50 protein-coding genes and 1 pseudogene (2 of these 51 running past the window's edge) are annotated in these 56,666 nt (G+C 72.4%); 17 read left to right on the top strand and 34 right to left on the bottom strand.

From position 1 onward, the window contains the following. Positions 1–1,189: the beginning of a collagenase gene (locus AC3IYJ_RS30855; RefSeq protein WP_489397792.1), read on the bottom strand. The gene continues 1,190 nt to the left of window position 1, outside the view; 1,189 of the gene's 2,379 nt are visible here — the first part of the coding sequence; the start codon lies at positions 1,187–1,189; the stop codon falls past the left edge of the window. 198 nt (positions 1,190–1,387) lie between these two features. Between AC3IYJ_RS30855 and AC3IYJ_RS30850 the strand changes: the two genes are divergently transcribed. Next, positions 1,388–2,770 carry an aminopeptidase P family protein gene (locus AC3IYJ_RS30850; protein ID WP_489397791.1) on the top strand — a complete coding sequence of 461 codons (1,383 nt, stop codon included), beginning with the start codon at positions 1,388–1,390 and terminating at the stop codon, positions 2,768–2,770. Positions 2,771–2,810: 40 nt separating this feature from the next. On the opposite strand, the gene AC3IYJ_RS30845 is transcribed toward AC3IYJ_RS30850, so the two are convergent. The 4 genes and pseudogenes from AC3IYJ_RS30845 to AC3IYJ_RS30830 form a co-directional block, all read right to left on the bottom strand. Further along, positions 2,811–3,302, bottom strand: coding sequence for an LppU/SCO3897 family protein (locus AC3IYJ_RS30845; protein WP_489397790.1), 492 nt, complete (start codon positions 3,300–3,302; stop codon positions 2,811–2,813). Positions 3,303–3,859: 557 nt separating this feature from the next. Next, entirely contained in the window at positions 3,860–4,222 is a 363-nt protein-coding gene (locus AC3IYJ_RS30840) for a hypothetical protein (RefSeq protein WP_489397789.1), read from the bottom strand. Between the two features lie 172 nt (positions 4,223–4,394). Further along, positions 4,395–4,793: a RidA family protein gene (locus tag AC3IYJ_RS30835; protein ID WP_489397788.1), complete on the bottom strand. Its 399-nt coding sequence runs from the start codon at positions 4,791–4,793 to the stop codon at positions 4,395–4,397. Next, positions 4,790–5,950 (bottom strand): annotated as a pseudogene (locus tag AC3IYJ_RS30830) (acyl-CoA dehydrogenase family protein); the annotation flags it as partial. The gene AC3IYJ_RS30835 and the pseudogene AC3IYJ_RS30830, both read right to left, overlap by 4 nt. Positions 5,951–6,285: 335 nt before the next feature. Here AC3IYJ_RS30830 and AC3IYJ_RS30825 point away from each other — a divergent pair. From AC3IYJ_RS30825 to AC3IYJ_RS30815, 3 genes are all read left to right on the top strand, one after another. Beyond that, on the top strand, positions 6,286–7,914 hold the full coding sequence (locus AC3IYJ_RS30825; protein WP_489397787.1) for an AMP-binding protein: 1,629 nt from the start codon (positions 6,286–6,288) through the stop codon (positions 7,912–7,914). 57 nt (positions 7,915–7,971) lie between these two features. After that, positions 7,972–8,772 (top strand): PaaX family transcriptional regulator, encoded by an 801-nt coding sequence (locus AC3IYJ_RS30820; RefSeq protein WP_489397786.1) that lies wholly within the window; start codon positions 7,972–7,974, stop codon positions 8,770–8,772. Between the two features lie 83 nt (positions 8,773–8,855). Beyond that, positions 8,856–9,704 carry a GNAT family N-acetyltransferase gene (locus AC3IYJ_RS30815; RefSeq protein ID WP_489397785.1) on the top strand — a complete coding sequence of 283 codons (849 nt, stop codon included), beginning with the start codon at positions 8,856–8,858 and terminating at the stop codon, positions 9,702–9,704. 10 nt (positions 9,705–9,714) lie between these two features. Here AC3IYJ_RS30815 and AC3IYJ_RS30810 read toward each other — a convergent pair whose 3' ends face one another. Both AC3IYJ_RS30810 and AC3IYJ_RS30805 read right to left on the bottom strand, forming a co-directional pair. Continuing rightward, the gene (locus AC3IYJ_RS30810; RefSeq protein ID WP_489397784.1) at positions 9,715–12,084 is read right to left on the bottom strand and encodes a bifunctional salicylyl-CoA 5-hydroxylase/oxidoreductase; all 2,370 of its coding nucleotides are present in this window, start codon (positions 12,082–12,084) and stop codon (positions 9,715–9,717) included. Between the two features lie 4 nt (positions 12,085–12,088). Next, positions 12,089–12,916, bottom strand: coding sequence for an enoyl-CoA hydratase family protein (locus AC3IYJ_RS30805; RefSeq protein ID WP_489397783.1), 828 nt, complete (start codon positions 12,914–12,916; stop codon positions 12,089–12,091). Between the two features lie 263 nt (positions 12,917–13,179). On the opposite strand from AC3IYJ_RS30805, the gene AC3IYJ_RS30800 reads away from it, so the two are divergent. Continuing rightward, a complete protein-coding gene (locus tag AC3IYJ_RS30800; RefSeq protein ID WP_489397782.1) occupies positions 13,180–13,626 on the top strand; it encodes an ATP-binding protein in 447 nt (148 codons plus the stop codon). Positions 13,627–13,690: 64 nt separating this feature from the next. Here the strand turns inward: AC3IYJ_RS30800 and argF are convergent, their stop codons facing one another. From argF to AC3IYJ_RS30770, 6 genes are all read right to left on the bottom strand, one after another. After that, the gene (gene argF, locus AC3IYJ_RS30795) at positions 13,691–14,701 is read right to left on the bottom strand and encodes an ornithine carbamoyltransferase (protein WP_489397781.1); all 1,011 of its coding nucleotides are present in this window, start codon (positions 14,699–14,701) and stop codon (positions 13,691–13,693) included. Positions 14,702–14,895: 194 nt separating this feature from the next. Next, positions 14,896–16,476: an IS1182 family transposase gene (locus AC3IYJ_RS30790; protein ID WP_489397780.1), complete on the bottom strand. Its 1,581-nt coding sequence runs from the start codon at positions 16,474–16,476 to the stop codon at positions 14,896–14,898. A 63-nt stretch (positions 16,477–16,539) separates the two neighbouring features. Then, entirely contained in the window at positions 16,540–17,766 is a 1,227-nt protein-coding gene (locus AC3IYJ_RS30785) for an arginine deiminase (protein WP_489397779.1), read from the bottom strand. 84 nt (positions 17,767–17,850) lie between these two features. Further along, positions 17,851–18,318 carry a hypothetical protein gene (locus AC3IYJ_RS30780; protein WP_489397778.1) on the bottom strand — a complete coding sequence of 156 codons (468 nt, stop codon included), beginning with the start codon at positions 18,316–18,318 and terminating at the stop codon, positions 17,851–17,853. Between the two features lie 180 nt (positions 18,319–18,498). Then, positions 18,499–21,096: a polynucleotide kinase-phosphatase gene (locus tag AC3IYJ_RS30775; protein WP_489397777.1), complete on the bottom strand. Its 2,598-nt coding sequence runs from the start codon at positions 21,094–21,096 to the stop codon at positions 18,499–18,501. Continuing rightward, positions 21,093–22,625 (bottom strand): 3' terminal RNA ribose 2'-O-methyltransferase Hen1, encoded by a 1,533-nt coding sequence (locus AC3IYJ_RS30770; protein WP_489397776.1) that lies wholly within the window; start codon positions 22,623–22,625, stop codon positions 21,093–21,095. Before AC3IYJ_RS30770 ends, AC3IYJ_RS30775 begins: the two co-directional genes overlap by 4 nt. A gap of 92 nt (positions 22,626–22,717) precedes the next feature. On the opposite strand from AC3IYJ_RS30770, the gene AC3IYJ_RS30765 reads away from it, so the two are divergent. Further along, positions 22,718–22,963, top strand: coding sequence for a hypothetical protein (locus AC3IYJ_RS30765; protein ID WP_489397775.1), 246 nt, complete (start codon positions 22,718–22,720; stop codon positions 22,961–22,963). 14 nt (positions 22,964–22,977) lie between these two features. On the opposite strand, the gene mmuM is transcribed toward AC3IYJ_RS30765, so the two are convergent. Continuing rightward, positions 22,978–23,910: a homocysteine S-methyltransferase gene (gene mmuM / locus AC3IYJ_RS30760; RefSeq protein WP_489397774.1), complete on the bottom strand. Its 933-nt coding sequence runs from the start codon at positions 23,908–23,910 to the stop codon at positions 22,978–22,980. Between the two features lie 16 nt (positions 23,911–23,926). Then, positions 23,927–24,850 (bottom strand): LLM class F420-dependent oxidoreductase, encoded by a 924-nt coding sequence (locus AC3IYJ_RS30755; protein ID WP_489397773.1) that lies wholly within the window; start codon positions 24,848–24,850, stop codon positions 23,927–23,929. A 255-nt stretch (positions 24,851–25,105) separates the two neighbouring features. Between AC3IYJ_RS30755 and AC3IYJ_RS30750 the strand changes: the two genes are divergently transcribed. Next, positions 25,106–25,315: a hypothetical protein gene (locus tag AC3IYJ_RS30750; protein ID WP_489402975.1), complete on the top strand. Its 210-nt coding sequence runs from the start codon at positions 25,106–25,108 to the stop codon at positions 25,313–25,315. A gap of 88 nt (positions 25,316–25,403) precedes the next feature. On the opposite strand, the gene AC3IYJ_RS30745 is transcribed toward AC3IYJ_RS30750, so the two are convergent. The 4 genes from AC3IYJ_RS30745 to AC3IYJ_RS30730 all read right to left on the bottom strand — a co-directional run bounded on the left by AC3IYJ_RS30745 (position 25,404) and on the right by AC3IYJ_RS30730 (position 28,186). Continuing rightward, on the bottom strand, positions 25,404–25,889 hold the full coding sequence (locus tag AC3IYJ_RS30745; protein WP_330299103.1) for a DUF6099 family protein: 486 nt from the start codon (positions 25,887–25,889) through the stop codon (positions 25,404–25,406). 122 nt (positions 25,890–26,011) lie between these two features. Next, a complete protein-coding gene (locus AC3IYJ_RS30740; RefSeq protein ID WP_489397772.1) occupies positions 26,012–26,437 on the bottom strand; it encodes a nucleotide pyrophosphohydrolase in 426 nt (141 codons plus the stop codon). After that, entirely contained in the window at positions 26,434–27,723 is a 1,290-nt protein-coding gene (locus tag AC3IYJ_RS30735; RefSeq protein ID WP_489397771.1) for an AAA family ATPase, read from the bottom strand. The genes AC3IYJ_RS30740 and AC3IYJ_RS30735 overlap by 4 nt, the downstream gene beginning before the upstream one ends. Positions 27,724–27,790: 67 nt before the next feature. Beyond that, positions 27,791–28,186 (bottom strand): cell division protein SepF, encoded by a 396-nt coding sequence (locus tag AC3IYJ_RS30730; protein WP_489397770.1) that lies wholly within the window; start codon positions 28,184–28,186, stop codon positions 27,791–27,793. A 197-nt stretch (positions 28,187–28,383) separates the two neighbouring features. On the opposite strand from AC3IYJ_RS30730, the gene AC3IYJ_RS30725 reads away from it, so the two are divergent. After that, on the top strand, positions 28,384–29,094 hold the full coding sequence (locus AC3IYJ_RS30725; RefSeq protein WP_489402974.1) for a DUF2470 domain-containing protein: 711 nt from the start codon (positions 28,384–28,386) through the stop codon (positions 29,092–29,094). Between the two features lie 123 nt (positions 29,095–29,217). Here the strand turns inward: AC3IYJ_RS30725 and AC3IYJ_RS30720 are convergent, their stop codons facing one another. The 8 genes from AC3IYJ_RS30720 to AC3IYJ_RS30685 all read right to left on the bottom strand — a co-directional run bounded on the left by AC3IYJ_RS30720 (position 29,218) and on the right by AC3IYJ_RS30685 (position 37,098). Further along, positions 29,218–29,613, bottom strand: coding sequence for a 4Fe-4S dicluster domain-containing protein (locus AC3IYJ_RS30720; protein WP_489397769.1), 396 nt, complete (start codon positions 29,611–29,613; stop codon positions 29,218–29,220). After that, positions 29,583–31,190: an FAD-dependent oxidoreductase gene (locus AC3IYJ_RS30715; protein ID WP_489397768.1), complete on the bottom strand. Its 1,608-nt coding sequence runs from the start codon at positions 31,188–31,190 to the stop codon at positions 29,583–29,585. The genes AC3IYJ_RS30720 and AC3IYJ_RS30715 overlap by 31 nt, the downstream gene beginning before the upstream one ends. After that, positions 31,187–32,554, bottom strand: coding sequence for an LLM class flavin-dependent oxidoreductase (locus tag AC3IYJ_RS30710; protein WP_489397767.1), 1,368 nt, complete (start codon positions 32,552–32,554; stop codon positions 31,187–31,189). Before AC3IYJ_RS30710 ends, AC3IYJ_RS30715 begins: the two co-directional genes overlap by 4 nt. Before the next feature lie 124 nt (positions 32,555–32,678). Next, a complete protein-coding gene (locus AC3IYJ_RS30705) occupies positions 32,679–33,596 on the bottom strand; it encodes an ABC transporter permease (RefSeq protein WP_489397766.1) in 918 nt (305 codons plus the stop codon). Beyond that, on the bottom strand, positions 33,593–34,423 hold the full coding sequence (locus AC3IYJ_RS30700; protein WP_489397765.1) for an ABC transporter ATP-binding protein: 831 nt from the start codon (positions 34,421–34,423) through the stop codon (positions 33,593–33,595). The genes AC3IYJ_RS30705 and AC3IYJ_RS30700 overlap by 4 nt, the downstream gene beginning before the upstream one ends. 12 nt (positions 34,424–34,435) lie before the next feature. Next, the gene (locus AC3IYJ_RS30695; protein WP_489397764.1) at positions 34,436–35,467 is read right to left on the bottom strand and encodes an ABC transporter substrate-binding protein; all 1,032 of its coding nucleotides are present in this window, start codon (positions 35,465–35,467) and stop codon (positions 34,436–34,438) included. A gap of 46 nt (positions 35,468–35,513) precedes the next feature. Next, complete coding sequence (gene ssuE, locus AC3IYJ_RS30690) at positions 35,514–36,071, bottom strand: NADPH-dependent FMN reductase (protein WP_489397763.1); 558 nt, start codon at positions 36,069–36,071, stop codon at positions 35,514–35,516. A gap of 49 nt (positions 36,072–36,120) precedes the next feature. After that, positions 36,121–37,098 carry a TauD/TfdA dioxygenase family protein gene (locus tag AC3IYJ_RS30685; RefSeq protein ID WP_489397762.1) on the bottom strand — a complete coding sequence of 326 codons (978 nt, stop codon included), beginning with the start codon at positions 37,096–37,098 and terminating at the stop codon, positions 36,121–36,123. An 858-nt stretch (positions 37,099–37,956) separates the two neighbouring features. Here AC3IYJ_RS30685 and AC3IYJ_RS30680 point away from each other — a divergent pair. The 4 genes from AC3IYJ_RS30680 (at position 37,957) to meaB (ending at position 44,479) form a co-directional block, all read left to right on the top strand. Continuing rightward, entirely contained in the window at positions 37,957–39,150 is a 1,194-nt protein-coding gene (locus AC3IYJ_RS30680; RefSeq protein WP_489397761.1) for a cytochrome P450 family protein, read from the top strand. Positions 39,151–39,312: 162 nt separating this feature from the next. Further along, positions 39,313–41,172, top strand: a complete 1,860-nt coding sequence (locus AC3IYJ_RS30675; protein ID WP_489397760.1) for a methylmalonyl-CoA mutase family protein — start codon at positions 39,313–39,315, stop codon at positions 41,170–41,172. Then, positions 41,169–43,364 (top strand): methylmalonyl-CoA mutase, encoded by a 2,196-nt coding sequence (gene scpA, locus AC3IYJ_RS30670; protein ID WP_489397759.1) that lies wholly within the window; start codon positions 41,169–41,171, stop codon positions 43,362–43,364. The genes AC3IYJ_RS30675 and scpA overlap by 4 nt, the downstream gene beginning before the upstream one ends. A gap of 5 nt (positions 43,365–43,369) precedes the next feature. Next, complete coding sequence (meaB, locus tag AC3IYJ_RS30665) at positions 43,370–44,479, top strand: methylmalonyl Co-A mutase-associated GTPase MeaB (RefSeq protein ID WP_489397758.1); 1,110 nt, start codon at positions 43,370–43,372, stop codon at positions 44,477–44,479. Positions 44,480–44,594: 115 nt separating this feature from the next. Here the strand turns inward: meaB and AC3IYJ_RS30660 are convergent, their stop codons facing one another. After that, positions 44,595–45,596, bottom strand: coding sequence for an asparaginase (locus AC3IYJ_RS30660; protein WP_489397757.1), 1,002 nt, complete (start codon positions 45,594–45,596; stop codon positions 44,595–44,597). A 132-nt stretch (positions 45,597–45,728) separates the two neighbouring features. Between AC3IYJ_RS30660 and AC3IYJ_RS30655 the strand changes: the two genes are divergently transcribed. Together AC3IYJ_RS30655 and AC3IYJ_RS30650 are read left to right on the top strand one after the other, a co-directional pair. Continuing rightward, a complete protein-coding gene (locus AC3IYJ_RS30655) occupies positions 45,729–46,184 on the top strand; it encodes an Lrp/AsnC family transcriptional regulator (RefSeq protein WP_330299085.1) in 456 nt (151 codons plus the stop codon). A gap of 203 nt (positions 46,185–46,387) precedes the next feature. Next, complete coding sequence (locus AC3IYJ_RS30650; RefSeq protein ID WP_489397756.1) at positions 46,388–47,224, top strand: undecaprenyl-diphosphate phosphatase; 837 nt, start codon at positions 46,388–46,390, stop codon at positions 47,222–47,224. A gap of 771 nt (positions 47,225–47,995) precedes the next feature. Here AC3IYJ_RS30650 and AC3IYJ_RS30645 read toward each other — a convergent pair. Further along, positions 47,996–48,937, bottom strand: a complete 942-nt coding sequence (locus AC3IYJ_RS30645) for a M56 family metallopeptidase (protein WP_489397755.1) — start codon at positions 48,935–48,937, stop codon at positions 47,996–47,998. Continuing rightward, a complete protein-coding gene (locus AC3IYJ_RS30640) occupies positions 48,934–49,305 on the bottom strand; it encodes a BlaI/MecI/CopY family transcriptional regulator (RefSeq protein ID WP_489397754.1) in 372 nt (123 codons plus the stop codon). The genes AC3IYJ_RS30645 and AC3IYJ_RS30640 overlap by 4 nt, the downstream gene beginning before the upstream one ends. Before the next feature lie 156 nt (positions 49,306–49,461). Between AC3IYJ_RS30640 and AC3IYJ_RS30635 the strand changes: the two genes are divergently transcribed. Beyond that, positions 49,462–50,136, top strand: a complete 675-nt coding sequence (locus AC3IYJ_RS30635; RefSeq protein WP_489397753.1) for a DedA family protein — start codon at positions 49,462–49,464, stop codon at positions 50,134–50,136. 92 nt (positions 50,137–50,228) lie between these two features. Here AC3IYJ_RS30635 and AC3IYJ_RS30630 read toward each other — a convergent pair whose 3' ends face one another. After that, complete coding sequence (locus tag AC3IYJ_RS30630; protein WP_489397752.1) at positions 50,229–51,563, bottom strand: class I SAM-dependent RNA methyltransferase; 1,335 nt, start codon at positions 51,561–51,563, stop codon at positions 50,229–50,231. Positions 51,564–51,672: 109 nt separating this feature from the next. After that, on the bottom strand, positions 51,673–53,721 hold the full coding sequence (locus tag AC3IYJ_RS30625) for an APC family permease (protein ID WP_489397751.1): 2,049 nt from the start codon (positions 53,719–53,721) through the stop codon (positions 51,673–51,675). Between the two features lie 219 nt (positions 53,722–53,940). Here AC3IYJ_RS30625 and AC3IYJ_RS30620 point away from each other — a divergent pair, with 219 nt between their 5' ends. After that, complete coding sequence (locus AC3IYJ_RS30620) at positions 53,941–54,609, top strand: potassium channel family protein (RefSeq protein ID WP_330299034.1); 669 nt, start codon at positions 53,941–53,943, stop codon at positions 54,607–54,609. Continuing rightward, positions 54,606–55,268 carry a potassium channel family protein gene (locus AC3IYJ_RS30615; RefSeq protein WP_214953432.1) on the top strand — a complete coding sequence of 221 codons (663 nt, stop codon included), beginning with the start codon at positions 54,606–54,608 and terminating at the stop codon, positions 55,266–55,268. The genes AC3IYJ_RS30620 and AC3IYJ_RS30615 overlap by 4 nt, the downstream gene beginning before the upstream one ends. A 237-nt stretch (positions 55,269–55,505) precedes the next feature. On the opposite strand, the gene AC3IYJ_RS30610 is transcribed toward AC3IYJ_RS30615, so the two are convergent. Then, on the bottom strand, positions 55,506–56,261 hold the full coding sequence (locus tag AC3IYJ_RS30610) for a DUF3159 domain-containing protein (protein ID WP_489397750.1): 756 nt from the start codon (positions 56,259–56,261) through the stop codon (positions 55,506–55,508). Between the two features lie 2 nt (positions 56,262–56,263). Then, positions 56,264–56,666, bottom strand: the 3' portion of a protein-coding gene (locus AC3IYJ_RS30605; RefSeq protein WP_112451269.1) for an OB-fold nucleic acid binding domain-containing protein. The gene runs 26 nt beyond the window's last position; only the last 403 of its 429 coding nucleotides appear in the window; its start codon lies beyond the right edge, outside the window; it ends in the stop codon at positions 56,264–56,266.

Below are 56,666 nucleotides of genomic sequence, written 5' to 3'. Positions count from 1 at the left end.
ACTCCTGGTAGAAGTTGAGCCAGGAGACGATCTTCGCCCACTGCTCGCTGCCGTCGCCGAAGGCCGACTTGACCGGGCCGAGCAGGGCGCCGAGGTCGGCGACGACCCCGCTCCGGAGGCTGTCGATCTGGCCGAAGCGGCCGTACTCGCCCAGCGCGTCGCGCGCCACCCAGGCGTTGCCGGTGCCCTTGAGGTGGGTGTACCCGGCGAAGTTCTTGAAGGCCGCGCGGTACGAGGCGTCACCGGCCGCGGCCGCCTGGAACGCGGCGTCGTTGTTGCCCGGGTACACGCCGAGGTAGTTGACGGAGAGGGCGGCGAGCGCCGCACCCGCCCAGCCGGAGTCCAGGTTCGTGGCGGTGTGCGCGGCGTCCAGGGTGGCCAGGACCTGCTTGATCAGGCCGAGCTGGTGCTGGCGCAGCCCGGGGGCGCTGGCCGCGTAGAGGGCCTCGCGCAGGGTGCGGGCGTTGGAGGCGGTGGCGTCGAAGGTGCGGGCGGCGGAGCCGAAGTCGGCGATCGCGCGGCGCATGGCGTCGACGGTCGGGGCGTCGGTGACGTCGATCTCGGTGCGCGAGTAGTCGTGGTAGGCCACGGCGTGCAGATAGGTGAACATCTCCTCCAGGTGCGAGGAGTTCCGTCCGTCGTGCGCGGCGGACAGGGTGGATATTCGCCGGGAGACGGCCTGGACGTGGGCGTCGGACATGACGGGGGCGAGGCGCGCGTCCCAGGTCCAGATGAGGCCGCGCAGGCAGCCGTCGGCGGTGACGGCCTGGTCGGCGAGGAAGTCGGCGAACTGCTCGGGGTCGAGGTTGGTGATCCCGTCGAGGGTGCACGGGACGCCGGAGGCGTCGCTCTGGGCCGCGGCGGCCAACTTGCCGCTCTTGGCGGCGGGCGCGGCGGCGACGGCCTTGGTGGCGGCGCCGGGGACCCGGCCGTCGGCGACGGCCTGGCCGCCGGGGGCCGGGGCGGGGGCCGGAGCGTTCTCCTGCTGCTGGGCGAGGCGGTCGACCTCGTCGAACGGGTTCGCCCCGGGGGCGCCCGCGGTGAAGGTTCCGGACGTCGGCGTGCCGGACACCCTGGCGGGGGCGCCGGTCTCGGCGGCCTGGGTCACGGCCTGGCCGGCGGTGGCGAGGAGGGTCACCGCGACGGCGGCGGAGAGGAGGGACGTGCGCACGGCTCTGTGCTGGGACACCAAGAACTCCTGGTTGGGAAGGGAGGTGGGGGAAAGTGGTGTGCGAGCTGCCAGGTCGCCCGTGACCTGAACTGCCCGGCGTCACACGGCGTTTGACAGGGATTAACGTGGCGCGGTGTGACCTGTAACATAGTAATGTGAAATTGCACTGACAAGACCTGTGCGCCCACCAGTTCGCATCTTCTTGAGGGAGCCCCCGTGACCGACACCCCCTCCCGCCCCACCGCCGGGCTCAACATCGGCAGCCACGACCTGCCGGTATCAACGGAGTTGTCCCGATTCATGGCGTCGGACTGGGCGGCCTCACCGCTCCCCGGCAACGCCCGGACCCCCGGCCACGCCGTCACCCCGGCCCGCAGGGACCGGCTCTCCGCCCGGTTCCCCGGCGAGCGGCTGATCATCCCGGCCGGGGAGCTGAAGGTCCGCACCAACGACTGCGACCACCGCTTCCGCCCGCACAGCGCGTACGCCTGGCTGACCGGGCTCACCGGCGAGGACCAGGCCGGCCACGTCCTCGTCCTGGAGCCCGCCGGCCCGCACGCGCACGAGGCCGTCCTCTACCTGCGCCCCCGCTCCCCGCGCGTGGACGGCAACGAGGAGTTCTACCGCGACCGCCGCTACGGGGAGTTCTGGGTCGGCCGCCGCCCCGACCTCGCGGAGGCCGAGCGGCTCTCCGGGATCCGCTGCGCCCACCTGGACACCCTCGGCAGCCCGGCGGGCCGCAACGCGGCCACCGACTCCGCACTGGCCGTCGCACTCTCCGAGCTGCGTCTGGTCAAGGACGAGTGGGAGGTGACCCAGCTCCAGCTGGCCGTCGACCACACCACCGCCGGTTTCGAGGACGTCGTACGGGACCTCCCGCGCGCGCTGGCCCACCCGCGCGGGGAACGCTGGATCGAGGGGGTCTTCAACCGCCGCGCCCGCGCCGAGGGCAACGGCACCGGCTACGAGACCATCGCCGCGTCGGGCGCGCACGCCTGCGTCCTGCACTGGATCCGCAACGACGGCCGACTGAACGGGGACGAACTCCTGCTGCTGGACGCGGGCGTGGAGACCGACACCCTCTACACGGCGGACATCACCCGCACCCTCCCCCTGTCGGGACGCTTCTCCTCGGTCCAGCGACAGGTGTACGAACTGGTCCTGGCCGCACAGGACGCGGGCATGGCGGCGCTGCGGCCCGGCGCGAGCTTCCGCGACTTCCACCGGGCCGGGATGCGGGTGATCGCCGAGGGGCTCGCGGAGTGGGGCGTCCTCAAGCACGCCGAGGGCGATCTGCACCGCCGGTACACCCTGTGCAGCAGCGGCCACATGCTGGGGCTGGACGTGCACGACTGCGCGAAGGCGCGGGCCGACACGTACCTGGACGGGGTCCTGGAGGAGGGCCAGGTGCTCACGGTCGAGCCGGGCCTCTACCTCCAGCCCGACGACGAGACACTCCCGCCGGAGCTGCGCGGCATCGGCGTCCGCATCGAGGACGACCTGGTGATCACGGCCGGGGGCGCCCGCCTGATGTCGGGCGCCCTGCCCCGCACCGTGGCGGGGATCGAGGAGTGGATGGGGAACCTGCTGGAGGGCTAGACCCTCCCCGCGGGATTCCGGCCGGGTCCGCGCCCGCCGCTCAGCGGCGGGCGTAGGAGCCGAGGCCGACCAGGCAGTACACGTACTGGTTGAGGGTGGCTCCGTTGACGGTGTAGCGGTAGGAAAAGGCGTACTCGGTCTTCGGATTGTCGTTGCACCGGTTCAGGTCCGAGGTCAGCGGGATGCTCTCGATCACCCGGTAGTGCGCGTCGGACGCCGAGCAGGAGACCTCTTCCACGTCCGTGACCTTCTGCGCGGTGGTCGAGTCCGGCAGCGAGCCGTTGAGGCAGGTGCCCCGGTCGTACGGCGTCGGCGCGGCCTCGGAGGGCACCGGTGCGGGAGCGGGCACGGCGCCACCCGCCGGGGTGCTCCGCACCGCGGTCGGGGTCGGGGTCGGGACCGTGACCGGGTCGGGCGACCAGGCGCTGAAGGAGGGCGCGGGCCCGGGTGCCGCCCCGGGGGCCTCTCCGTCGTTCAGGCCGCTCAGTACGGCCGCGCCCGCGATGAGGGCGACGAGGACTCCGAGCGCCACCAGGCATCCGCGCGCACCCCAAGCACTCCCGGCGGCAGGCTGCCCGGGCGCCGAGGGGCGGGCGCCGGAGGGGTCCGGCCCCGGAGGCGAGATCCAGCGCGAGGCCGGGTGCAGGGGCGCAGTCGGGGACGCCGACGGGGAGGGAGGATGGGATGCAGACGGCGGTGGTGGCGGGGGCGGCGGTGACACCGGCCCCTGTACGGGCGGGGGCGCGGGCGCGCCCGCGGCCGGGCCCACCCTGATCCGGACCGGCACCTCGGAACCGCCGACGCGGACCCGCACGAGGTCCCCGTCCCGGCACGGCGGGATCCGGAGCCGGGCCGGACCGGTCGACAGGGTCACCGGGACGATCACGCCGTGGGCGGCTTGCTGCGGAGTGATCGTCAAGGACATCTCTTGGAACTCTTGGGACGACACCGACTGCTCCAGGAGGTGGCGGTCGCACGGACGTTCGCCGCGTGCACAACACGCGGGATTCTGCCCCGCGTCCGCACGAGGACGCAGTCGTTCCGCCGGATCACCCCCGGATCGTCAACGCGTCGCGGACTCCGGCCCGGTCAGCGGTTACCGCCGCCGTTCCAACCGCCGTCGTGCCCGCCGCCGTTCCAGCCGCCGTCGTGCCCGCCGTCGTGGTTGCCGTTCCAGCCCCCGTCGTTCCAACCGTCGTTGTTCCAGCTGTCGTTGTTCCAGCCGCCGTCGTGGTTGTTCCAGTGGTCGTTGCTCCAGTTGCTGTTGTCCCAGTTCCAGCTGTCGTTGTTCCAGTTGCTGTTGTCCCAGCACCAGCTGGGCCGGTCGCTTCCACGTGAGGGGTCGCAGCAGTCGCGCCACCAGCCGTCACCACGCCAGTCGGAACACCGATACGTCTGCGGCAGACCCGGGAGGGAAGTAGAGGTAGCGGCAAAGGCGCTTCCCAGGGGCATCAGACCGATTGCGATCCCGGCCGCTCCTGTCACAGCTGCCGCAACGAACCCACGGCGCATGTTCATGCACCTCCGCGAATGAAGGGGCGAATTGCCCCGAAATAAGGCATTTCAACCCTCCACCCTCCCCCGCCCACTGTCAAAGGCACCCGCTCCCACCAGCACAAACGACCTACGGAAGCACCGCGAGCCCGTCCATCTCGACGAGCGCGGCCTCGTCCCACAGCCTGACCACGCCCACGACCGCCATCGCCGGATACTCGCGCCCCGCCAACCGGCGCCAGATCCGGCCCAGTTCGGCGGCCGAGGCCCGGTAGTCCGCCACGTCGACCGCATAGACGGTGACCCTCGCCAGATCGGCCGGCGAGCCGCCCGCCGCCGCGAGCGCCGCGAGCAGGTTCGCCAGCGCCCGCTCGAACTGCTGCGGCAGCCCCTCCCCCACCACCTTGCCCTCGCCGTCGAGCGCCGTCTGTCCGGCCAGGAACACCAGTCGGCTCCCGGTGGCGACCACCGCGTGCGAGAACCCCGTCGCCGGGGACAGCTCCGCCGGATTGATCCGCTCCGGGCTCATGCCCCGCTCCCCTTCGCCGCCACCGTCTCCGCATGCCCCGTCCGCGCCGCCGCCCGGGAGTGGTCCCGGTAGAGCTCCTTCGCGATGATCGTGCGCTGCACCTCGCTCGCCCCCTCGTAGATCCGCGGCGCCCGCACCTCCCGGTAGAGGTGTTCCAGCAGGTGACCGCGCTGGAGGGCCACGGCCCCGTGCAGCTGCACCGCGTGGTCGACCACGTACTGGGCCGTCTCCGTGGCCAGCAGCTTCGCCATCGCCGCCCGCCTGGGCACCTCGGGCGAGCCGCTGTCGTAGGCGCCCGCGGCCGCGTAGACGAGGAGCCGCGCGGCCTCGGTCCGGGTGGCCATCTCGGCCACCCGGTGCGCCACGGCCTGCAGGTCTCCCAGTACGCCCCCGAAGGCGGTACGGGCCGCCGTGTGCGCCACGGTCGCGTCCAGGGCGGCCCGCGCCATCCCGACGGCGAAGGCGCCCACGCTGGGGCGGAAGAGGTTCAGCGTGTCCATGGCCACCCGGAAGCCGCGGCCGGGCTCTCCCAGCAGGTCGTCCGGGCCGACCGGGACCCCCTCGAAGGTCAGCGCGCCGATCGGATGCGGGGAGAGCATGTCGAGGGCCTCGCCCGAGAGCCCCGGCCGGTCGGCCGGGACCAGGAAGGCGCTGATCCCCTTGGCCCCCGGACCCTCGCCGGTCCGGGCGAACACCGTGTAGAAATCGGCTTCGGGGGCGTTGGAGATCCAGCGCTTGAACCCGTGCAGCCGCCAGCCCGCCGCCCCTCCGCGCACCTCCCGTACGGCTTCGAGCTCCAGCGCCGCCGCGTCCGAGCCGGCCCCCGGCTCGCTCAGCGCGAAGGCCGCCACCGTCCGCCCGGCCCGCACCCCCGGCAGCCAGCGCTCCCGCTGCGCGGCGGTGCCCGAGCGCAGCACCGGGTGGGCGCCCAGCCCCTGGAGGGCGAGCGCCGTCTCGGCCTCCGTGCAGCCGTAGGCGAGGGATTCGCGCAGCAGGCAGAGCTCCAGCGCGCCCGAGGTGAAGAGCCGCTCCAGCAGTCCCGCCTCGCCCAGCGCGGCCAGCAGCGGCCGGTTGACCCGGCCCGGCTCCCCCTTCTCGGCCAGCGGCAGCAACTGCCCGGCCGCCAGGTCGCGCAGCCGCGCGCACCACCCCTCCTGGTCCGCCCCGAGCGCGAAGCCGGCCGACCCGGTGGTTCCCGCAGACCTAGTAGGCCCAGTAGGCCCAGTGACCCCAGCCGCCCCATCCGACCCTGCCGCCCCGTCCGCCCCTGCGGACCCGGCCGATCCGGCGAATCCCGAGATTCCCGTCATCCGAATGCCCCAGCCCCTATCGCGTCCCGTTGACTGCCGTCACCATGACGATACGCTCGTGCTGCGACCGCACGGCAGCCCCACAGCCCCACCTTCTCGGCAACTCAAGGTCCATCGGTTCCATTCAAAGGGGGCCGGGTCCCCACCCGGGGCCCGGACCGTCACAAGGGGGCGAACCCGCCTTGGAGCTCAAGCCTTCCGCTCACCGTGACACCTTCGCCCGCGACCATCTGCCACCGGCGCACGCCTGGCCGCGGCTCCTCTTCGAACTCCCCGGGCTGGCCTATCCCAACCGGCTCAACTGCGGCGTGGAGCTGCTCGACGCCACCATCGCCCGGTTCGGCCCGGACCGCCCCGCCTTCCGCGGAGCGGACGGCACGGTGTGGACGTACGGGGAGCTGAGCGCCCGCGTCGACCGGCTCGCGCACGTCCTCAGCTCCGACCTCGGCGTGGTCCCCGGCAACCGGGTGCTGCTGCGCGGCCCCACCGGCCCCTGGCTGGCCGCCTGCTGGCTGGCGGTGATGAAGGCCGGTGCGGTGGCCGTCACCGTCCTGGCCCAGCAGCGGGCGCAGGAGCTGGCCACGGTGTGCGCGATGGCCCGGGTGAGCCACGCCCTGTGCCATGCGGAGGTGGTCGACGACCTGGTCAAGGCCCAGGTGCCGGGGCTGCGGATCACCGCGTACGGCGGCGACGCCCCCGACGACCTGCTGCACCTCGCCCAGGGCCATCCGGAGCCCTTCCGGGCGGTGGAGACCTCCGCCGACGACGTGGCGCTGATCGCCTTCACCTCGGGGACCACCGGGCGCCCCAAGGGCTGCATGCACTTCCACCGCGACCTGCTCGCGGTGGCCGACACCTTCTCCCGGGAGGTCCTGCGCCCCCGCCCCGACGACGTCTTCGCGGGCAGTCCGCCGCTCGGTTTCACCTTCGGCCTCGGCGGGCTGGTGGTCTTCCCGCTGCGGGCCGGCGCCTCGGCGCTGCTGATGGCGGACGCCGCCCCGCGCCGACTGCTGCCCGCGCTGGCCGAGCACCGGGTGTCGGTGCTGTTCACCGCGCCCACCGCGTACCGGTCGATGCTGGACACGCTGGGCCCGTACGACACGGGCGCCTACGACCTCTCCGCGCTGCGCCGCTGCGTCTCGGCCGGCGAGAACCTGCCGGCCGCCACCTGGCAGGCCTGGTACGAGCGCACGGGTCTGCGGATCATCAACGGGATCGGGGCCACCGAGCTGCTGCACATCTTCATCTCGGCGGCCGACGAGGACATCCGGCCCGGTACGACCGGCCGGGTGGTGCCGGGCTGGCAGGCGCGGGTGGTGGACGAGGCGGGGCTGCCCGTCGCGGACGAGGTGCCCGGGCTGCTGGCCGTACGGGGGCCGGTGGGCTGCCGCTACCTCGCGGACCCCCGGCAGGGCGAGTACGTGCGCGACGGCTGGAACGTCACGGGCGACACCTATGTCCGGGACGCGGAGGGCTACTTCCGCTACGTCGCCCGGGCCGACGACATGATCGTCTCGGCGGGGTACAACATCGCGGGCCCGGAGGTCGAGGAGGCCCTGATGCGCCACCCCGACGTGCTGGAGGTGGCGGTGGTCGGCCGTCCGGACGAGCGGCGCGGGCAGGTCGTGGTGGCGTACACGGTCCTGCGGGAGGGCGTGATCCTCACCGAGGAGGCCCTGCGCACCTTCATGCAGGCCGAACTCGCCCCGCACAAGTGCCCGCGCGCCTTCGTCTTCCTGCCCTCGCTGCCCCGCACGGCGACGGGCAAGCTGCAGAGGTTCCGACTGCGCGACGCCACCGCCCCGGGCTGAGCGGCAGCGCGCCGCCCGGCCCGACAGGATCCGAAAGGGACGGCCTAGAGTGATCTCGTGGTCGAGCAGCACACCCCGCGATCTCTGATCGTCACGTTCTACGGAGCCTACGGGCGGGCCTTCCCGGGCCCGGTCCCGGTATCCGCGCTGGTCCGCCTGCTGGGCGCGGCCGGAGTGGACGCCCCGTCCGTCCGCTCGTCGGTCTCCCGGCTGAAGCGGCGCGGCTTCCTGCTGCCCGCGCGGGCCGGGGACGGCGCCGCGGGCTACGAGCTCTCCGAGGAGGCGCGCCAGCTCCTGGAGGACGGCGACGGACGGATCTACGGGGCCCCGCGCCGGTCGCAGGAGTGGCTGCTGGCCGTGTTCTCCGTCCCGGAGCAGGAGCGCGCCAAACGCCACCTGCTGCGCTCCCGGCTCGCCCGGCTCGGCTTCGGCGCGGTGGCGCCGGGCGTCTGGATCGCCCCGGCCCATCTGCACGGGGAGACCCGGCGCACCCTGGACCGGCTGCACCTGACCCCGTACGTGGAGCTGTTCCGCGGCGCCCACCTCGGCTTCGCCCCGACCTCGGAGTCGGTGGCCCGCTGGTGGGACCTGGCGGCGCTGGCCAAGCAGCACGAGGAGTTCCTCGACATCCACGAGCCGGCCCTGCGCGCCCTCCAGCAGGGCCCGCCCCCCACTCCGGAGGCCGCCTACCGCGGCTACCTCCTCGCCCTGGACGGCTGGCGCCGCCTCCCGTACGCCGACCCGGGCCTGCCCCGCGACCTCCTCCCGGCGGACTGGCCGGGCGACCGCGCGGCGGCCGTCTTCACCGAACTCCACACCCGGCTGCGGGACACCGGCGCAGCCTTCGCCCAGCCCTAGGGGGCGTCTGCCCGGCCCCGACGGGGCTCCGGGGCGGGCGAAAACCGGCTGCGGGTGCGGACCGGTGCGCGCCAGGATGGGGCATGACATGGACCTTCAGCTCGGATCTGGCGGCCTTCACGTCCGCCGCACGTGCCGCCCTGTCCGCGCGGCCCGTGACCAACACCCAATTGCTCACCGTCATGGGCTCGCTGGAACGGCTGGGGCCCGACGCGTTCGGCTCCGGTGAGCCCCTCTTCGGCTGGTGGACCGGGCCCGACGGCCTGGTGGACGGGGGCGCGATCCGGACCCCGCCGTACCCGCTGCTGATCGGCGCGCTGCCGCCGGAGGCCGTGCCGGCCCTGGGGGCCGCGCTCGCCCGTGATCCGCGGCTCGCGGGGATCGGCGCCCTCAACGCCCGCCGCGCCGACGCGGAGGTCCTCGCGGCGGCCTGGGGCCGGCCGACGGAGGTCACCGAGGAGCTGCGGCTCTACCGGCTCGCGGGACTGCTCGCCCCGGACCCCGCCCCGCCGGGCCGCAGCCGGCGGGCCACCGAGACCGATCTGCCCCTGCTGCGCGAGTGGATCGCCGCTTTCCACCTGGAGGCCGGCATCCCCGCCGTCGTCGCCGACAGGCTCCTGCTCGACCGGATCTCCTACGGGGGCACGCTGCTCTGGGAGGACGGTGGCGGCGAGCCCGTCTCGATGGCCGGTTTCCACCGCCCGGCCTCGCGCGCCTCCCGCGTGGGCCCGGTCTACACCCCGCCCGCCCACCGCGGCCGCGGCTACGGCGCCGGGATCACGCACGCGGTGAGCGAAGCCGCGTACGCGGCCGGGGCCGAAGAGGTGCTGCTCTTCACGGACCTGGCCAACTCCACCAGCAACGGCGTCTACCTGCGCCTGGGCTACGCCCCGGTCGAGGACCGCACCGAGGTCGTCCTCGCCGGGGGCTGACCGGCCGGGCTCAGCCGCGCCCGGTCGGCGGTGGGCGACTGCCCGCGAGGTAGGGCGAGGGCCAGGGAGCGGCCGGTCCGGTGTAGGACTGTTCGGCGGCCGCGTGCAGGGTCCAGTGGGGGTCGTAGAGGTGGGGGCGGCCCAGCGCGCAGAGGTCGGCGCGTCCGGCCAGGAGCAGGGAGTTGACGTCGTCCCAGGAGGAGATCGCACCGACCGCGATGACCGGGACGCCCAGGGCGTTGCGGATCCGGTCGGCGTACGGGGTCTGGTACGAGCGCCCGTACTCCGGGGTCTCCTCCGCCACCACCTGGCCCGTGGAGACGTCGATGGCGTCGGCCCCGTGCGCGACGAAGGCCTCGGCGATGGCCACGGCCTCTTCTGGCGAGGTGCCGCCGGGGGCCCAGTCGGTGGCCGAGAGCCGGACCGTCATCGGCCGGCCCGCGGGCCAGACGGCGCGGACCGCGTCGAAGACCTCCAGCGGGAAGCGGAGCCGGTTCTCCAGCCGGCCGCCGTAGGCGTCGGAGCGGTGGTTGGTGAGCGGGGAGAGGAAGCCGGAGAGCAGGTAGCCGTGGGCGCAGTGCAGTTCCAGCAGGTCGAAGCCGCTTCTCGCAGCCCGGACCGCGGCGGCCGCGAAGTCGGAGCGGACGGCGGCGAGCTCGGTGGTGGTCAGGGCGCGCGGGACGGCCGAGACCCCGGGCCGGTACGGCAGCGCGGAGGCCGCGACCAGCGGCCAGTTGCCCTCGGGCAGCGGGGCGTCCATGCCCTCCCACATCAGCCGGGTCGACCCCTTGCGGCCGGAGTGCCCGAGCTGGACCCCGAGCGCGGTTCCGGGCACCGAGGTGTGCACGAAGTCGGCGATCCGCGCCCAGGCGGCCGCCTGCTCCTGCGTGTACAGGCCGGTGCAGCCGGGCGTGATCCGGCCCTCGGCGCTGACGCAGACCATCTCCGTCATCACCAGGGCGGCCCCGCCGAGCGCCCGCGCGCCGAGGTGCACCAGGTGGAAGTCACCCGGCACGCCTTCGGCGGTGGCTGCCGAGGCACCCCCGGCCGCCGAAGCATCCCCGGTTGCCGAGGCACCCCCAGCCGAATACATGTCCATCGGGGACACCACGACCCGGTTGCGCAGGGTCAGTCCTCGCAGGGTGAACGGCGTGAACATCGGCGGAGTTCCCCGCACCGGCGGGTCCGCCGGGTCCGTCGACTCCACCGGATCCGTCCCGGGGCAGCCGAACTCCCTCTCCACCGCGCGGGTGAAGCGGGAGTCGCGCAGGGCCAGATTGCCGTGGGTGACCCGGCGGCTGCGCGTGAGCAGGTTGAAGGCGAACTGCCGGGCGGGCTGGCCGACGTATCCGGAGACCTCCTCGAACCAGCGCATGCTGGCCGCCGCCGCCCGCTGGGTGGAGGCCACCGCGGGCCGCCGCGCGGCCTCGTACGCGGCCAGGGCGTCGGGGATGGTGCCGTCGCCCCGCGCGCCCACCGCTCGCGCCAGCGCCAGCGCGTCCTCCACCGCCAGCTTGGTGCCGGAGCCGATCGAGAAGTGCGCCGTGTGCGCCGCATCGCCGAGCAGGACGACGTTGCCGTGCGACCAGCGCTCGTTGACGACGGTACGGAACCGCGTCCACGCGGAGCGGTTCCCGCGCAGCGGCCGCCCGCCCAGTGCCTCGCTGAAGATCTTGGCGCAGCGCGCCGCCGACTCCTCCTCGTCGCACAGGTCGAAGCCGGCCGTCCGCCAGACCTCCTCGCGCATCTCCACAATCACGGTCGAGGAGTCCGCCGAGTAGGGGTAGGCGTGCAGCTGCATCACCCCGTGCTCGGTCTCCGCGATCTCGAAGCGGAAGGACTCGAAGGCGAAGTCGGCGGCCAGCCAGACGTACCGGCAGCGCCCGCCCGTCACCGTCGGCCCGAAGTGCTCGGCCCCGCTCTCCCGGATCGCACTGTTCACCCCGTCGGCCGCGACCACCAGGTCGTACGAGGCCGCGAGCGTGTGCGGGTCGGGCGCCGGGGCGCGGAAGCGGAGCCGGACCCCGAGGCCCGCGCACCGCTCGTGCAGGATCTCCAGCAGCCGGCGGCGCCCCAGCGCGGCGAAGCCGTGGCCCCCGGAGGTCAGCAGCCGCCCCCGGTGCACGATGTCCACGTCGTCCCAGCGCACGAACTCCGCGCACAGGGCCGCGTAGACGACCGCGTCGGCCTCTTCGATGCCGCCGAGGGTCTCGTCGGAGAGGACCACCCCGAAGCCGAAGGTGTCGTCGAGGGCGCCCCGCTCCCAGACCTCCACCGCGTGGCCCTGGCGGGCCAGCAGCGCGGCGGCGTACAGCCCGCCCGGTCCGCCGCCCACGACAGCGATCCGCAGCCGGTCGTGGGTCAGGCCGTCGGCGGACACGGGATCACCTGCCCTTCCACTGGGGCGGCCGCTTCCCGGTGAAGGCCGCGTGGAACTCCCGGTAGTCCTCGCCGTTCATCAGCAGCGCCTGCGTGTTCGCGTCCAGCTCCACCGACGCGGCGAGCGGCATGTCCAGCTCGGCGGTCAGCAGCGCCTTGGTCTGCGCGTAGGCGAGTGCGGGACCCGCGGCGAGGTGCGCGGCGAGCTCGGCGGCCCGCACGGAGGCCTTGCCCTCCTCGGTGACCTCGCTCAGCAGCCCGATCCGCTCGGCCTCCGGGGCCCTGACCTGCTCCCCCAGCATCAGCAGCCGGGTGGCGTGCCCGAGGCCGACGACCCGGGGCAGCAGGTACGCGGCGCCCATGTCCCCGCCGGAGAGGCCGACCCGGGTGAAGAGGAAGGCGAAGCGGGCGGTGGGGTCGGCGATCCGGAAGTCGGCGGCGAGCGCGATGACGGCTCCGGCTCCGGCGGCGACCCCGTGCACGGCGGCGATCACCGGGAAGGGGCATTCGCGCAGGGCGCGCACCACCTGGCCGGTCATCCGGTTGAAGTCGAGGAGCTGGGCGGTGTCCATCGCGAGGGTGGCGCCGATGATCTCGTCCACGTCGCCGCCGGAGCAGAAGCCGCGCCCTTCGCCGCCGAGCACGAGGGCGCGTACGGAACGCTCCCGGGACAGTTCGGCGAGCAGATCGCGCAGGTCGGCGTAAGCGCCGAAGGTGAGCGCGTTCAGCTTTTCGGGGCGGTCGAGGGTGACGGTGGCGACGCCGTCCTGCCGGTCCACCCGCAGGTGGCGCCACCGTTCGGTCGCTGCTGTGGAACCAAGGAAGGGGCTCACGTTCCCGAAGGTATCACCGGACCGTGACTGCCGTCACAGAAACGCAACACCTCTGCGTCCACAGATCCCGGACCTCTGCCGCGCGGAAATCGGCCACACGCACCGAAGGTCCCGAACAGCTGGTGGCCCTGGTCCCTTGCGATCGCGCCGGGGTGCCCTACGAAGAGACATTTCCACTTCGTATCGTTGAAAGCAGGATTTCCCGTCGCATCACCCACTACGAGCCCTCGACCCCGCAACCCCACGGAACGGACGGTCCTGCCTTGCCCGAAGCCTCCGACCTCCCCCACCCCCGCGACGCGCACGCCTGGCGGATCGCCCTGCCGCACTCGGCCGCGGCCGTACCGATCGCCCGCGCCCTGATACGTACCGCCCTCGCCGACATCGAAGCGCCCGCCGACAGCGACACCGCGGAGCTGCTCACCGCCGAGCTGGTCGCCAACGCCGTCGAGCACACCCCCGGCGACGCCCCGATCGAACTCGTCGTGGAGCTGCTGGCGAACGGCTGCCAGGTCGAGGTCCACGACGGGGATCCGCACGCCCCCGCCGACCTCACCGCCGCCCGCCCGGACGACGCCCACCCCGACCCCTGGCAGGAGCACGGCCGCGGCCTGCTGCTGATCCGGACCCTGAGCTCGGCCTGCGGCCACCGCCGCACCCCGCACGGCAAGGCGGTGTGGTTCACCCTGCCGGCCCGGCCCGCCGTCTAGGCCGGCCGACGGCCCTACCGGCGGTCCGCAGCGCGGCCCGACCCGTACCGCCGCCGACGCATGACTATGCGCCGGGCTTCGCGAGCGTCGCGACGAGGACGGCCTTGATGGTGTGCAGCCGGTTCTCGGCCTCGTCGAAGACCACCGAGTGCGCGGACTCGAACACCTCGTCCGTGACCTCCAGCGAGTCCAGCCCGTGCCGCTCGTGGATCTCCCGGGCCACCTTGGTGCCGAGGTCGTGGAAGGCCGGCAGGCAGTGCATGAACTTCACGTCCGGATTCCCGGTGGCGCGCAGCACGTCCATGGTGACGGCGTACGGGGCCAGGGCCTCGATCCGCTCGTCCCAGACCTCCTTGGGCTCGCCCATGGAGACCCAGATGTCGGTCAGGACGAAATCCGCCTGGCCCACCCCCTCCGCCACGTCCTCGGTGAGCGTGATCCGGGCGCCGCTCGCGGCCGCGAGCTCGCGGGCCGCGGCCACCACCGACTCGGCCGGCCAGTAGTGCCTCGGCCCGACGATCCGTACGTCCATGCCCAGCAGCGCGCCTGTGACCAGGTAGGAGTTGCCCATGTTGAAGCGGGCGTCGCCCAGGTAGGCGAAGGCGATCCGCTCCAGCGGCTTGGCGCAGTGCTCGGTCATCGTGAGCACGTCGGCCAGCATCTGGGTGGGGTGCCAGTCGTCGGTGAGGCCGTTGAAGACGGGCACGCCGGCGTGGGCGGCGATCTCTTCGACGGTGTCCTGCGCGTCGCCCCGGTACTCAATGCCGTCGAACATCCGGCCCAGGACCCGCGCGGTGTCCCGGACCGATTCCTTGTGGCCCATCTGGGAGCCGGAGGGGTCGAGGTAGGTGGTGTGGGCACCCTGGTCGGCGGCGGCGACCTCGAAGGCGCAGCGCGTGCGCGTCGAGGTCTTCTCGAAGATCAGGGCGATGCTCTTGCCCTGGAGGTGGCGCTGCTCGGTCCCGGCCTTCTTGGCCGCCTTGAGTTCGGCGGCGAGCTCGACCAGGCCGCGGAACTCGGCGGCGGTGAAATCGAGCTCCTTGAGGAAACTGCGGCCGACGAGGTCGGTGGCCATGGGGACTCCAGAGTCACGGTGACAGGACTTTGGAAGTCTATACGACACCCTGCATTGATATACATACAGATCCGTGTGGTGTTCGACTCGGGTCCGGGTCCGGCAGATCCGAAAGGGAGGGACGGCCCGGCCTAGAAGGTTGCTGAAGATCTTGTTGTGGGGCTGTCCGGCCGTGGGCCGGGCGGCCCCTTTCGCTATGTGGTGGCTGGGGCGAGACGCCAGGTGTGGCCGGTCCGGGTGAGTCCGAGGTTGATCAGTCGGCGGAGGTTGAGGACGGCGGCGCGGTGGTGGAGCCAGACGCTGTTGGCGATGACGCCCCGGTGCGGGACTCGTCGGTTGCCTTTGCCGACGAGCCAGGCGATGGCGCGTTCGACCGGTGGCCGCCATCGGCGGTATTCGTTCTGCCAGGCCGGGTCGGTGGCCGCCTGTGCTCGGGCCGCGGCCAGCAGCTCGTGCTGGGGATGGACGTTCACGGTGCGTCCGGTCTTGGAGGCTGTGCAGCGTTCCCGCAGGGGGCAGTCGGTGCAGCCGCGCTTGAACTGGGCGGTGCGGGCGCCGTCCGCTTTGACCCGCCCGAGGTTGGCGGTGTGTCCCGCGGGGCAGGTCGCGGTGCCGGCCGCCTGGTCGATGTGGAAGTCGTCGATGGTGAAGCCGCCGGGGACGGCCCGCCGCATCGGCGGCGGCTTGATCACCAGAGTGTGGCCGGCGGCCTGCAGCTGCTCGCGCAGTTCACCGGTGCCGTAGGCGCAATCGCCGAGCACGGTTAACCCGTCGTCTTCCCCCTCCAGCAGATCGGCGGCGACGGAGGCCTCGTGATTGCCGGGACCATAGCCGCCGGTCAGGGCGACCGCGGTGAACAGCCCGGTCTCCGGCTCGAAGGACACATGCCCTTTGAAGCCGTCCTGGTGGCGGGTGCGGTTCTTGTGGATGTGACGGGCGTCGGGATCGACGGTCGATACGATCCGGTCCGGCGCTGTGCGCTTCGCGATGCGCCAGCGGCCGTCGCGGCCGTCGGAATCCTCGGCAGGCTCGACGTCCTGGCCAGCGACCAGGGCCAGCAGGCCCACCGCGTTCGCTGCCTTCTCGCCCAGTTCCTCCTCGGGCAGGTGCCCGAGGAGGTTGAAGGCGTCGGTCACCAGCGCGTCGACCAGCGCGGCGCGGGCCGCCTCATCGTTCCAGGCGATCTTCGGCTTGCCCGGATCGGTGTAGTCGTGCGCCGAGCACCACGCCGCGGCCGTCTCCTGGCCGCCGGGGACCTCGCGGATCACCCGGCGGATCGCGGAGATGATCTGGGTGACGGTGTCCTGGGTGGCCACCGCGTCATCGAGCACGGTGGAGTCCAGCGCCCGTCGCTGCTTTCCCTTGAGTACGCCGGTCGCGGCCACGACCTCTTTGACCGTGGTGAAGATCCGCATCGGATCGGCCGAAGTACGCAGACGGCGCCGAAAGTACGTCAGCAGCGACGGATCGAAGGCCATGTCATACAGGCCAAGCCCGCAGGCGGCCTTCCACCGCAGGTCACACCGCAGTTCCTGAACGGCCTCAAAGTCCGACAACCCCTGCAGACTCTGCAGCACCACCGTCGCGGCCAGCACCTGCGGCGGCAGACTCGGACGGCCGTTGGACGAGGGATACATGTCGGCGAAGGTCCCCGCCGGGAACGGTGCCTCGCGATGCTCGGCCAAGAATGCGAACACACTCCCCGCCGGGATCAACTCCCGGCAGGTCTCCCACACATCCGGCCCGACCGTCTCCCCGGCCCATTCCCCCTGCATGCCTACAAGACTGGCCCCGACTCGACCGAGCCGGGGCCAGAACCCGAGATTTTCAGCAACCTTCTAGACGGCGTCCCGCTCCACCGGGCAGCTCATGCAGCGCGGTCCGCCCCGTCCCCGCCCCAGCTCGCTGCCCGGGATCTCGATGACCTCGATGCCCTCCTTGCGCAGGTAGGTGTTGGTCGTGACGTTGCGCTCGTACGCGACGACCACGCCCGGCTCCACCGCCAGCACGTTGCAGCCGTCGTCCCACTGCTCGCGCTCCGCCGCATGCACGTCCTGGGTGGCCGTGAGCACCCGGATCGAGTCCAGCCCGAGCGCGGCGGCGACGGCCCGGTGCATGTGCTCCGGCGGATGGTCGGTCACCTTCAGCTCGCTCGCGCCGTCGCCCGGCTCGATCGTGTAGGAGCGCAGCATGCCCAGGCCCGCGTACTGGGTGAACGTATCTCCGTCCACCATCGTCATCACCGTGTCCAGGTGCATGAACGCCCGCCGCTTCGGCATGTCGAGCGCCACGATCGAGGTGGCGGAACCGGCGGCGAACAGCCCGCGCGCCAGCATCTCCACCGCCTGCGGTGTGGTCCGCTCGCTCATCCCGATCAGCACGGCCCCGTTGCCGATGACCAGGACGTCACCGCCCTCGATGGTCGAGGGGTAGTCGGCCTGCCCCTGCGACCAGTAGTGGAAGGCGCCGGAGGTGGTGAAGAGCGGGTGGTGCTTGTAGATCGCCTCGAAGTGCACGGTCTCGCGCTGCCGGGCCGGCCAGCGCATCGCGTTGATGGAGACCCCGTCGTAGATCCAGGCCGAGGTGTCCCGGGTGAAGAGGTGGTTGGGCAGCGGCCCCAGCAGGAAGCCGTCGAGTTCAAGGGCGTGGAAGCGGACGGACACCGGCTCCGCGTGCCGCTCCAGGAACTCCCTCTTGGTCATCCCGCCCACCAGCGCCTCGGCCAGCTCCGCCGAGGACAGCGAGTCGAAGACCGAGCGCAGGTGGTCGGCGGCGAGCGGCCCGTACTCCTTCTCGTCGAAGACCCGGTCCAGTACGAGGTGTCTCGCCTCCGGGATGTCGAGGGCCTCGGTGAGCAGGTCCCCGAAGAGGTGGACGGCCACACCCCGGTCGCGCAGTACGTCGGCGAAGCCGTCGTGCTCCTGGCGGGCCCGGCGCACCCACAGCACGTCGTCGAAGAGCAAGGCGTCCTTGTTGCTCGGTGTGAGCCTTTTCAGCTCCAGGTCGGGCCGGTGGAGGATGACGCGGCGAAGCCGCCCGGTCTCGGAATCGACATGGAATCCCATGCCGTACACGTTCGCAGACCGGGCGGCTTTTTGACGCGGCGTCGGACGAGCCGGATCGGACCGGCCCGTTGGGGACCGGTCTGTTCAGCGCAGGCCGAGGAGGGCCTCCGGGGTTCCCGTGAGCTCCGGGCCGGCCAGACCCAGCGCGGGGGTGGTCACGTTCGGCAGCCCGTAGTTGGACCCGTCCGGCATGCTCAGAGGGGCGCCGAGGATCAGGCCGGGGGTGCGGGTGTGCACGGTGGTCGCGGGCGCGCCCACGGAGCCCTCGCCGTCCGTCTCGGGCCGGCCGGCCAGGTTCGGCACCGGGGAGGTGACGAGGGTGTCCCCGAGGTCGGTGGCGATCGGCACGACCGGGAGCAGCGGGGTCGGCAGCAGGTCGCCCGTGTGGTGCACGGGCGCCTGCGGGGCGCCGACGACCGGCACCGGCACCCCGGTGGCAATGTGCGGGACGTCCACGCCGAGCGTGGTGCGCACCGCGTCCAGGGGGACACCCACGGGCACCGCGTCGGCCATGGCCGGGGTGGCCGCGCCGGCCGCTGCCATACAGGTCATGAGTGCCGCAATGCTTCCGCGCGCGGTCATCTTCATAGGTGACGTTCCGTCCTTCCAGGGGTCGCGGACATTCCGCTGCCCTGGATGAACGATCCCGCCGGTGGTTTTCCCGGAGTTCTCGGCGAAAGTTCCCCCATACGACCTAATGACCGGCCGTACGGGGGCCCTTCCTTGACGCCGTCAGAGCCTCGGGTCCACCGGCTCCGACTCCAGCGCGAGGACGGCGAAGACCGCCTCGTGGACCCGCCACAGCGGCTCCTCGGCCGCCAGCCGGTCCAGGGACTCCAGCCCGAGCGCGTACTCGCGCAGGGCGAGCGAGCGCTTGTGCCCGAGGTGGCGCTGGCGCAGCCGCTCCAGGTGGTCCGGACGCGTGTACTCGGGACCGTAGATGATCCGCAGGTACTCGCGGCCGCGCACCTTCACTCCCGGCTGCACGAGGCGGCCCTTGCCGTCCTTGGCGTACGCCTGGAGCGGCTTGACGACCATGCCCTCGCCGCCGGCGGCCGTCAGCTCCAGCCACCAGTCGGTGCCGGCCCGTACGGACGCCTCGTCGGCCGGGTCCACCAGGATCCGGCCGGTGCGGCGCAGCAGGCCCGTGCCGGAGGCCTCGTCCGCGGCGACGAGGCGGTCCAGCCAGAACAGCTGCTCGTCGTGGGGTACGGCCGCCAGCGAACGCCCGGCCGCCGCCAGCAGCTGGAACGGGGCGAACCGTACGCCGTCCAGCCCGTCGGTGGTCCAGCAGTAGCGCCGGTAGGCGTCGGTGAACTTCGCCGCGTCGGCGGCCCGCCCGCGCTGGCGCTCCAGGAGCTCCCCGGTGTCGACGCCCCGCCCGGCGGCGGCCTCCAGAGCGGCCAGCGCCTCGGGGAAGACCGCGGCCGAGGCCGCGCCCACGGCGGCGTACTGGCTGCGCAGCAGACCGCCGGACTTCAGCGACCAGGGCAGCAGTTCGCCGTCGACGAGCAGCCAGTCGGTGTCCAGCTCCTCCCAGAGCCCGGCGTCGGTGACGGCCGCGCGGAGCCGGGTGAGGACCTCCTCGGTGACCTCCGGGTCCTTGAAGAAGGGCCGTCCGGTACGGGTGTAGACGGACCCGGTGGGGCCCTCGACCCCGAAGCGCTCGCGGGCCGCGTCTGCGTCCTTGCAGATCAGCACGGTGGCGCGGGAGCCCATGTGCTTCTCCTCGCAGACGACCTGGGCGATGCCGTCCTTGCGGTACTGCGCGAAGGCCTCGGCCGGGTGCTCCAGGTAGCCCTCGGTCTGCGAGGTCGCGGTGGGCGCCATGGTCGGCGGGAGGTACGGCACCAGGCGCGGGTCCACGGCGAAGCGGCTCATGACCTCCAGGGCGGCGGCCGCATTCTCCTCGCGGACGTTGACGTTGCCCAGGTGCCGGGTCTCCACGACCCGGCGGCCGTGGACGTCGGCGAGGTCGAGCGGCCGGCCATCGTGGCCGCCCGGCACCTCGGCGACGAGCGGCTTGACCGGCTCGTACCAGACCTTCTCGGCCGGTACGTCGACCAGTTCGCGCTCGGGCCAGCGCAGGGCGGTCATCCTGCCGCCGAAGACGGCTCCGGTGTCGAGGCAGATGGTGTTGTTGATCCAGCTGGTGTCCGGGACCGGGGTGTGGCCGTAGACGACCACGGCCTTGCCGCGGTAGTCCTCGGCCCACGGGTAGCGCACGGGCAGGCCGAACTCGTCGGTCTCGCCGGTGGTCTCCCCGTACAGGGCGTGCGAGCGCACCCGGCCGGAGGTGCGGCCGTGGTACTTCTCGGGCAGACCCGCGTGACAGACGACCAGCTTGCCGCCGTCGAGCACGTAGTGGCTGACGAGGCCCTGGATGAAGGTGCGGACCTCCTGGACGAACTCCTCCGGCTCGTGGCTCAACTGCTCGATGGTCTCGGCGAGCCCGTGGGTCTGCTGGACCTTGGACCCCTTGAGGTAACGGGCCAGCTTGTTCTCGTGGTTCCCGGGCACGCACAGGGCGTTGCCGGCCCCGACCATGCCCATCACCCGGCGCAGTACGCCGGGGCTGTCCGGGCCCCGGTCGACGAGGTCGCCGACGAAGACGGCGGTGCGGCCCTCGGGGTGGGCGCGGTGGCCGCCGTCCCGGTAGCCGAGCTTGTCGAGCAGGGTCTCCAGCTCGGAGGCGCAGCCGTGGATGTCGCCGATGATGTCGAAGGGGCCGGTGAGGTGGGTGAGGTCGTTGAAGCGCTTCTCCAGCACCACCTCGGCCGAGTCGGCCTCCTCGGGCGTGCGCAGCACGTGCACCTTGCGGAAGCCCTCGCGCTCCAGCCCGCGCAGGGAGCGCCGCAGGTCGCGGCGGTGGCGCTGGATGACGGCCCGGGGCAGCCCGGCCCGCTCGGAGCGGGCGGCGTTGCGCTCCGCACAGACCTCCTCGGGCATGTCGAGGACGATCGCTATGGGCAGGACGTCGTACTCGCGGGCGAGCTGGACCAGCTGGCGGCGGGACTCGGCCTGGACGCTGGTGGCGTCGATGACGGTGAGCCGGCCCGCGGCGAGGCGCTTGCCCGCGATGTAGTGCAGGACCTCGAAGGCGTCCTTGCTGGCGCTCTGGTCGTTCTCGTCGTCGGCGACGAGCCCCCGGCAGTAGTCGGAGGAGATGACCTCGGTGCCCTTGAAGTGCTTGCGGGCGAAGGTGGACTTGCCGGATCCGGTGGCCCCGATCAGCACGACGAGGGACAGGTCGGTGACGGGAAGTACGCGCTTGCGGTCGGTGCGGATGCCGGTGCCGGTGCCCGTGCTGATGTCGGTCTCGGTGGTCATGCTGCCTCGCCCTCCTTCGGGGTGTCGGTGGTGATGCCGGCGGCGGTGCCGGTGCCCGTACCGGTGCTGGTGCCGGTGAGCTGAGTGAAGACGGCCATCTGCGTCGGCGGCCCGACCTCCGGATCGTCGTCCCCCACGGACACGTACGCGACGGCGTAGCCGTGCCGGGCGGCGACCCGGTCCGCCCAGGACCGGAACTCCTCGCGGGTCCACTCGAAGCGGTGGTCGCCGTGCCGGACGTGCCCGGCGGGCAGGGACTCCCAGCGGACGTTGTACTCGACGTTCGGGGTGGTCACCAGGACCGTGCGCGGTCGGGCCGAACCGAACACCGCGTACTCCAGGGCGGGCAGCCGCTCCAGGTCAAGGTGCTCGATGACCTCGCTGAGCACGGCCGCGTCGTAGCCGGCGAGCCGCTTGTCCGTGTACGCGAGCGAACCCTGCATCAGGTGCACGCGGGAGCTCTGCCGCTCCCCCATCCGCTCCAGCCGCAGCCGCCTCGCGGCGATGTTCAGCGCCCGGATGGACACGTCCACCCCGACGATCTCGGTGTACGCCGGGTCCTTGAGCAGGGCCTGCACCAGCTGGCCCTGCCCGCAGCCCAGGTCGAGGACGCGCGCGGCGCCGGCGGCCCGGAGCCCGTCGAGGATCGCGTCGCGGCGCTGGACCGCGAGCGGCACGGGCCGGGCCTCGGCCTCCTCGATGCAGCGGGCCTCGTCCACGGCGTTGTCGAGCTCCTCGACCTCGCTGCCGTCGGCCTCGGCGAGGCGGACCAGCTCCAGGCGCTCCAGGGCGTCCTGGGTCAGCCGCTTGTGACGGGCGAGGTAGCGGGAGGTGATCAGCCCGCTCTCGGGGTGCTCGGCGAGCCACCCCTCTCCGGCGCGCATCAGCTTGTCCACCTCGTCGGCGGCGATCCAGTAGTGCTTGGCGTCGTCCAGCACGGGCAGCAGGACGTACAGCCCGCGCAGCGCGTCGGCGAGGCGCAGCTCGCCCTCCAGGACGAGGCGCACGTACCGGGAGTCGCCCCACTCCGGGAACGTCTCGTCGAGCGGTACGGGCGTCACCTCCACGGAGTCCCAGCCCAGCGGGGCGAACAGCCGGCGCACCAGGTCCGGCCCGCCGCGCGCGGGCAGCGCCGGGATCTCCACGCGCAGCGGACGGACCTCGTCCGGCAGCTCGGGGCGGTTGACGCACTCGCCCTTGAGCGCGGTGCGGAACACTCCGCTGAGCGCCACCGCCAGCAGGGAGGAGGCGGCATAGGGCCGGTCGTTGACGTACTGCGCGAGGGCCGCGTCGGGCGTCCCGCCCCGGCCCTTGCCCTGTCCCTGGCCGCGCCGCACGAGCGCGACGGGATCGACCTCCAGAAGCAGGCCCGCCGTGCACCGTTCGGCCGTCGCTTCGGGGTAGAAGACGTGGGCGGTGCCGTGGGAGGTGGAGAACGCCTGCGCCTTCCCGGGATGCTTGTGCAGCAGAAAGCCCAGGTCGGTGGCGGGTCGTTCGGGGGAGCCGGTGGTGGAGATCGTCAGGAACACGTGATCGATTGTCCTTGGTCAGGACTGGCGGGCGCGCCCCATTTTCCGCCGCCCCGTTTCCCACCGGGCCCGGGGACGCCTACCGTCGAAGCATGAGCGGCATCGTCGTCGTGTACGAGCTCGACCGGCCGGCCGAAGGATCCGTCCTGCGGGTGCACGCCGCACCCACCGCCCCGGGAGCCGGCCCCGAGCGCGGCCCCAGGACCGTGTGCGGCAAGGACACCTTCGCGATGGAGACGGCCGCCTGGAACCCGTCCGAGCACCCGGGCACCTGGTGCCCGCCGGACTACGCGGACCTGGCGTGCCCCGGCTGCGAGGCCGTGATGAGCGAGGACTAGGGGCCTGTCGAGGGTCAGGCGGTCCCCTCCGGATCCCGGGCGGCGGCCAGCTCCGCGATGCGGTCCGGGCCGACGCGGCAGCAGCCGCCGATGAGGCGGGCTCCGGCGCGGCGCCAGGCTTCCACGGGCCAGGGCACCGGCGCGGGCGGGTACCGCCAGGTCCCGGTGGCGGCTTCCCAGACCGAGCCGTCGTTGGGGTAGGCCAGCAGCGGCTTGGCGGTGACGGACGCCGCCGCATCGAGGGCCGGCAGCACATCGGCGGGGTCGCAGCAGTTGACCCCGACCGCGATGACCTGCGGGGATCCGGCGGCCAAGGCGAAGGCTCCGGCCAGCGGCCCGCCGGCCCGGGTCCGGCCGCCGGCCACCGTGTAGCTCAGCCAGGCGCGGGCTCCCGTTTCCGCGAGGACGCCGAGCAGGGCCTCGGCCTCCGTCTCGTCCGGGATGGTCTCCAGGGCCAGTACGTCGGGGCCAGCGGCGAGCAGCGCCTCGATCCGGGGGCGGTGGAAGGCCGCCAGCTCCCGCACGCTCAGGCCGTACCGGCCCCGGTACTCGGAGCCGTCCGCCAGCACCGCCCCGTACGGGCCCACGGACGCGGCGACCCACACCTCGTGGTCCGCCGCCCGGGCCGCCGCGTCGGCGAGGCGCACGCTGCGCCGCAGCAGGCCCGTCGTGCGCGCCCGGCCGTAGCCGTGCCGGGCGAAGGGTGCGTACGCCACCTGGTAGCCGGCGGTGATCAGCACCTCGGCGCCGGCCTGCGCGTACGCGGCGTGCGCGGCCGCGACCTGGTCCGGCCGCTCGGCGAGCACCCGGCCCGTCCAGAGGCCGCCGGACAGGTCGCAGCCCTGGTCGGCGAGTTGATTGCTCAGCCCGCCGTCCAGGAGCAGGGCCGGTGCGCCGGGGCCGCGGCCGGTCAGGGCCTCGGCCAGCGGTGCGGACGCGCGGGGCACGGTTCTGCCGCCTCCGTCAGCCGAGCTGGGACAGGACCTGGGCCGAGATCAGCTCCAGGTGGTCCAGGTCGTCGAGGTCGAGCAGCTGGAGGTAGAGGCGGGAGGAGCCGACGGCCCCGTACTCGCCGATCCGCTGCACCACCTCGGCCGGGGAGCCCGCCAGGCCGTTGGCCTTGAGCTCGTCCACGTCCCGGCCGATGGCGGCGGCCCGCCGGGCCACCTCGGCGTCGTCCTTGCCCACGCACACGACGAGGGCGTTGGAGTAGACGAGGTCGTCGGGCTTGCGCCCGGCTTCCTCGGCCGCCGCCCGGACCCGGCCGAACTGCCGCTCGCTGTCCGGGATCGAGGCGAAGGGCATGTTGAACTCGTCCGCGTACTGCGCGGCGAGGCGCGGAGTGCGCTTCGCCCCGTGGCCGCCGATCAGGACGGGGATCCTGGCCTGGGCGGGCTTGGGCAGCGCCGGGGAGTTCTCCACCTGGTAGTGGGTGCCCGCGTAGTCGAAGGAGGCGCCGACCTCGGTGGCCCACAGGCCGGTGACGATCGCCAGCTGCTCCTCCAGCCGGGCCAGGCGCTCCGCCGGGAAGGGGATTCCGTACGCCTTGTGCTCCTCCTCGAACCAGCCCGCGCCCAGACCCAGTTCGACGCGGCCGCCGGACATCTGGTCGACCTGGGCGACCTGGATCGCGAGCACGCCGGGCAGCCGGAAGGTACCGGCCGTCATCAGCGTGCCCAGCCTGATCCGCTTGGTCTCGCGGGCCAGGCCGGCGAGGGTGATCCAGGCGTCCGTGGGGCCGGGCAGGCCGTCGGCCGATCCCATGCGCAAGTAGTGGTCGGAGCGGAAGAACGCGTCGAAGCCGAGGTCCTCGGTGGCCTTGGCGACGCTCAGGAGGGTGTCGTAGCTCGCGCCCTGCTGGGGCTCTGTGAAGATACGGAGATCCATGCCCCCATCCTGCCCCTTCGACCCCGGCCGGGTGAATCTGAGCCGGGCGGGCGGCCCGCCGCCGCCCCCGCCAGTGACCAGCCCGGACGGGGATCGTTTGCTCGGACGGAGCCGGACCGCCCGGCCCGCGCGCCGGCGGCCCTCGCCGGTGCGTCCACCGCCCCCTTCCGCCTTGGAAGGGCCAGGGCCGAGGAGGCCGCCATGTCCCAGGAGTCGGAGCCGGATCCCCACCGACAGGCCGGGCAGGCCGGACAGATCGAGCAGACCGGGCAGGCAACACACGACCACGCACGTCAGGAGCCCGCGGTACCCGCCCAGGGCGGCGCGCCGAAGGGCCTGCTCCAGCAGATGGAAGAGCTGATGGCGGCGCTGAACGCCGACCTCTCGCAGCTCGACGCCGACCTCCAGTCCTCCACGGACCGCGCCCCGGAGAGCGAGCAGCGTCCGTCCTCCTGGTCGTACTGACCTCACGGGTCCCGCCGCACGCGGCGGGACCCCACCTCGGCGCCCCGTACCGATCACCCGCGCCGACCACCCGGGCCGGTCCCCGGGCTCAGGCCACCCCGGACGCGGAGCCCCGCTCGCGCACGGTCATCCGGCGCAGGATCGCCCGTACCCGGTCGCTCGACTCGTCGGCCGCGTCTATCGACTCTATGCACTGCCAGTACAGACCTTCGTCGTCCGTACCGCAGGCCACCCCGACGAGCGCTATGCCCACTTCGCCCAGGAGCGCCTGGAGCCCGAGCAGCGCCTGTCGCGCATCCGTCACTTCGGTCAACTGCGCTGCTCGCGGCGGGAGATCGGGCGCATAGCCCTCTCCACGCAATGCCGCCCGGTCGAGCACCCCGCAGCCTCTGCCCCCCGCTTCACCCAGCCCCCGTGCCTCCGATCTCAGCTCCGGCGGCCCGGTGACCGCCAGCCAGCTCCCTATCCCCTGTGCGAGCGCCTGTGCCTGCCAGGCCTCGCCCACGATGTCCCACGCAGCCCCGCTCTGTGCCAGCGCGTGCCGGCCGGCTGCGATGAGCCGTACCGCATCCATATGCCGTCCCCCGTCCGCACGACATCCGCCGTTCTCACCACTACCCAGAGTGAGGGCAACGGGCGCGTAAAGCCAGGGGTATTCGGAAATTGTGGACACAAACATGGTTGTGAATAACGCCATCACTCCGAAGAGTGACGGTCTACCGCCGGAGCCCCCGGAACCGGGAAGCGCAGCTCGTTCCGCTCGATCTTCGCGGCGAGCGCATCCAGCACATCAACCCCGAGAACCTCACAGAACTGCAGCAGATAGGCAAGCACATCGGCCACCTCATCGGCCACCCTGTGCGCGGATTCCGGTGCTTCCATGACCTTTGCCGACTGTTCCGGCGTCAGCCACTGGAAGATCTCGACCAGTTCGGCCGCCTCCACGCTCAGCGCCACCGCCAGGTTCTTGGGCGTGTGGTACGGCTCCCACCCGCGTGCCGCCGCGAACTCGGCGAGCCGCCGCTGGAGCAGACCCAGCCGCTCACAGCCCCGCTTCGAGTCACCCGCACCCTGCTCTTCACCTGTGGCGCGCCCGTCACCCATGCCCTGCTCCTCGCTCATGACCTCAGGTCTACCACCGAGACGCCCGCGGTCCCCCGGGCGGCCTCCGCGCAGGCCTCGCCGACCGAGGCGGCCAGGCGGACCTGGCCGCGCCCGCACGCCAGTACCGCCAGCCGCAGCAGCTCGGCGCTCTGGCGGCGGTCCAGGTCCCGGTCGAACCCGTCGGCGAGGACCGTCATGGTCTGGCGCGCGGACAGCAGCTCGGCCGGCTGGTCCATGTCCAGCACCCCGGGCCCGGTCAGCAGGACCAGCGCGAGGGCGAGGAAGCGCAGTTCGCCCGCGCCGAGCCGGGCCAGTTCGGTCGCGGGCCGGTCGGGGCCCCGGTCGAGCAGGCCGGTGACCGGGCCGCCCTCGGGGGCCCGCACCTCCAGCCCCGCCACCCACCCCGCGCACCCGCTGCGGGCGGCCTCGGTCAGCAGCCCGTAGCGGGTGCCGCACTCCAGGCGGGTCCGGCGCAGCACGTCGGCCAGGTTGGCGCAGTCCCCCAGCAGCCGGCCCTCCCCCGGCCCGGCCGGCTCCCGCATCCGCTCCGGGCGGGGGTCGCAGGGGAACACCGACCGCAGCGCGACCACCACTTGCTCGGCGGCGGCGAGCACCCGACGCTGCCCGTCGGTGGCTCCGGCCACGCGCAGCGGGAGCAGGGCGGTGCCGAGCCGGTCGTCGGGCAGCGGGGCCCTGGTGACCCCGGCGGCCCCACCGGTCAGCCAGGCCGCCTGGACGGACCGTCGCCCGGGGTCGCGCAGGGCGGTGCTCAACAGGATCTGCCCGTCCACCGAGAGCCGTTCACCGACGATCCGCAGCGCGGGCTCCGCCTGCACGGCGAGGTCGAGCCGGACCGGCCCGGCGGGTCCGTCGACGGTGCAGCCGATCCGGAACCCCCGGCGCCGCTCGGCGTCGGGCAGCGCCAGATCCGGGATCCGGGCGCGCGGCTCGGGAAACACCTCGTCCAGCGTGGCCCCGGCGCCCAGCGCGGCCAGCGCCGCGTAGGCCTCCAGGGCCTGCGATTTGCCGCTCCCGCTGGGTCCGGCGAAAAGGGTGACGGCCCCCAGCGCGAACCGGGCCCCGCGGTGCACCCCGTAGGCGGACAGCCGTAATTCGGTGACCACGGGCCTCAGGTACGGCCCGTCGGAGGCGCCACAGACATCAGCGGCAACGGAAGCGGGAGCGGGAGCAGCAGCAGCAGCAGGAGGAGGAGCAGGAGCGACAACGGAAGCAGGACCAAGACCAGGGGGAGGAACAGGAGGAGAAACAGGAGCAGCAGCCGCAGCGGCCGGAGGCGGGGTCATGCGCGGGACGGTACGGCCCGCCGGACCCCCCGTGGGTCCGGCGAACCGTTCCGCCCGCGGGACCTTCCTACGATCGGGGGACGGCCGCGGCCGCGATCCCCTCCACCTCGGTCCCGATGGGCGCCAGCAGGAAGACGTTCCGGTCGACCCGGTGCATCCCGCTGCCGAGCCCGAAGACCACGCCGCTGCTGAAGTCCAGTATCCGCTTGGCGACTTCGCTGTCCGCGCCCGTGAGGTCCAGCAGCACCGGGATCTGCGCGATCAGGTACTCCGCCACCTCCCGCGCGTCGGCGAAGACCTGGACCCGGATCACCACGAAGCGCCGCTGCTCCGCCGCGGACGCTCCCGGCGCCGTGGGGATCGTGCGGTGGTCCACCCGGGAGGGCCACTCGTTGCGACTGCGCAGGGGGACCACCTGTGCGAGCCCCTCCCACTGTTCGTCGGTGACGTCGTACCTGCTCACCAGGCCGCCTCGGCCTTGCGCTTCATGTGCATCCCCCCATCCTCTCGCGTTTCACCCGTTCAGCCCAACACCGACACGAGCCACCCGGCGCCCCCTCGCGGACTACCCCCCACCCTCCGGATAAGTTAGGTTAGGCATGCCTAAGTATCATGCCCAGGCAAGCCGCGCACGCCACTCGGGACGACGGAGAGATCCTCATGCACCTGCCCATGCCCACCGACGCCGAGCGAGTCCGGTCCATCCTGACCGCCGCCCACTCCATGACCGTCGTCATCGACGGGCAGCGCACCGAGATCCGCCACCTGGACGGCACCGACCCCCTCGGCCGGCTGCACCTGCACCCCGCCGAACCGGGCGGCTGCGCCGAGCACCGGCCCGCGATCCGCATGGAGTTCACGGACATCGCGCCCACCCCGGTACGGGACCGCGCGCGGGCCCGCGTCACGCTGCTCGGGCGCCTCCTGACCCCGTACGCGGACGAGAGCGCCGACGCCACCTGCGTGGAATTCGACCGGGCCGTCCTCGAAACCTCCGACGGAGTCCGCTCGTACGTCGGCCTCGAAGAGCTGGACGCGGCCTGCCCCGACCCGCTCGCCCCGTACGAAGCCGGCATGCTCACCCACCTCGTCGACGACCACGCCGAACTCGTCACCCTCCTCCTGCGCCTGGTCCGGCCCCAGGACGGGACCCAGGCCCCGGCACCGGCCCCGTCCGCCGTCCTGCGCGCCCTGCCGGTCACGATGGACCGCTACGGCATCACCCTGCGGCTGGAGGAACGGCGCGGCCACCGCGACGTGCGGCTCCCCTTCCCTTCCCCGCTGGACGACGTGGAGCAGTCCGGGGCGCAGATCCAGGCCCTCTTCAGCGCGGCCCGCCGCCGCTCCCACCGCAACACCCTGCCCGCCTGAGCGCGTTGCCCCGACCGCCTGGGACCCCGCACCCGCACCCGCACCCGCTCCCGCCCCGCAACACGCGCGTGCCGCCGGAGCGGTTCGCTCCGGCGGCACGCGCCCCCCTTACTCCCTTCCCCCTCAGGACGTGATCGGCGGCGCCGCCCCCCGGTCCCCCACCGGGCCGAGGGACGGGCCGACCGCACGCAGGGCTCCCGGTGTGCGCCCCTCGCCCCAGCCGATCTCGCGCCGGTAGCTGCCGAGCAGGCCGCGGCCGACGAGCCCGGCCTCGTCCCGTACGGCCGGGTCCTCGGGGAGCGGGCGGGTCAGCGGGGACACGAACAGCGCGTCCACCGGGCAGTTGGCCTCGCACAGGAAGCAGGTCTGGCAGTCCTGCTGCCGGGCGAGCACGGGAATCCCCTCCGGCCCCCGCTCGAAAACGTCGGTCGGGCACACCTCCACGCACTTGTCGCAGGCTATGCATCGCTCTGCCGAGACCAGTTCGATCATGAGGCCGGCTCCGTCGTGCGCGTCCATACCCGGTCGAGTCCTCCGGTCACGATCCGGTGGTGCTGTGCCGGGTCCTGGTCCGGATGGTCGAGCCGACGGGCCATGCCGCGGCTCTCGGTGCGGGCCAGCGCCGAGGCGTACATCCAGCGGGCGTGCGCCGTCATGGCCGCGGCCTGCCGGGCCCTGACCAAGTCGGCTCCCTCGCCGCGCAGGGAGCCGCGCAGCTGCGCCCAGGCCCCGTCGAGCGTGGCGAGGGAGGCGGCGAGGACATCGCCGTGGCGCAGGTAGTTCTTGTCGTACGGGAGCACTTCGTCCTGGACGAGCCGTACGAGTTCTCCGGTGTCCCGGTGTCCGTGGACGGGCCCGGTGTCCCCCGTCGGGCGGAGCCCCGCCCCGCCCGCCCCGGTGACCGGTCGGCAGGCGGCCCGCCCCGAGGCGAGGGAGCGGGAGAACCGGGCCGCCCCGGCCCCCGCCCAACTGCCCGAGGACATCGCCCAGGCGGCGTTGTGACTGCCGCCTCCGGTGAATCCCCCACAGATCTCCTCGCGGGTGGCCGCGTCCCCGGCGGCGTACAGCCCGGGGACCGCGGTGGCGCAGTCGTCCCCGGTGATCCGGATCCCGCCGGTGCCCCGTACGGTCCCCTCGGCCAGCAGTGTGACGGCGAAGCGGTCGGTGAACGGGTCGATGCCGAGCCGGTCGAAGGTGAGGAAGAAGTTCGGCTGCGCGAGCCGCATCGCGGCCTGCGCGGTGGCGTCGGCCCGGTCCAGGCGGGCGAGCACCTTGCCCCCGTCGAGGAGCTCGCGGGCGATGACGGAGCGGCCGCCGAGGCTGGCGGCGCCTTCCAGGACACTGCCGTCCTCCCGGTAGAAGGTGGCGAAGGTGTAGAAGGCCGTCTTCGTGACGGAGGTGCCCTCGGGGGCGATCCCGTAGGCGTTGGAGAATTCCATCCCGGACAGCTCGGCCCCGGCTTCGGCGGCCAGCAGCGCCCCGTCCCCGGTGTTGGTGTTGGTGCCGAGCGCGCCGCTGAGGAAGGCGCAGCCGCCGGTGGCGATCACCACGGCTCCGGCCAGCACCCGGTAGTGCTCGCGGGCCTGGCGCCGGTAGCCGGCGGCGCCCGCGACGGCGCCGTCCTCGTCGGTCAGCAGCTCGGTGACCGGACTGTGGTCGAGGATCCGGACCCCGGCCCGGCGGATCCGGATGCGCATGCGGCGCATGTACTCCGGGCCCTGGAGGCCGTTGCGAAGCGGCTGCCCGTCCGGGCCGGTCGGGAAGGGGTAGCGGACCTCGGTGGCCAGCTCGTTCATCCGGTCGTACGTCTCGTCGAGGACCCGGGACATCCAGCGCCGGTCGGCCAGGTATCCGCCGAGCCCCTCGCGGCTGGCCATCGCGGCCTCGCGGGCGGCGGGCTCGGGCGGGACGTACCAGACGCCGGTGCCGCCGGCGGCGGTGGCGCCGCTGGTGCCGCAGTAGCCCTTGTCGGCCAGGACCACCGAGGCCCCGGCCCGGGCCGCCTTGAGGGCGGCCCAGGTGGCGGCGGGCCCACCGCCGACGACGAGCACGTCGGCGAGGTGGTCGGTGGGGCGGTCGGCGGCGTGATCGCTCACGCCCCGGCTCCGGCTCCGGCCGCCGTCGCCGCTTCCACCGCCGCCGTGTAGCGGTTGGCGGGGCGGGCCAGCCCGTAGTTCTCGCGCAGGGTGGCGCCGGTGTACTCGGTGCGGAAGAGGCCGCGCCGCTGGAGGATCGGCACGACGTGGTCGACGAAGTCGGTGAGGCCCGTGGGCAGGACGGGCGCCATGATGTTGAACCCGTCGGCGGCGCCCTGCGTGAACCACTCCTCCAGCTGGTCGGCGATCTGCTCGGGCGTCCCGGCGAAGACCCGGTGGCCGCGACCGGCGCCGAGCCGGGCGATCAGCTCGCGCAGGGTCAGGCCGTCGCGGCGGGCCAGTTCGGCGACGAGCGTGAACCGGCTCTTGTTGCCGTTGATGTCCCGCTCCTCGGGAAGCTCGGGCAGCGGCCCGTCGAGCGGGTGGCCGGTGAGGTCCGTGCCGAGCATCCCGGACAGCTGGGCCAGCCCGTACTCCGGCACCTGGAGGTCGGTGAGCTGCTGCTCCAGGGCCTTGGCCTCGGCCTCGGTGGAACCGATGACGGGTGCGATGCCAGGCAGGACGAGGAGGTCGGACTCCGCGCGGCCGTACTTGGCGAGGCGGGACTTGAGGTCCTTGTAGAAGGTCTGGCCGTCGGCGAGCGTCTGCTGGGCGGTGAAGACGGCCTCGGCGTACTGGGCCGCGAACTCCTTGCCGTCCTCGGAGGATCCGGCCTGGACGAGGAGCGGGTGTCCCTGGGGGGAACGGGGGACGTTGAGCGCTCCGGCGACGCCGAAGTACTCGCCCCGGTGGGCGGCCGGGTGGAGCTTGTCGGTGTCGGCGTAGATGCCGCGCTCCTTGTCGAGGACGACCGCGTCGTCCTCCCAGCTGTCCCAGAGCTTGGTGGCCACGTCCAGGAACTCGCGGGCCCGGTCGTAGCGCAGCCGGTGCTCCAGGTGTTCCTCCTGGTTGAAATTGCGGGCTTCGTCGAGGGTGCCGGAGGTGACGATGTTCCAGCCGGCCCGGCCGTTGCTGATGTGGTCGAGGGAGGCGAACTTCCGGGCCGTGTGGAAGGGCTCGTTGAAGGTGGTGGAGACGGTCGCGATCAGCCCGATGTGCTCGGTGACGGCGGCGATGGCGGAGAGCAGCGTGAGCGGCTCGAACCCGCCGAGGGCGTTGTAGCGGGCCTTGCCCCAGAGGGCGAGCCCGTCGGCGAAGAAGATCGAGTCGAGCCGTCCGCGCTCGGCGGTGCGGGCCAGTTCCTGGAAGTAGCGCAGGTCGGTGATGCGCTCGGGGCTGCTGTCCGGGTGGCGCCAGGCGGCGTCGTGGTGGCCGGCGTTCATGAGGAAGGCGTTGAGGTGGAGGGTCCGGGGTGCGGTCGTCATGTCGTTTTCCTCGGTCGGATGGTGGCGTGCGGCGGGGGCGGCGGCGGGCCGCAGGGGCGGGCGGCGGGCCCGCGGAAGAGTGCGGCGGGCCCGCGGAAGCGTGCGACCGCGGGCCCGCGCGGGGTCAGGACGGGACGCGCCAGAGGCTCAGGCGGCGTTCCACCGCGACGAGGATCTGGTTGAAGGCCACGCCGATCGCGGAGATCGTGACGATGCCCGCGTACATCTGCGGGATGGCGAAGTTGAACTGCGAGGCGTTGATCAGGTAGCCGAGCCCCGCCTTCGCGCCGATCATCTCGGCGGCCACCAGGACCAGGATGGACACCGCCCCGGCCAGCCGGATCCCGGTGAAGATGGTGGGCACCGACGCCGGCAGGATCACCTTCTGGAACAGCCTGGGCGTGGACAGGTCCATCGACCGCGCCAGTCTGACCAGCGTCGGATCGGCGTTGCCGACGGCGCTGATGGTGTTCAGCAGGATCGGCCAGACGCAGGCGTACACGACGATCGAGACCTTCGAGGTCTCCCCGATGCCCAGCAGCAGCACGAACACCGGCAGCAGCGCCAGCGCCGCCGTGTTGCGGAACACCTCCAGCAGCGGTCCGAGCAGCACGGCCACCGGCCGGTACCAGCCGATCAGCAGTCCGAGCGGGACCGCGACCACCACGGCGATGCCGAAGCCGCCGAACGAGCGGACCAGGCTGGCCTGGGTGTGTTCGGCGAGCTGTCCGTCGCCGAGCAGCTCCCACCAGGCCTTGGCGACCTCGCTGACCGGCGGCAGGAACGTGGCGTCGACCAGTCCCAGCCGGGGCGCCGCCTCCCACACCGCGAGCAGGGCGATGATCGCCGCCGAGCGCAGCGCCACGGCTCGCAGCGCGTGCAGGAGGCGCAGGGCCCGGGCGGGGACCGAAGTCGGCGCCGACGCCGAAGACGGGGCCGGGCTCCGTGTCTCCGAGGGCGCAGGGCTTCGTACGACTGTTTCCGCTTCTTCCGTTGCCGCGTCCGCTGCTTGCGCGGTCGTCTCCACCACGGTGCTGCTCATACGGTGGCCTCCTCCTTCTCCAGTTGCTGGGCGCGGGCCACCTCGTCGTGGAGCAGGGTCCAGATCTCGTGGCGGTATCGGGCGAACTCCGGGCTGGACCGCAGGTCTTCGCCGGTCGCCCCGGCGTTGCGGTCTCCGAAGGACACCGGGACGACCTCCTTGATCCGTCCGGGGCGGGAGGTGATGACGGCCACCCGCTGCCCGAGGTAGACGGCTTCCTCGATGCCGTGCGTGATGAACACGATGGTCTTTCCGGTGCTCTGCCAGATGCGGCGCAGCTCGTCCTGGAGGGACTCGCGGGTCTGCGCGTCGAGCGCGGCGAAGGGTTCGTCCATCAGCAGGACGTCCGGGTCGTACGCGAGCGAGCGCGCGATGGCGACCCGTTGGCGCATGCCTCCGGACAGCTCGTGCGGGTGCCGGTCCTCGAATCCGGTGAGCCCGACGAGGTCCAGGAACTCACGGGCCCGTGCGGTTCGTTGCCGGCGAGGGACGCCGGTGGCCTCCAGGCCGAATTCGATGTTGCCGAGCGCGGTGCGCCAGGGCAGCAGCGCGTACTGCTGGAAGACGATGCCCCGGTCCAGCCCCGGCCCGGTGACCGGCTTGCCGTCGAGCAGGATCCGGCCGGAGGTGGGGCGGGTCAGGCCGCCGAGCAGGTCGAGGAGGGTGGACTTGCCGCAGCCGCTGGGGCCGACGACGACCACGAACTCCCCCGCCTCGATCTCCAGGTCGATGCCGTCGAGGGCGGTGAACTCCCCCTTGTCCCTGCGGCCCTTCTTGTCCTTCGTCGGGAAGGTCTTCGTCACGGAGTCGAACACGATCTTCGCCATGGCAGCGCCCCCTCAGCCCTTGCCCTGGTCGTTGAACTCGTTGGTGTAGAGGTCGCCCGGCTTGAGCTGGCCCTTCTTGATCTCGCCGCGCTCGCCCAGCCAGTCGATCCAGAGCTGGAACTCCTTGTCGGCGATCCGCCCGCCGGTCTCGGCGACCCCGAAGGAGCGCCAGTACTTCAGGGTCGCGGTGTCCTCGTTGCGGCCGCGCTTCTTGACGATCTCGGTCATCCGGGCGATGACCTCATCGCGCGGGGTGGTGCGGGACCATTCGATGGCCTTGCCGACACCGGTGGTGAAGGTCCGTACGGTGTCCGGGTTCTCCTTGATGAACTTCTGGGTCATCACGTACGAGCCGGCGCTGAAGGAGCCGAGCAGTTCGAAGTCCTTGAACAGCGGGCGGATGCCGCCGGTCGCGAGCGCCTTGTCCCGCAGGACTCCACTGAGGACACCGACCTCGATCTGTCCCTGCCGCAGCGACTGCTCGGTGTTGACGGGCGGCACCACGAGGGCCTCGACCTTGGCGGCCTCGGCCTTGGGGATCCCGTTGCGCTCCAGGTAGATGTCCAGCAGGGCCTGGGCGTGGGCGCCCAGGGTGTTCATGCCGACCTTCTTGCCTATGAGGTCACGGGGGGAGCGGATCGGGCTGTCCTCCAGGACGTAGTAGCCGAGGTAGGTGTCCTTGTCGGAGCCGTAGTAGGAGGTGACGGCCTTGATCTGGGCCTTGCTCGCGGCGAGTTTGACGATCGCGCCGTTGAAGGCACCGCCGAAGTGGGTCTGGCCGGTGGCGGCGGACTGGATGTCCTGCGGTCCGCTGATGGTGTTGCCCACCCAGTCCAGGGTGAGGTCCCCGAGGTAGCCGAGGTCGGCGGCGAGTTCGGGGAGGGTGACCGAGCCGACGGCGCCCTGGTACTTCAGGGACGTGACCTGGCTGCCGCGGGCGCCGGTGGCGGTTGCCGTGCCGCAGCTCACCGCGGCCGCCGAGATGCCGAGCAGGGTCAGGAACTGGCGTCGGGAGGTGCGGGTCGTGGTGAAGGCTGCGGGCATGACGATTCCTTGTCGGGCTAATCGGGCTGATCGGGCAGTACGGAGGTCAGTGCGCGGTGGTGAGGGCGGCGGACTCGGCCGCCCGCAGGGCGCCGGCGAACTCGTCGACGGCCTGGAAGAGGTCCAGCTCCGCCTCCGGCCGCAGCCGGTCGGGGCCGGCCCCGCGCTCGACGGAGGAGTCGAGGACGAAGCGACCTGCGGTGACGTGCCGGGCGCCGAGCGCGGTGAGGACGGGGCGCAGCGCGTAGTCGATGGTCAGGACATGGGCGAGGCTGCCGCCCGTGGCCAGCGGCAGCACGGTCTTCCCGGCCAGCCCGTCCTGCGGGAGCAGGTCGAGGAAGGCCTTGAGCAGCCCGGTGTACGAGGCCTTGTAGATGGGGGTCGCGATGACTATCCCGTCGGCTTCGGCGACGGCTTCGACGGCCCGCCGGATCTCCGGCTCGCCGCGGCGGGCGGAGAGCAGGTCGGCTGCCGGGAGCTCGCGGACGGCGAGGTGGGCGGTGTCGAAGCCGGCGTGGTTCAGGCGGCGCAGCACGTGATCGGCGACGACAGCGGTGCGGGAGTTGGTGGAAGGGCTGCCGGTGATGGCGAGCAGCTTGGGCACGGAGCGCTCCTTGGGTGGCGGGGACTGCGGGGGCACGGGGCCGAACAGGTCAGGAGACGGTGACGGGGGACTCGGAGCCGGAGGCCTCGGAGTCCGAGTCGCGGGAGGCTCCCGAAGCGATGCCGAAGGACGGCGCGGGGACGGCCTCGGGGCTGATCAGCCGGGACGGGACCCCGTCGGGGCCGACCGGGATCTCGCCGTCGACCGTCACGCGGCGCAGCGTGCGCTCGTGGTCGTCGGAGTCGTCGACCCCGTAGTGCTGGGTGGCGCGGTTGTCCCAGATCGCGACGTCACCGGCCTGCCACTGCCAGCGGACGGTGTTCTCGGGGAGCTCGATGTGGGCCTGGAAGAGGTCCTGGAGGAGGCGCGAGTCGCGGCCGGTGAGTCCGTTGATCCGCTGGACGAAGTTGCCGAGCAGCAGGGTGCGTTCGCCGGTCTCGGGGTGGACGCGGACCACCGGGTGCTCGGTGAGGAACTTGGTGGAGGTGAAGACCTCGCGGTACTGGACGAGCGCCTCGGGAAGCGCCTCGGGCTTCAGGGCCGCGTAGTCGTACTCGTTGGAGTGCACGGCGCGCAGGCTGTCGGCCAGGACGCGCAGCGGCTCGGGAAGGTGGGAGTACGCGGTGGCCGTGTTGGCCCACAGGGTGTCGCCCCCGTAGGGCGGGATGGTGACGGCGCGCAGGATGGAGAAGGCGGGGTAGGCGGGGACGAAGGTGACGTCCGTGTGCCACTGATTGGCGCGCGCTCCGTGGTGTGAGTCGATGCCGAGGGCGTAACGCCCGTCCGCGGAGGGGACGGTGGGGTGCGCGACGGGCGCGCCGAGCAGCTCGGCGAAGGCCTCGTGCCCGGCCTCGTCGAGGTGGTCCTGGCCCCGGAAGAAGACGACCTTGTGGGTGAGGAGCGCCGCCCGGATCCCGGCGACGGTGCCGGCTCCGAGCTCGCCGCCGAGGCGGACCCCGCCGATCTCGGCGCCGATCCGGCCGCCGATCCTGGTCACGGTGAGGTCGGTGCGGATGGCAGTGGTCATGATGGCTCCTTGGGTGTTTCCGCGGCGGAAGATCGGGATACGGCGGGGCGGGAAGCCCGTGGGCTGCCGCCCGGACCGGGTCGCCGGGCCGGGCAGGGCCGAGGCGGTGGCCGGTGACGGGTGGCCGGTGACGGGTAGCGGTCGGGCGACTGATGACGGGGCGCGCACCGGCAAGCGGTGGACGCCGGACCAGGGACGGTGAGCTACGGACCGGGGACGGCGGACCGGGCACCTCGGACCGGGGCCGACGGATGCCGGACCACGGACGGCGACCCGGGTACGACGACCCACGGACGACGGGCCGGGGATGGCGGGAGGACGGCGGAAGGACGGCGAACGGCGACTGACGGCGCTCAGCGCACGGCCGACGGCCGCGGACGCCGACGGGCACCGGCGGTCCCCGGAAGGGGCGGCCTGGAGCCCGGCGGCCGGAGGCGGCCGGGAGCGGCGGGAAGGGCGCTCGGAATCAGAAGAGGCGCGGGGCCGGACAGCGGCCCTGACACTCGCCCGGCGCGGTACAGAGGCCGGTGGTGTGGAGCCGCGGGGCGAGGAACTCGATCGCGGACATGTCCCGGAGACTGCCAGCGCCCCCACGGCCGGTCAACCCCGGTCCACGACCCGATCCCGTACCCCCGGGCCACCCGTCGAACCACCTCCGACCTGCCCTTTCACCCGGTCCCGGCGCTTCGGTCACGGCCGAAAACCCATGGCCTGATTTCATGCGGCCGCAACGCACCCGCCATGCCCGGACAACGCCCGGACAACAGCCGGGGCAAGGACCCGGGCGACGGAACCGGCCAGCGCGGGTGACCGGAAAACGTCCGACCGGTAGATCAACCACGGTCGTAGGCTGGCCCGATGGCTCTAGTCGACCTCAGCTCCCCCGACGGGGAGTTCAACGCGAACCCCTACCCCACCTACGCAGAGCTCCGCGCGGCCGGCCCCGTCCACCAGGTCACGGGCGCCGCCGGCTGGCCGATCTGGCTGGTCGTGGGCTACGAAGAGGCCCGCCAAGCCCTGGGGCACCCGCTTCTGGCCAAGAATCCCAGCGCCTTCGGCGAGTTCGACAAGGCACTGCTCGGGGCGACCAGCACCAACATGCTCGAATCGGACCCGCCCCACCACACCCGGCTGCGCAAGCTGGTCTCCCGGGAGTTCACCCCGCGCCGCGTCGAGGCCCTGCGCCCCCGCGTCCAGCAGGTCACCGACGAGCTCCTCGACGCGATGGAGGCGGATCCCTCCCGGTCCGCCGACCTGATCCAGGCGCTGGCCCTCCCGGTCCCGATGACCGTCATCTGCGAGCTCCTGGGGGTCCCCGACCTCGACCGGGAGCAGTTCCACGAGTGGTCCAGCCGGATCGTGTCCGCTCCCATCGGCAACGCCGAGCAGCTCGGCCCGGTGTTCGAGGCGATGACCGCCTACCTGGTGGGCCTGCTGGCCGACAAGACCGAGAAGCCGGGCGACGACCTGCTCAGCGCCCTGATCCGGACCCGGGACGAGGACGGGGACTCCCTCTCCCCCGACGAGCTCGTCGGCATGGCCTACCTGCTGCTGATCGCGGGGCACGAGACCACCGTCAATCTGATCTCCAACGGGGTACGGGCCCTGCTCGCGCACCCCGAGCAGCTCGCGGACCTGCGCGCCGACTACGACGGCCTGCTCGACGGGGCCGTCGAGGAGATGCTCCGCTACGACGGACCGGTGGAGAACTCGACCGCCCGCTTCGCCACCGAGGACCTGGTCCTGGGCGGTGTGACCATCGCGGCGGAGTCCACCGTCCTGGTCTCGCTGGCCTCCGGCGACCGCGACGGGGAGCGGTTCGCGGATCCGGACACCTTCGACATCCGCCGCGCCTCCCAGGGCCACCTGGCCTTCGGGCACGGGATCCACTTCTGTCTCGGCGCGCCGCTGGCCCGGATGGAGGCCAGGATCGCCGTCCGCTCCCTGCTGGAACGGTTCCCCGACCTGGCCGCGGACCCGGACGCGGGGCCGCCGGAGTGGATCCCGGGCACGCTGGTGCGCGGTGTCACCAGGCTCCCGGTGCGCTGGTAGCCCCGGGGTGTACGAATCCGGCTCCCCGGCGGGGGCTCCCGGCCACCTCGGGACCCCCGCGGCGGGCCGCTCTTTCGTGCTACCACGAGTCTCACTTGAGAGGGAGAGATCACATCCAGTGGTTATAGGCGCACTCAGTGAACGGCCCCTAACATTCGAGCCATGACGGTCCTGCCTGATGACGGGCTCTCCTTGGCCGCCGAATTCCCTGACGCGACGCATGAGCAGTGGCAGCGCCTGGTAGAGGGCGTGCTGCGCAAGTCGGGCAAGGAAGTTTCCGGCGAGGCAGCGGAAGACGCGTTGTCCACGAAGCTCGAGGACGGGCTCACCACCCGCCCGCTGTACACCGCGCCCGAAGCCGCGCCGGACACCGGTTTTCCGGGGTTCGCGCCCTTCGTACGGGGAGGCAGCGCCGCGGGCAATGCCGCCTCGGGCTGGGACGTGCGCCAGCGGATCGCCGGCACCGACCCCGTACGGGTGAACGAGGCGGCCCTGGCCGACCTGGAGAACGGCACCACCTCGCTGTGGCTGGCCGTGGGCGACGCGGGCCTGCCCGCAGCCGGGCTCTCCCGCGCGCTGGAGGGGGTCTACCTCGACCTCGCCCCCGTCTCCCTCGACCCCGGGGCCCAGTACGCCGAGGCCGCTCGGGCCTTGCTCGCGCTGTACACCGAGCGCGGGGTGGAGCCCGGGGACGCGCACGCTTCCCTGGGCGCCGACCCGCTGGGCCACGAGGCCCGTACGGGTGAGGCCCTGGACCTGGCGGGAGCCGCCGCGCTGGCCGCGGAGACGGCCGCCGGCTGGCCGCACGTACGCGCCCTGACCGTCGACGCCCTGCCCTACCACGAGGCGGGCGGCAGCGCCGCCGAGGAGCTGGGGCTCTCGCTGGCCACCGGGGTCGCGTACCTGCGCGCCCTCACCGGGTCGGGCCTCGGCACGGAAGCCGCCCTGGGGCAGCTGGAGTTCCGCTACGCCGCCACCGCCGACCAGTTCCTCACCATCGCCAAGCTGCGCGCCGCGCGCCGCCTCTGGGCCCGGATCGCCGAGGCCTGCGGGGCCCCGCAGGCCGGAGCCCAGCGCCAGCACGCCGTGACCTCGCCCGTGATGATGACCCGCCGCGACCCTTGGGTGAACATGCTGCGCGCCACCGTCGCCTGCATGGCGGCCGGCGTGGGCGGCGCGGACGCGGTCACCGTGCTCCCCTTCGACCAGGAGCTGGGCCTGCCCGACGCGTTCGCGCGCCGCGTGTCCCGCAACACCTCCACCATCCTGATGGAGGAGTCCCACCTGGCCCGCGTGATCGACCCGGCCGGCGGCTCGTACTACGTCGAGCAGCTCACGGACGAACTCGCCCACGCCGCCTGGGAGTTCTTCCAGACCGTCGAGAAGGCCGGCGGCCAGGCCGCCGCCCTGCGCTCCGGGCTGGTGGCCGAACGCCTCGCCGCCACCTGGGCGGAGCGGTCGAAGAAGCTGGCCAAGCGCCGCGAACCCATCACCGGAGTCAGTGAGTTCCCGCTGCTCTCCGAGAAGCCGCTGGTACGGGAACCCGCGCCGGCCCCGCTCAGTGGCGGACTCCCCCGCGCCCGCCGCGACGAGGCGTACGAGGCCCTGCGCGCCCGCAGCGACGCGCACCTGGCGGCGACGGGCAAGCGGCCCACGGTCTTCCTGGCCGCGCTGGGCCCGGCGGCCGCCCACACCGCCCGCGCCACCTTCGCCTCCAACCTCTTCCAGGCGGGCGGCGTCACCCCGGTCCACGACCCGGTGTCGGTGACCCCCGAGACGGCCGCGGCGGCCTACGCCGCGAGCGGCGCGGACGGCATGGCCGTGCTGTGCTCCAGCGACGCGCTGTACGAGGAGCAGGCCGTGGCGGTGACCGAGGCGCTGCGCGCGGCGGGCGCGACGACCGTGTTCCTCGCGGGCAGGCCCGGCACCGCCGCGGAGGCCGTGGACGAGTACGTCTTCGCCGGCTGCGACGCGGTCGCCGTGCTGTCCTCCGTACTCGACCGGATGGGAGTGTCGTCTTGAGCAGCACAGGGATCCCCGATTTCTCCGAACTCCCGCTGGCCGGCGGGGCCCCGGCCTCCGGTTCCGAGGACCAGTGGCGCACGGCCCTCAAGGAGTCCACCGGCTCCGGCGCCGCCGAGCTGCTGTGGGAGACGCCCGAGGGCATCGGCGTGCAGCCGCTGTACACGGGCCGGGACCTGGAGGGCCTGGACTTCCTGCGGACGTACCCGGGCGTGGCCCCGTACCTGCGCGGCCCGTACCCGACGATGTACGTCAACCAGCCCTGGACGATCCGGCAGTACGCCGGCTTCTCCACGGCCGAGGAGTCCAACGCCTTCTACCGGCGCAACCTCGCGTCCGGGCAGAAGGGGCTGTCGATCGCCTTCGACCTGCCGACGCACCGCGGCTACGACAGCGACCACCCGCGCGTGACCGGCGACGTCGGCATGGCGGGCGTGGCGATCGACTCGATCTACGACATGCGCCAGCTCTTCGACGGCATTCCGCTGGACAAGATGACGGTGTCGATGACGATGAACGGCGCGGTGCTGCCGGTCCTCGCCCTCTACATCGTGGCGGCGGAGGAGCAGGGCGTCTCCCCCGACAAGCTCGCCGGGACCATCCAGAACGACATCCTCAAAGAGTTCATGGTCCGCAACACCTACATCTATCCGCCGAAGCCCTCGATGCGGATCATCTCGGACATCTTCTCCTTCACCTCGGAGAAGATGCCGCGCTACAACTCCATCTCGATCTCCGGCTACCACATCCAGGAGGCCGGGGCCACGGCCGACCTGGAGCTGGCGTACACCCTCGCCGACGGCGTGGAGTACCTGCGGGCCGGGCAGGCCGTCGGGCTGAACGTGGACGCCTTCGCCCCGCGCCTGTCGTTCTTCTGGGCGATCGGGATGAACTTCTTCATGGAGGTGGCGAAGCTGCGCGCTGCCCGCCTCCTGTGGGCGCGCCTGGTCAAGCAGTTCGACCCGAAGAACGCCAAGTCCCTTTCCCTGCGCACCCATTCGCAGACCTCGGGCTGGTCGCTCACGGCCCAGGACGTCTTCAACAACGTGACGCGCACCTGCATCGAGGCGATGGCGGCCACCCAGGGACACACCCAGTCCCTGCACACCAACGCCCTCGACGAGGCCCTGGCCCTGCCGACGGACTTCTCGGCGCGCATCGCCCGCAACACCCAGCTGCTCCTTCAGCAGGAGTCGGGGACCTGCCGGACCATCGACCCGTGGGGCGGCAGCGCCTACGTGGAGAAGCTGACCTACGACCTCGCGCGCCGGGCCTGGCAGCACATCCAGGAGGTCGAGGCGGCCGGCGGCATGGCGCAGGCCATCGACGCGGGCATCCCCAAGCTCCGCGTGGAGGAGGCCGCCGCCCGCACGCAGGCCCGGATCGACTCGGGCCGCCAGCCGGTGATCGGCGTCAACAAGTACCGGGTGGCGACCGACGAGCAGATCGACGTCCTGCGGGTCGACAACTCATCGGTGCGCACGCAGCAGATCGAGAAGCTGCGCCGGCTGCGCGAGGAGCGCGACGAGGCACACACCCAGGACACCCTGCGGGCGCTGACGAACGCTGCCTCGCGCGGCGAGGGCAACCTCCTCGCGCTGGCGGTGGACGCGGCGCGCGCGAAGGCGACGGTCGGTGAGATCTCGGACGCACTGGAGAAGGTGTACGGGCGCCACGCGAGCCAGATCCGTACGATCTCGGGTGTGTACCGAACCGAGGCAGGCGAGTCCCCGTCCGTGGAGCGCACCCGCGCGCTCGTCGACCGCTTCGAGGAAGCGGAAGGCCGGCGCCCGCGCATCCTGGTCGCCAAGATGGGCCAGGACGGGCACGACCGCGGCCAGAAGGTGATCGCGACCGCCTTCGCCGACCTGGGCTTCGACGTGGACGTCGGCCCGCTGTTCCAGACGCCGGAGGAAGTGGCCCGCCAGGCCGTCGAGGCGGACGTCCACGTGGTGGGCGTCTCCTCGCTGGCGGCCGGCCACCTGACCCTGGTGCCGGCGCTGCGCGAGCAGCTGGCGGCGGAGGGCCGCGAGGACATCATGATCGTGGTGGGCGGGGTCATCCCGCCGGCGGACGTCCCCACCCTGCTGGAGATGGGCGCGGCGGCGGTCTTCCTGCCCGGCACGGTGATCCCGGACGCGGCGCACGACCTGGTGACGCGGCTGGCCGCGGACCTGGGCCACGAGCTGTAGCCGCCGTGCCCAGGATCGACATCGAGACCTACGTCAAGGGCGTTCTCGACGGGAGGCGTGCGTTCATCGCGCGCGCGATCACCCTCGTCGAGTCCACCCTGCCCGCCCACCGGCCCCTGGCGCAGCAGCTCCTGACGGAGCTCCTGCCGCACTCGGGGCGGGCGCGCCGGATCGGCATCAGCGGGGTTCCGGGCGTGGGCAAGTCCACCTTCATCGACGCCTTCGGCACGATGCTGACGGGGCTGGGGCACCGGGTGGCGGTCCTGGCCGTCGACCCGTCCTCGACCCGTACGGGCGGCTCGATCCTGGGCGACAAGACCCGGATGGAACGCCTGTCGGTGGATCCGGCGGCCTTCGTCCGCCCCTCCCCCTCGGCGGGGACCCTGGGCGGCGTGGCCAAGGCCACCCGGGAATCGATGATCGTGATGGAGGCGGCGGGCTACGACGTGGTCCTCGTCGAGACGGTCGGCGTCGGCCAGTCGGAGACCACGGTCGCCGGCATGGTCGACTCCTTCCTGCTGCTCTCCCTGGCCCGTACGGGCGACCAGCTCCAGGGCATCAAGAAGGGCGTTCTGGAACTCGCCGACGTCCTGGCCGTCAACAAGGCGGACGGCCCGCACGAGCGGGACGCGAAGTCGGCGGCCCGCGAACTGTCGAGCGCGCTGCGCCTGATGCACCCGGCCGACGCGTCCTGGACCCCACCGGTCCTTACGTGCAGCGCGCGGGAGTCGAAGGGCCTGGACGAGATCTGGAACCGCCTGGAGCAGCACCGTCTGCTCCTGGACACCAACGGCCGCCTCACGGCGAAGCGGGCGGCCCAGCAGGTGGAGTGGACCTGGTCGATGGTCCGCGACGAACTCCTGGAGCGCCTGCGCTCCAGCCCGGCGGTACGGGACCTCGCGCCCGACCTGGAGTCGGCCGTCCGCGCAGGCACCCTGACCCCCACCCTGGCCGCGGACCGCCTCCTGGCGGCGTTCACGGACGAACCGGCCCCGGCCGCACCCGCCAGCCCAGCCGCACCCCCCAACCCGGCCGCACCCCCCAACCCCGCGGTACCTCCCAGCCCCGCCGCACCTTCCAGCCCGGCCGCACCCCCCAGCCCCGCCGGCGTTTGAGGCGCGGGGTCCGGGGCGGAGCCCCGGGAAACGGCGAAAGGGCGGGGCGGGGAGAGCTCCGCGCAGCGGCCCCACCCCCGCACCGCCCACCGTCGGCCCAGCCCCGGCCCCGGCCTCAGGCGGAGACGAGCACCGGCCCACCCGCGGCCAGCGCCTGCCGCAACACCCGCACCCGCGCCTCGGTCTCCCCCTCGGCGAGCAGCGCCGCAAGCACCGCGACCCGCGCCTGGGGCGCCCGCAGCGTCCCCGTCGGGACGGCCCCGGCCGCCACCAGGTCCACCGCACCACCGTGCGTGTAGATCTCCGTCACCGGCCCGGCGGCGACCCGCGTGGTCAGAGCCACCAGCACGCCCGCCGCGATCGCCGCCTTCACCGCTTCCACGATCTCCGGCGTCGCGTTGCCGGCCCCCGTGCCGACCAGCACGATGCCCTGCGCCCCCGCCGCCACCGCGGCGTTCAGCAGCACCGGGTCGCCGCTCGCGTGGTGCATCACCACGTCCACCCGCGGCGGAACCTCCGGCATGCCCGGCAGCGCCAGCGGCTCGGGGCGGACCGGCGTGCGCAGCACGGTCACCTTTCCGAAGCCGACCTTGCCCAGCAGTTCCTTCGAGGGGTCGGCGAACGCGTCCAGCGCCACCGCCTGCGTCTTCACGGTCCCGCGCGCCGCGTGGACCCGTCCGGCGAACGTGATCAGGACACCGAGGCCGCGCGTGGTCGACGCGGTCAGCAGGGCATCGTAGAGATTGCCGGGGCCGTCCCCGTCAGCCGCGCCCATGGGGCGCTGGGATCCGGTGAAGACGACGGAGCGCGCGTCGTGGTGGTGCAGGTCGACGAAGAACGCCGACTCCTCCAGGGTGTCGGTGCCGTGGGTGACCACGATGCCCTCCACGCCGGGGTCGGCGAACACCTCGTGCACGGTGCGCAGCAGGGTGAGCTGGTGGGCGGTGGTCAGTCGGGGGCTGTTCACGCTGTACAGGTCGACGACCTCGATGGTCACGCCTTCGGGCAGCGGCGCCGTCGCCATGACCTCGGCCCCGTCGGCATCGGCCGCGAAACCGGAACCCTGCCAGCGGCTGGCTATCGTCCCGCCGGTACTGATGACGACGATGCGTCCCACTTCGGCCGCCCTTCCCTCATACGTGCACAGCTCGTACATATTTTCGGCAAAACGCAATAGTAGGCCGATCTACGCGCAACGCGATTGCTACTTTGACCCCAGCCGTAACACTGGATAAGCAATAATTGCGTGATGGATGCCATTGACAGAGATATCTTGCGCGAGCTTCAGGCCGATGGCCGGCTCAGCAATCAGGAGCTGGCTCAGCGCGTGGGCCTGACCCCCTCCCCGTGCATGCGCCGGGTGCGCCAGCTCGAACAGGACGGGGTCATCCAGGGCTACCGCGCGATGATCGCCCCCGAGGCGGTGGGCCGCGGCTTCGAGGTGCTGGTGTCCGTGGAGGTCCGCCGCGACCGCGAAGCCGTGGAAGCCTTCGAAGCCGCCCTCCAGGACATTCCCGACGTGATCGAGGCCTACCGCCTCTTCGGCAGCCCCGGCTGCCTCCTGCGCATCGCGGTCGCGGACCTGCGCGCGTACGAACGCCTCTGGATCGAGAAGCTGACCGCGCTCTCGGGGGTCACCGAGGTCAACTCCCAGATCGTCATGAAGCGCATCAAGCCCCACACCGGCCTGCCGGTGGACGGCTGAGCCGGTCTCCCCCGCCGAACCGGCCCATCGGCGGGACGGGTCAGCCGCGCAGGGCCAGTCGGCGCAGCAGGGCATGGGCAACGCCCGATGTTGGCCGCTCCGCACCCGTCCTCTAGAGTCACCCTCAACGTCTACACGAACGTAGACCTCCCCGAGCTGCCGCACCCTCTCGGCCGGGCGAACCAACCCCAGGGACGGACGAATTGAGCACCATCGACATCGGCCAGGCAGCGATCCTCGGCATCGTCGAAGGGGTCACCGAATTCCTGCCGGTCTCCTCCACCGGCCACCTGAAGATCACCGAAGGGCTGATGGGCATCCCGGTCGACGACAAGGCCGTCGTCGCCTTCACCGCCGTCATCCAGGTCGGAGCCATCGCCGCGGTCCTGGTGTACTTCTTCAAGGACATCGTGCGGATCGTGCGCGCGTGGGGGCGCGGCCTGGTCGACCGCGAGGAGCGGTACCACCACGACTACAAGTTCGCCTGGTGGGTCATCTACGCCACCATCCCCATCGTGGTCGTCGGGCTCGCCGCCAAACCGCTCATCGAGAGCACCCTGGCCTCCCTCTGGGTGGTGGCCGGTTCCCTCATCGTCGGCAGCGGCCTCATGTGGGCCGCCGACCAGATCGGCCGCCACAAGCGCGGCGAGGACGACACCTCCTTCAAGGACGCGATGCTGGTGGGCTGTTCCCAGATCCTCGCCCTCCTCTTCCCCGGCTTCTCCCGCTCCGGCGCCACCATGTCGACCGGCCTCCTCCTCGACCTCGAACGGGTCGCCGCCACCCGCCTCTCCTTCTTCCTCGGCATCCCCGCCCTGACGGGCGCGGGCCTCTACGAGCTGAAGGACGCGGTCGGCGCCGGCGTGGACGCCCTCCCCCTGGCGGTCGGCACGGTGGTCTCCTTCGCCGTCGCCTACGCCTCGATCGCCTGGCTCCTCAAGTTCGTCGCGAAGCACTCCTTCAACGCCTTCGTCATCTACCGCATCGTCGTGGGCGTCCTGCTCTTCGGCCTCCTCGGCGCCGGAGTCCTCACCCCCTGACGGCTGCTCCTCACCGCCTGACGACCGTTCCTCACCCCCTGACGGCCGGTCCTCGCGCCGTACGAGACGGGAGGCCCGGGGGACGGACGGCGCCTGACCCGGGCGCCGAGGCCGGTGGCCGGCCGGTACGAAGCCCTTCTGCTTCCGGGGTCGCGCCCGCCGCGCCGCATCCACCAACTCGACCAGGACCGGGTGCGTGCGGGACAGCGGCCGGAAGTGCCGGACGGGGAGGCCCGCCACGGCCACGGCCTGCGCCCATGTCGCCCCCCGGCCGAGCGCCAGTACCGCGACCCGGACCATCGCGGGCGTGGCCGTGGACTCGGCGGCGGGGCCGTCGCCGAGCCCGTGGGCCGCGGCCAGTGCCGCGGCGGATCGCAGGGCGGAAGCGAAGGCCGGGTCCTTCGCCAGCCAGTTGCGCAGCATCCGCTCCGGCACGTCCGCCCACACCGCGGCGGCGTCCAGGGAGAGGCCCTGCGCCGTGGCCTGGAGCACCTCGGCCATCCTCGACAGCGTCTCGTCACGCTCGCGCGGCAGTTCGCCCAGCGAAGCCTTCAGGGCGAGCTCGACCTCGTCCCGGGCGCCCAGCAGCTCCACCACCCGGTCCGCCGGGGCAGCGCGGTCCCGCGCCGCCGGAGCGCCGTTCCCCTGCCGCTCGTACACCGCCGCTCCCCCTGCCGATTCCCAGGCACAGGCTCCGGACGACCACTCGGAGCACGGTCGGGTCCGCCTGGAACCACCCGCCCCACACCCGCTCCCACACCCTCGCCGACCTCAGTCGGAGGTGCGCTCGCCCTGGGCGATCTCCACTCCGCCGTGCAGCCAGACCGCTCCGGCCAGGGAGGAAGCACCGGCCGCCGTGCACAGCAGCGCCATGGCCAGCAGCGCGGGAGCGATGCGCCGCACGGGCGCCCCGACGAGCAGGGCCTTCACGCGGGCGGGGACCGGCCCGGTGACGGCGCCCGGCGCGAGCACGGATCCGCCGGGCCGCGCACCGGCACGGGTGACGGCCAGCGCCGCCCGCCCGACGGCATGCGCGGTGAGCGTCCGGCTGCCGGTGGCGCGGGCGGCGGACTCGTCCGCCGCCCGTTCGGCGGCGAAGGACACCTGCGGGATGACGGCGGCCAGCGCCGGGTGGCACCATCCGGCGAGCTGGGCGACGGCGAGGAAGAGGTGGTGGCGCGAGGAGAGGTGCGCCCGCTCATGAGCCAGGAGGGCTTCCCGTTCGCGCGGCTCGAGTGAGCTCAACATGCCGGAGGTCACCACGATCCGGCCCCCGCCCCACAGCCCACCGGGAAGGGCGTAGGCGTCGGGTCGCGGGTCGCTCAACACGCACAGCCCCCCGACGGCCGGAAGGTGGGCGACATCGCCGTGGGCGGTACGCAGCTGCCTGGCCTCGGTGAGTCCACGCCGGGCCACGGTGACGCCGATGACCGCGACGACCCCGGCGGACACCGTGGAGACGCCCAGCGCCAGGAGCGCCGGACCGGCCCGGAGCGGCTGGACCAGATGCACGAGCGCGGCCAGGGGCGGGATCGCCAGAGCCAGCGGCAGCAGCAGAGCGCCCAGGCACGCCACGACCCCCAGGGCCAGCGCCCCGGTGGCGGTGGTGATCGTCCACAGCGCGACCTCGGGCCGCACCCGGTCGGCCGTGCGCCGTGCGAACGGCGCCAGCAGCCAGGGCAGCAGGAGCGGGACGATCAGCAGGGCGATCACTGCCCGCCTCCCTCCAGCAGCCGCCTGAGCTCCGCCTCGTCGTCGGAGCTGAGCCCTTCGACGAACCGGGCCAGCACCACGCTGCGGTCGCCGTCCCGGTCGAGCTCGCGGTGCATCCGGCGCGCGGTGAGACCGTGCGCGTCCTCCACCGGGAAGTACAGGAAGCCCCGCCCGCCCGGATCGCGGCCGACGACACCCTTCTCGTGCAGCCGGGCGAGCAGCGTCGCCACCGTGGTCCGCGCCAGCGACTGCGGTATCGCCTCTCTGACCTGCGCCGCCGACTGCGGTCTCCCCGCGGCCCACAGGGCCGCCAGAACACTGGCCTCCAGCTCACCCGCAGGCCGGCGTTCGCTCGCGCTGTCGGTCATGAAACCTTCCTCCCACCACTTCGTCTACAGTGAAGTAGACACCAACTGCTCTGCTGACGCGAGGGAGGCGGACCGCACCCCCGAGGCGGTCCGGCACCCTCTTGCCCGCAGCGGTGAGCCCCACCCCCAGCCACCATTATCGATGGGACCGCACGGATGCTCCTCACGCAGCTCGCCGCAGCACCGCCGGTGCACCTCGCCGTGAACCTGCTCGACGCCCAGTCCCTGCTCGCCGCCTTCGGAACGTTCGGCATCGCGGTCATCCTCTTCGCAGAGACCGGCCTGCTCCTCGGATTCTTCCTGCCCGGCGACTCCCTGCTCTTCACCGCCGGACTGCTGTGCGCGGGCTCGGCCGCGTCACCCGGCCACCTGTCCCTGCCCTGGGTCCTCCTCGCCGCCGCGACCGGCGCCCTGGCCGGCGCGCAGACGGGCTACCTCCTGGGCCGCAAGGCCGGACCCGCGTTCCTGACCCGCGCCAAGTCCCGCAAGATCAGCGAGGGCGCCGCACGAGCGGCGAAGATCCTCGAACGCTACGGCTACGCGAAGGCCATCGTCCTGGCACGCTTCCTGCCCATCGTCCGGACGGTACTGAACCCCCTGGCCGGAATCCTCGAGGTCCCGACCCGCACCTTCGCCCTCTGGCAGATCCTCGGCGGCCTCCTGTGGACCATCGGCCTGGTCCTGGCCGGATACGCCCTCGGCGCCTCCGTACCCAACGTCGACCACTACCTCCTGCCGATCATCGCCGCCATCGTCGCCCTGTCCCTCATCCCGGTAGCCCTGGAACTCCTCCACTCCCGCCGCACCCCCGACCCGGACACCAACGCCTGACCCCACCGCCGAAGACCAAAAAGGAAGCCGCCTCCCCTACCGGGCAAAAGCCCAGGCAGGCGAGGCGGCTTCCTTCTCAAACAAACCCCAGGTCAGGCGTCGTCGCGGACCGGCTCCAGGATCGCCACGCACTCCACGTGGTGCGTCATCGGGAAGAGGTCGAAGGCGCGCAGGGTGCGGACCTTGTAGCCCGCCTCCTTGAAGTAGCCCAGGTCGCGGGCCAGGGCTGCCGGGTCACAGGCGACGTAGGCGATGCGGCGGGGGGTGAGGCCGGCCACCTGGCGGACCGTCTGCTTGCCGGCGCCCGCTCGGGGCGGGTCCAGGACGACCAGGTCGCATTCCGTGATGCCGGTCTTGGGGAGGATCGCCTCGACCTTGCCCTGCTCGATGCGGACGCGGGGGAAGTCGGCCAGGTTGTGCCGGGCGTCCTCGACCGCGCGCTTCGTGGACTCGATGCCCAGGACGGCGCCGGTGTCGCCGAGGCGTTCCGCGAGGGCGCCCGCGAAGATGCCGACGCCGCAGTAGAGGTCGAGGGCCATCTCGCCCTTGCGCGGCATCAGGCCCTGCATGACGGCCTTGATCAGGGTGTCCGCGGCCTGGGGGTGGACCTGCCAGAAGCCGCCCATGCCGACGCGGTACGTACGGCCGTCCGCGCGCTCGCGCACGAAGGGGCGGCCGTGGACGCGGTGGACTCCGCCGTCCTTCTCCTCGACGCGCAGGACGGAGACCGGCTTGTCGAGCTCGACCAGCGGCAGGCGGCCGCCGGGGCGCGGGGTGAGGACGACCTGGCGGTCCTGGGAGCCGGTCGCGGCAATGGCCTCGACGGTGGCCATCTGGGGCCAGTCCTGCTGCTCGATGCCGAGCTCGCTGACGCCGGGCGCCGCAATCATGCAGTGGTCGATCAGTTCGATGTCGTGGGAGCGGTGCTTGCGCAGGCCCGCGTTGCCGTCCTCGTCGATCGCGAACTGCACTCGGGTGCGCCACTGCGGGACCTGGCCGGCGGGCACCTTGTCGCCCTCGGCCGGCATGACGGTGCCGTCCCAGCCGGCCTGCTCCGGGGTGAGTCCGGCGAGGCGCAGCAGCTGCTCGGCGATGACCTCGCCCTTGAGGCGGCGCTGGGCGCCCGGCTTGGCGTGCTGCCAGTCGCAGCCGCCGCACTTGCCGGGGCCGGCGTACGGGCACGGGGCCGGGGTGCGGTCCTTGGAGGGGTCCAGGACGGTGACGGCGTCGGCGCGCAGGAAGCGGGAGTCGGCGTCGCCCTCCGTCACGCGCGCGATGACCTTCTCGCCGGGCAGGGTGTGCCGGACGAACAGCACGCGGCCCTCGGCGGTGCGGGCGATGCAGTGGCCTCCGTGCGCGACGGGGCCGACCTCGACCTCGTACTCCTCCCCGACCAGTGACTGCTTCTCGTTCTGCTCGGTCGTCATGGCGGGGAGACTCCAAGGAATGTGGATCAAAAAGGAACGGCCGGACGACCGACCCACCAGTTTACGTGGATCTCGTCCGGCCGTTCACCACCCCGCGAGGTGCCGCGCGCTACTTCGCCGCCGGGTCCTTCGGACGCGGGCTGTCGACCGGCCCGCGGCGCACCGCGCCCGGGGCGTTCCACTCGGCCCGCTTCTTCGCCCGCTTCTTCGCGAGCTCCGAGGACTCCAGCTGGTAGGGCACCGAGGTGACCATGACGCCGGGGGTGAAGAGCAGCCGGCCCTTGAGCCGCAGTGCGCTCTGGTTGTGCAGGAGGTGCTCGTACCAGCGCCCGACGACGTACTCGGGGATGTACACGCTGACGGCGTCGCGCGGGTTCTCGCTGCGCAGGCCCTTCACGTACTCCACGACCGGGCGGGTGATCTCCCGGTACGGGGAGTCGAGGATCTTCAGCGGGACGTTGATCCCGCGCCGCTCCCACTCCTCGCGCAGCGCCTTGGTCTCCACCGGGTCGACGCTGATGCTGAGCGCCTCCAGGGCGTCCGAGCGGGTCAGCTTGGCGAAGGCCAGGGCGCGCAGGGTGGGCTTGTGGACCTTGGAGACCAGGACGATGGAGTGGACCCGCGAAGGGCGGATGCTGTCGTCGGAGGGCCCCTCGGCGGCGGCGATCTCGGCGGAGACCCGGTCGTAGTGCTTCCGGATCGCGGTCATCGTCGCGTAGAAGATCACCATGCCCAGCAGGGCGACCCAGGCGCCGTGGGTGAACTTGGTCGCGAGGACCACGACCAGCACCAGGCCGGTGAAGAACGCGCCGAAGGCGTTGATCGCGCGGGAGCGGAACATCTTGCGGCGGGCCGCCGGGTCCGTCTCACTGCGCAGGTGGCGGTTCCAGTGCCGGACCATGCCGGTCTGGCTGAGGGTGAAGGAGACGAAGACGCCGACGATGTAGAGCTGGATCAGCTTGGTCGAGTCGGCGCCGTAGATCCAGACCAGCAGGATCGCCGCGCCCGCCAGCAGCACGATGCCGTTGGAGAAGGCGAGCCGGTCGCCGCGGGTGTGCAGCTGCCGGGGCAGGTACCGGTCCTGCGCGAGGATCGAGCCGAGCAGCGGGAAGCCGTTGTACGCCGTGTTCGCGGCCAGGAACAGCACGAGCGCGGTGGCGGCGGCGAGCACGATGAACATGAAGCTGCCGTTGCCGAAGACGGCCTCGGCGACCTGGGAGATCACCGGGTTCTGGACGTAGCCCGAGCCGACCTCGGCCCCGTTGTGGAGCAGGTCGGTGGCGGGCTTCTCGGCCATCCGCACGTTGGTGGCCATGGCCAGCGCGATGATGCCGCAGAACATCGTCACGGCCAGGCCGCCCATCAGGGCCAGGGTGGTCGCGGCGTTCTTGCTCTTGGGCTTGCGGAAGGCGGGTACGCCGTTGCTGATCGCCTCGACGCCGGTCAGGGCGGCGCAGCCGGAGGAGAAGGCCCGCAGCAGCAGGAAGACCAGGGCGAACCCGGCCAGCCCCTGGTGCTCGGCCTTGATCTCGAAATCGGCCGTGGGTGCCTTCATGGTCTGGTCGAGGACCAGGCCCCGCCAGGCTCCCCAGGCGATCATGACGAATACGCCCACGACGAAGACATAGGTCGGAATGGCGAAGAGCCTCCCGGATTCCTTCATGCCGCGCAGATTCAACAGCGTGAGCATCAAGATCATCCCAATCGCGCACAGCACTTTGTGCTCGACGACGAAGGGGATGGCGGAACCGAGGTTTTCGACGCCGGAGGCGATCGATACGGCGACGGTCAGGACGTAGTCGACGAGCAGGGCGCTCGCGACCGTCAGACCGGCCTTGGGGCCGAGGTTGGTGTTGGCGACCTCGTAGTCACCGCCGCCGCTCGGGTAGGCGTGGACGTTCTGCCGGTAGGAGGCGACCACCGTGAACATCAGCACGACCACCGCGACGGCGATCCAGGGGCTGAAGTGGTACGCCGATACGCCGGCGACCGACAGGACCAGCAGGACCTCGCCGGGCGCGTACGCCACCGAGGAGAGCGGGTCTGAGGCGAAGACGGGAAGGGCGATCCGCTTGGGGAGGAGTGTTTCTCCGAGGCGGTCGCTGCGTAGCGCCCTGCCGATCAGGATCCGTTTGGGCACGTCGGTCAGTTTGGACACGCAGAGGATCGTAAGCGTTCGAAATCAGACTGACGAACCCCCCACCCCTATCCGCCACGAAGTCCCCCCACATCCAGGGCAAAGAGACGCGGCCTCCAGCCCAAATGGTCACACTGGTGACCGCCCGTGTGTAGCTTGGGCCATGGTCTGAGACCCTGTTAAGCCAGAGCAGCAAAGAGGCTGGAAACCAGCGAGCCGCTGACAGCCGGAAGGACGGCCGTGCACATCGTCATTATGGGCTGCGGAAGAGTGGGATCCGCTCTCGCGCAGACCCTGGAACAGCAGGGGCATACGGTCGCGGTCATCGACCAGGACCCCACCGCATTCCGCCGGCTGGGGGCATCCTTCGGCGGCCGTCGCGTCACCGGAGTCGGCTTCGACCAGGACACCCTGCGCGAGGCCGGCATCGAGGAGGCGGGCGCCTTCGCCGCGGTCAGCAGCGGTGACAATTCCAACATCATCGCCGCGCGCGTGGCCCGGGAGATGTTCGGCGTCGAGAACGTCGCCGCCCGCATCTACGACCCCAAGCGCGCCGAGGTCTACCAGCGGCTCGGCATCCCCACGGTCGCCACCGTGCGGTGGACCGCCGACCAGATGCTCCGGCGGCTGCTGCCGTCCGGCGCGGAGCCGCTGTGGCGCGACCCGAGCGGCGGTGTCCAGCTCGCCGAGGTGCACACCTCCACCGCCTGGATCGGCCACAAGGTCAGCCAGCTGCAGGAGGAGACCGGCGTCCGCGTGGCGTTCCTCACCCGACTGGGCGAGGCCATGCTGCCGACGTCGGCGACGGTCCTCCAGGAGGGCGACCTCGTCCACGTGATGATGCGCACGGACGAGATCGACAAGGTGGAGGCTTCCTTCGCCGAGGGACCTGAGGAGACGCACGCATGAGGGTCGCGATCGCCGGAGCGGGCGCGGTGGGCCGCTCCATCGCGGGTGAGCTGCTGGAGAACGGCCACGAGGTGCTCCTCGTCGACAAGGCTCCGACCGCCATCTCGGTGGAGCGGGTGCCGCAGGCCGAGTGGCTGCTGGCCGACGCCTGCGAGATCACCTCGCTGGACGAGGCCGCGCTGCAGCGCTGCAACGTGGTCATCGCCGCCACGGGCGACGACAAGGTCAACCTGGTCGTCTCGCTGCTGGCCAAGACCGAGTACGGGGTTCCCCGGGTCGTGGCCCGCGTGAACAACCCGAAGAACGAGTGGCTCTTCAACGAGTCCTGGGGCGTGGACGTCGCCGTCTCCACGCCGCGCCTGATGTCGGCGCTGGTCGAGGAAGCCGTCAGCGTCGGCGACCTGGTCCGGCTGCTGCGCTTCAGCCACGGCGACGCCAACCTGGTCGAGCTGACCCTGCCCGCCGACTCCCAGGTCGCCGGCAAGCAGATCAGCGAGATCACCTGGCCCGAGGACACCTCGCTGGTCACGATCATCCGTGGCAACCGGGTCCTGACCCCGCACGGCGAGGAAACCCTCGAACCGGGCGACGAGCTCCTCTTCGTGGCCGCGCAGGCCCGCGAGGAGCAGCTGGAGGACCTCCTGCAGGCCGCGGACTAGCCTGCGGCTCGCTTACACGTCCGAAGGGCGCCGACCGGCCTGGTCGTCGCCCTTCGGCGCATCCCGGAAGCCGGGCAGCGACTGCGACGGCGTACGGGGCTGCGTGCGGGGCGGGGCCTGGTCCCTGCGGGGCTGTCCCCGACCCGCCCTTCCGCCGTTCCCTGGGGCTCCGCCCCAGACCCCGCGCCTCGAACTCCCCCAGCTACCGCTGGGAGGTGCCCCCGGGCGGGGCTGGATCTATCGGCCCCGCTCGGCGGCCTTCGCGGCCTTCGCGGCCTTCGCGGCCTTCTCCGCCGCCTCCTCCGCCTCCCACTCCGCGATCACGTCGATCGGCGGCGGCGCCTTCGCCAGGAAGGCCCACGTGAAGTACACCGCCAGCACCATCGGCGGCAGCTTCAACGCGATCAGCACCCAGCCCAGCTGCGTCGCGTCGCCCCACCAGTACAGCGGGAAGAGGATCGCGTACTTCGCGAGGAAGATCAGGCCCCAGGCCAGGCTGGCCTTGGTGTACGCCTTCTTGCGCCCGGGGTTGCGGGTGCGCCAGGAGAGGTTCTCCTTGAAGACCGGCCCCAGGATCACCCCCAGCAGCGGGAAGCCCACCAGCGCGGAGAGCGTGAAGGCCACGCCCAGTCCGGCGCCGTAGATCATGCCGGGCAGGTAGAAGCCCTTCGCGCTGCCCGTGAACAGGGCGAAGGCCACGCCCACGCCCACGCCGAAGACGCCACTGAAGGCGTGCTTCACCGTGTCCTTGCGCAGCAGCCGCACGATCACCAGCAGGACCGCGACCGCGCCCGCCGCGATGGCGGAGCTCTTCACGTCCTTGTTGATCGTGTAGATCATGACGAAGAGCAGGCCGGGGAGCATCGTCTCCACGGTGCCGCGGATCCCGCCGAAGGCATCGAAGAGGGCCGCCTGCGTCACGGCCTTCTGGTCGGCGGCCGGATCCGCGGAGGGATCCACCCCGTGAGTGGTCGGTTTGTCGAGTGACGTCACCGTCAGTGCTCCTGTCCGAGCGGTCGGAGTTCGTACTTCGGGTTGAAGAGCACCCGACGGCCGTGGCTCATCGAGATCCGCCCGGAGGCGATCATGCGACGGCCGGGTTCGATTCCCACGATCGAGCGACGCCCGAGCCAGACGACGTCCAGCGCGGCCGAGCCGTCGAACAGCTCGGCCTCCAGGGCGGGGACGCCCGCGCGCGGCCTCAGGGTGACGGTCCGCAGGGTCCCGGTCACCTTGACTATCTGACGGTCGTGGCAGTCGCAGATCCGCGTGCACCCCGCGGCTTCTGCGTCCTCCTGCAGCTCCGCCGAATGCAGCTCCTCCTGCGAGGTGGACAGCCGCTCAATCATCCGGCGGAACCGGCCCGCGGGCCTGGCGGGTTTCGCCGGCTTGGCGGGC

This window comes from Streptomyces sp. GL_140, from assembly GCF_057834465.1.
Note: the sequence above shows the minus strand (reverse complement) of the source record. Positions and strands in the feature narration are given on the sequence as shown.

Bases quoted from the DNA above. Each gene is read 5' to 3' on its own strand.
- AC3IYJ_RS30840 (WP_489397789.1), bottom strand. From the start codon at position 4,222: ATGCCCCTGGGAAGCGCCTTTGCCGCTACCTCTACTTCCCTCCCGGGT.
- AC3IYJ_RS30835 (WP_489397788.1), bottom strand. From the start codon at position 4,793: ATGAGCCCGGAGCGGATCAATCCGGCGGAGCTGTCCCCGGCGACGGGG.
- AC3IYJ_RS30815 (WP_489397785.1), top strand. From the start codon at position 8,856: ATGACATGGACCTTCAGCTCGGATCTGGCGGCCTTCACGTCCGCCGCA.
- argF (WP_489397781.1), bottom strand. From the start codon at position 14,701: ATGGCCACCGACCTCGTCGGCCGCAGTTTCCTCAAGGAGCTCGATTTC.
- AC3IYJ_RS30790 (WP_489397780.1), bottom strand. From the start codon at position 16,476: ATGCAGGGGGAATGGGCCGGGGAGACGGTCGGGCCGGATGTGTGGGAG.
- AC3IYJ_RS30785 (WP_489397779.1), bottom strand. From the start codon at position 17,766: ATGGGATTCCATGTCGATTCCGAGACCGGGCGGCTTCGCCGCGTCATC.
- AC3IYJ_RS30780 (WP_489397778.1), bottom strand. From the start codon at position 18,318: ATGACCTGTATGGCAGCGGCCGGCGCGGCCACCCCGGCCATGGCCGAC.
- AC3IYJ_RS30775 (WP_489397777.1), bottom strand. From the start codon at position 21,096: ATGACCACCGAGACCGACATCAGCACGGGCACCGGCACCGGCATCCGC.
- AC3IYJ_RS30765 (WP_489397775.1), top strand. From the start codon at position 22,718: ATGAGCGGCATCGTCGTCGTGTACGAGCTCGACCGGCCGGCCGAAGGA.
- AC3IYJ_RS30755 (WP_489397773.1), bottom strand. From the start codon at position 24,850: ATGGATCTCCGTATCTTCACAGAGCCCCAGCAGGGCGCGAGCTACGAC.
- AC3IYJ_RS30745 (WP_330299103.1), bottom strand. From the start codon at position 25,889: ATGGATGCGGTACGGCTCATCGCAGCCGGCCGGCACGCGCTGGCACAG.
- AC3IYJ_RS30740 (WP_489397772.1), bottom strand. From the start codon at position 26,437: ATGAGCGAGGAGCAGGGCATGGGTGACGGGCGCGCCACAGGTGAAGAG.
- AC3IYJ_RS30735 (WP_489397771.1), bottom strand. From the start codon at position 27,723: ATGACCCCGCCTCCGGCCGCTGCGGCTGCTGCTCCTGTTTCTCCTCCT.
- AC3IYJ_RS30725 (WP_489402974.1), top strand. From the start codon at position 28,384: ATGCACCTGCCCATGCCCACCGACGCCGAGCGAGTCCGGTCCATCCTG.
- AC3IYJ_RS30720 (WP_489397769.1), bottom strand. From the start codon at position 29,613: ATGGACGCGCACGACGGAGCCGGCCTCATGATCGAACTGGTCTCGGCA.
- AC3IYJ_RS30710 (WP_489397767.1), bottom strand. From the start codon at position 32,554: ATGACGACCGCACCCCGGACCCTCCACCTCAACGCCTTCCTCATGAAC.
- AC3IYJ_RS30705 (WP_489397766.1), bottom strand. From the start codon at position 33,596: ATGAGCAGCACCGTGGTGGAGACGACCGCGCAAGCAGCGGACGCGGCA.
- AC3IYJ_RS30700 (WP_489397765.1), bottom strand. From the start codon at position 34,423: ATGGCGAAGATCGTGTTCGACTCCGTGACGAAGACCTTCCCGACGAAG.
- AC3IYJ_RS30695 (WP_489397764.1), bottom strand. From the start codon at position 35,467: ATGCCCGCAGCCTTCACCACGACCCGCACCTCCCGACGCCAGTTCCTG.
- AC3IYJ_RS30685 (WP_489397762.1), bottom strand. From the start codon at position 37,098: ATGACCACTGCCATCCGCACCGACCTCACCGTGACCAGGATCGGCGGC.
- AC3IYJ_RS30680 (WP_489397761.1), top strand. From the start codon at position 37,957: ATGGCTCTAGTCGACCTCAGCTCCCCCGACGGGGAGTTCAACGCGAAC.
- AC3IYJ_RS30675 (WP_489397760.1), top strand. From the start codon at position 39,313: ATGACGGTCCTGCCTGATGACGGGCTCTCCTTGGCCGCCGAATTCCCT.
- AC3IYJ_RS30655 (WP_330299085.1), top strand. From the start codon at position 45,729: ATGGATGCCATTGACAGAGATATCTTGCGCGAGCTTCAGGCCGATGGC.
- AC3IYJ_RS30640 (WP_489397754.1), bottom strand. From the start codon at position 49,305: ATGACCGACAGCGCGAGCGAACGCCGGCCTGCGGGTGAGCTGGAGGCC.
- AC3IYJ_RS30635 (WP_489397753.1), top strand. From the start codon at position 49,462: ATGCTCCTCACGCAGCTCGCCGCAGCACCGCCGGTGCACCTCGCCGTG.
- AC3IYJ_RS30630 (WP_489397752.1), bottom strand. From the start codon at position 51,563: ATGACGACCGAGCAGAACGAGAAGCAGTCACTGGTCGGGGAGGAGTAC.
- AC3IYJ_RS30615 (WP_214953432.1), top strand. From the start codon at position 54,606: ATGAGGGTCGCGATCGCCGGAGCGGGCGCGGTGGGCCGCTCCATCGCG.